Genomic DNA, 57,671 nt, shown 5'->3' on the forward strand with positions numbered 1-57,671 from the left:
AGCAAAGACACCAATGATAATGAGAGCACCTTCTTGAAATGGATTTTTTAGAGCACCTGTTACGTATTCATACTTTCCTAAAATTAAAAGAATGAATGAACCTGAAATACCAGGAAGGATCATGGCCGTAATTCCGATAAGGCCACAAATATAAATAAACCACAAGTCAGTTGGAGTTGTTACCGGAACAAGTTGTGTAATAGCAAAACCAATAGCTCCACCTAGGGCCACCATCGCTAGGGCCACAGGGCTCTTACGATCCTTTAAGTCTCTTGCAATCACAATGATTGAAGCTGAGATTAAACCTAGAAATAATCCCCATGTAGGAACAGGGTGATAATTGATTAGATAGTGCATTAGCCTTGCTAAAGAAAGCATGGCACCGAGTATCCCTATTGCCAAAGGTATAATGAATTTTAAATCAATCTTCTCTGAAACATTTTTAAAATTTAATGTCACCACATCTTTGATAAGATTTTTATCAATGGCCGCAACAGTCTCAAGAAGCTTGTCATAAATACCAGTTATAAATGCAATTGTTCCCCCAGATACACCTGGGATTAGGTCGGCAATGCCCATAAGAAAGCCCTTGCAAAAAACAAGGGCCATATTTTTATTGATCATATTATTTACTCTTTATTCTCTTGTGCTTCTTCTTTTGCAAATGGAGTATCTTCCCAATCAACAGAGTGTTTACACTCAGGACATTGAAGCTGTTTTCCCCATCTCTTTGTTTCTTTAACGCCCATTACGCCAAATCCACAAGCAGGACAATCCATTACTTTAGGCTCATTCCAAAGAGCTGTTTCACATTCAGGATAATTCGTACATCCGTAGAAGATCTTCCCATAACGAGATTTCTTCTCAGCAAACTTTCCTTTTTTACATTTTGGACAAGTTACATCGATTGTATATGGAAGTGTCGTTTCACATTTTGGATATTCTTCACAACGAACAAAGCGACCAAACTTACCTTTTTTAACCTCAAGACGTTTTCCACACTCAGGGCACGGATCTCTAAACCAATCTTTTGGAAGTATTTCAATTTTACCGTCAAGGTGCTTTTTAAAATCGTGAGTAGAAGTACAATCCGGGTAGTTACGACAAGCAAGGAACTGACCATTACGTCCCCACTTAATCAGATACTCTCCGTCTTCACATTTTTCACAGTGAATTCCAGTTGGGATTTCTTGCTTCTTGAGGTTTTTCATTTCCTCTTTTGCTTTTTCAAGAGTCTTTTCAAAACCTTGCCAGAATTCCTTAAGTACCTTCTTCCACTTAATTTCACCGTCTTCAATCTTATCAAGTAGCTTTTCTACATTGGCCGTAAAAGCAACGTTCATGACATCTGGGAATGATTCGATAAGCATTTTACAAACAACAGTTCCAAGCTCAGTTGACATGAAACGGTTTTCAACCTTTTCAACGTAACCACGATCTTGAATATTTGAAATAATTGAAGCATATGTCGATGGACGTCCAATTCCCTGCTCTTCTAAAGCCTTAACAAGTGAGGCTTCATTAAAGCGTGGAGGAGGAGAAGTCCAATGTTCCTGCTCAGCAGGTCCATTTTTTGCTGGCATTTGTTCGCCGACCTCAATAATTGGTAGCTCACCTGTTGCCTTTGGTGTGTCGTTATCATCCTCATCATCATTTCCACCACGACGAGAAGCTTTCTCTGCAGCAGCTTCCATATAAACAGTTCTAAAACCTGGAAACTTAATGATTGAACCATTGGCCTTAAAGAAGTGACCTTCACATTCAAAAGTTACGGCCGTTTGATCAATAACAGCTTGGCTCATTTGAGAAGAGATGAATTTATTCCAAATAAGCTCATAAAGTTTTTGTTCATCTGGCTCTAAATCACCTCTTAGCTGATTTGGAGTATATTCAAGAGATGTCGGTCTGATGGCCTCGTGGGCATCTTGAACCTTACTACTTCCCTTCTTCTTATATTCAATAGGCTCCGGTGATAAATACTTTTCACCGTATTGATCTTTTACGTATTCGCGTAGTGCATTTAATGATTCAGGCTCAGTTCTAACAGAGTCCGTTCTCATATAAGTAATAAGACCGACTGTACCAAAGTCAGTTGTTGCAATCCCTTCATAAAGTTTTTGCGCAACCATCATAGTTCTTTTTGCCGTGAAGCCTAACTTATTGGCAGCTTCCTGTTGAAGCTTTGATGTCGTAAAAGGAGGTGTTGGGTTTTGTTTTCTCTCACGTTTCTTAACGTCAATTACTTCAAACTCTTTCCCATTAACATCTTTTACAATTTTTTTTGTGAACTCTTCATCAGTTAGTTCTGTTTTCTTCTTGGCATCTTCACCATAGTATTTGAATTCAAAAAGAGTTCCATTTTTTTCCATTTCACCATGGATAGAAAACCATTGCTCTGGAACAAAAGCTTTAATTTCGTCTTCTCTTTCAACAATAATTCTAAGGGCAACCGACTGAACTCGCCCAGCAGAAATACCACGTTGAACCTTATCCCAAAGGATTGGTGAAATCTTATAACCCACTAGACGATCAAGAACTCGACGAGTCTTTTGGGCATCATACATATTAACATTTAGCTCTACTGGATTCTCAACGGCATTCGTTACAGCATTCTTAGTAACGGCGTTGAAGATTACTCTTCTAATCTTTTTACGCTTACCAATTTCTTCAGCAAGATGGAATGCAATGGCCTCTCCCTCACGGTCCAAGTCGGGTGCTAGGAAGATTTCACTTGCATCTTTTGCTAATTCTTGAATTCTTTCGATTTTTGCTGCTTTACCAGCTATAGGAACAAGGTCGATCTCGAAGTTTTCTTTGATATCAACACCTAGTTTAGACTTTGGAAGGTCTTTAATGTGTCCGTTTGAGGCAACAACTTGAAAACCACGGCCAAGATATTTCTTAATCGTTTTGGCCTTTGAAGGTGATTCCACGATGACTAGTTTGTAGTCTTTTTCTTTAGATGAAGAAGCTTTCTTTGCTGTTTTTTTGGCCGTTTTTTTAGCAGCTTTCTTAGCTGTTTTTTTGGCAGTTTTTTTGGCAGTCTTCTTCTTTGTTGTTTTCTTTTTACTTGTTGTTTTTTTTGCTACTTTTTTCGAGGCCTTGTCAGAGGCAGCATTTGTTGTAGCTTCACTCACAACTTCTGATTGTGTCATGACGTTCACTTTCTCCTGTTATAAAAAAACAAGGTGCGTTACAGGAACGCACCAAGGGTATCTTAACATATTTTTTGCTAGCATAGATTAATTTGAGTCACTATTCAATAGTTCTTCAATTTCTTCGATGTCATATGGAGTCAATCCGTAAGGGTTTTCCTTAGTGTTCAGATCTTCATCCATATATTTTAGACCTTCTTGTGATTCAATTTCATTCATTGAAGGTAGTGCGTTAGGATCTTTAGCCTTCACACCTTTCTCAATTAAATTCAGGTCTTGACGCTCTAAGTAAGTATCTTCGTCGATCTTTTGCTCATTTAATTTTGTTTCAGCATCAATCAATTCTTTCTCAAGCTTCTCTAGTTCTTTAAGATCTCGAGCTTGTTCCTTAATGATCGACTTCTCTCTTTCTTGGCGTTCAAGTTCTTCAAGTTCATCCTCTTCAAGACGAATTTCATCAACTTGTTTAAGCAGATCTTCCCCAAGATTGTCTAAGTTTAGCTCAACATCAAGTTCTTCAAGAGCAAGGTTTTCTTGCTTACCAAGATTCTTTGCACGTGTGTTATTGCGTAACTGCTCGGCCATCTTTGCTGTCGCTTCAGATTTTGTCAGAGCAATATCTCCAAGATCAAGCCCTGAGTTACTATAAGAAACAACTGCCGTAGCAAAGTTATCAGTTACAGTAATAACAGTTGCCTCACCTTTTACATAAGTAGGTTGTGAACTAATTTGTTTTCCTGTTCCTCTATCCATAAAAGAGTAAACTTCAAAAACATTTCCAAGCTCAACTCCGTCAACTCGACCTCTGTCTAAATAGACAACACTTCCAAGGGCAAGCCCACGATCTTGTTGCTTATAAGAACCGATAATCGCAGCTTCAATACGACGTGGGTTATAAGTCTTAAAGATCTTAGCAATCTTTGGAGTATAAACAGTAAGCCTAGCTCCACGCTCAATTGTTTCAACAATTTCGTCAACAGCAACTTCCCACTTATTATCTTCTAACTCACGAATTGCCTTAACTTGACCAAGAATTGTATAGCGTAAACCTTCACGATCCGAGATACGGTGAGATACTTTTCCATCTGGTTGATAAATTGAAAACTTATCACCTGGCCTAACCTGTACACTCTTATCAAACTTAACGTAGATATGTTGGTCTTTGTGAATTAAAACCGACTCGTCTTGCTTATCTGAGATATAACCTAAATCTTGAATATGATTAGTTGTAAGAAAAGTATTTAAATAGAATCCATGAGAAACAGTGATCTCTTGTCTTTCAATCGAAGAAATACCATTTTTGTCATATTGAGTATCTGGCTCTTCAATAATGATACGAGAAATTGGTGGCGCATACTTTTTATAATCAGTATTTAACTCAATCTCAGTCATTGAAAGAACATCATCATAAGAAGACTCTGTTAGTGATTGAAAGAATGCACCTTTGTTTACAAGTGTCCTTCTCTCTTTTAACCAATCTGATTTTATATCGTCACCATATGCTGAGAATGCACCAGATGAAGCAACCTTAACGTTCTCAGAACGACGAACTTGACTTCCATCATCCTCAAAAGAACCAAAGGCAACTTTTGGAAAAGAACTCTCACTACCAGTAGAAAATACTAGAACTTGTCCTGGCTCAATTTCGTGTGGATTTGTAATCTGAGGGTTCATCGACCAAATTTTTGAATAATAAAAACCTGATCCAAAAAGATTTTGTGAAATCTTCCAAAGCCAGTCGCCATCTTGCACGATATACTTATCGACTTTTGCAGCTGTTGCAAGCTCATTCCACTCTTCTTCTGGAATTTTCTTTTCAACAAATTTTGCAAGATCTAGAAGCTCTTTCTCTTCCTTTCCTACATTAAAAAGATTTTTATCAATTGTTACATTTTGATTACTAACATTTTTTTGTGCAGCTTTTTCAGGCTCTACAATATCAACATTAGACTCTTGTGTTTTTGTATCAACATCTTTTGCAAGTATATCAATCTCTTCAAGATTATCTGCGTTCTCTAAATTATTAGCATCAATCTTTTTAAGATTTTCATCAGTAAGAACTTCCTCGCCAGGAAGTGTTTTCTTTTGATCACTTTTAATTGAATTTAATTCGTCTGAAAGGACTTCATCTGAAACATCCGTTTGCTGAGGCTGATCTGTTTCTTCCTCTAAAAGCATAAGAAGGTCTTTATCATCTAAAAGCTCTAGATCCTTAAGATCATCTTGCGCACGCACTTGTCCCATGCTCATGAGAAGAGATACGATACAAAAGAATAAGCTTAGATTTTTCTTCTTCAAACTATGCCCTATGCTTCACCAAAGAAATCGTGAAGGATTGAATAATACTTCTCTTTCTTCTTTGCTAATTTTAATTTATCTGTACAAACAATTAGTCTTCCTAAACTCTTAATAACAAGACCTGAAAAAGCGTGTTGTCTAAGAATTTCTTCATATAATTGCATAGCAAGATCAAATTCTTGTTGTGCAAAAAGCATTTCTGCTAGATAAAACTTTGCTCTTACTTTAATTTGGCTATGTCTTGACCCCTCAAGATCTTTTAAAATTGTTAACGATTGATCAAGGCGATTTTGGGCCATTAAACCTTCGGCCTGTTTTAAAAGATTTAATTCTTTTTGTAGAAGAACATCGTCAGTTTGTTCTTGCTTCTTTTGTGCTACCACTTCATTAGCAAAAACATCTACAGTCTCAGCAACATTATTACCTTTTGCACCTTGTAGATCATCAATCATACTCAGCTGTACTTGCTCGGCAGACTCTTTGCCACCTTTGGCCTTGTATTGCTCTGCTAAGCTTGGTGCTTTAGTATCTTTTAAAAGCTTGTCGTACTTTTCTAGAAGTTGATCGTACTGGGCCTTTGGAACCATTTGTTGTTTAGCTGCTACTTGCTTATCTTCTTCAATTGGATAGCCTTCTTCATCAAAAAGAGTTTTTCTTTTTGACCACGAACAAGATGTCGTTGCCAAAGCTAAAATTAATACTGAAGTGAGTGGAAATCTCTTCCTGAAATCTTTCACTTGTAGTCCTCCATGACTTGATAAAAGAGTGGCCTTTAATAATATTTTAGGTTACAAAGCGTTTAAGTCAATGAAATTTCGTGCATAGGCAAAGACTGCCAAGCCAAATAACTAAATAAAAAACAAACTTGTCGAGTATTTTATGAGTGAGATATTTAAAACAATTGTAAGAGTACCAAAGAAAGAATCAGCATATTTCTACTTTCAACTTGAAGCAAATGAAGGCCTATGTTTCTACTCAACAATCGAAGGCGACAAGCACGAAGGCCATCGCGACATTGTTGTTCAAGCACACCCTAGTCTTGTGCCTGAAGTTAAGTACTTACTGAATAAATTAGCTCAAGAAATTGATCTTCAATTTATTGACTAAATTTTGTACATCTACGAGAAGTTTTCAAACCCGACTAACTCAATCAAATTAAATGATATAACTCCCAAAAAACCGTAAACCAAAAAACGGAGAGAGATTATGTCACCAGCAATTAAAAAAGTTGCTAATACTACCCTATGTGTATTGGCCTGCCTTCAAATGGCATCTTGTAAGGTCGTTACCAATAAAGGCATCAACAATCATTTTAATGATTTCAAGCTAAGCCTTGAAAGCTCTGAAAAATCAAACTTATCTGACTCTAAACTTATGATGGCAAATGAGTTACAGATTAAATCTGAGCAAATTGCGAAACTCATTAATAGTGCTCCAAAGCTTGAGACATGGACTGATTCGAAACAAACTTATGGCTCTAACGATCGCAAAAGAAGAGTTCGTACAGTTGAAAAATATAATGAGAGTAAAGAGAAAATTCGTAATTGGATGAAGCAAGTAAAAGATCTAACACTTGATATTCACGCGATTACTTTTGATGCTGGAAAAGACTCTTACCGTAAAGATGAAAATAATCGTCTCATTAATACACCAGAACAAATGGCGCAGAATGAAGTTCTTGCACTCTACTCTCTTACTTATATGAGAAATCTAAGTGAAGGTTATTCAAAACGTTCAATCGGTTATATCGAAGAGATCTCTTCTGATAAAATGCAACGTTTTACTGAAAATGATGAAGCATTCAAACTTGAAGTTCTTCAACAGCATATGGCCTATATCGGAATGATGAAAATCATCGACCAAGATGCTAAGAAGACTCTTACTAAGCTAAAGGCGATGAGAGATGCAAATATTCTTTCACCAGAATTAAGTGAAAATATCAACAATCTTCTTAATACTGGGAAGCAAGAAAATGCTGAAAAACTTGAAAAATTCAGTGAGTATAAAAAAGAAGCTCTAACACAAGAGCAAAGAGCTGAATTTGATAAGGCCCTAATGACTTACGAAAATGTATTTGGAAAGAAGTCACTTTTATTTGACCCAGCGAATCCAGATCACCCTCTTATGCACCTATTTGTTGTTGCCTCAAACCTTTCTTGGGGTCTAATTAACACAATGGTTGGTGGAGCATTTGTTGCAACTAAAGTACTACTAGTTCCAGTAAGCCGTGGAGTTAACTTATTCATAAACTTCCTTGAAGCAGTAACACCATACCGTTATGCAAGAATGATTGAATTTGATCTTCCACGTATCAGAATTGCTGCTTCAAAAATGCAGATCTACGCTGACGTATGTGGACTTGGTATTGTTCCAGGTAAAATGTCTGCAGGACTTTTTGAATTAGACTTCTGCTCAGGATACCGTTTCGCTTCTGGACACGAAGCTGGTCATGCTAAACAATCGGCACTACTTGGACCTCTATACTTCCCTGCTGCGATCCTATCTTATGCACTAGTTGGTGGACATGGTGGTTTTATTGAAGCATGGGCAGATATTTGGTCAGCTCACTACCACTAAGAAATGGACTAACTAGCTAAATGATTTTCAATAAAAAAAACATATTTAAGAATTCTCTAAGGGGCCAACTCTGGCCCTTAGGGATTTTCGCTATTTCGATGCTTTTTGCAAAAAGTGCATTTTCAATAACTTTCAATCTCATTTCTATTAATGAAAAGCTTCGCTATACAATTAATCAAACTTTCATAGAAAAAGATGTGATTAGAAATGATAACTACTTCATCTTTCTCGATCAAGACTTCGATGGAATCCCAGATGCTATGGATAATGACATTGATGGTGATGGTTACGACAATATCATTGATGAATTTCCAGAGGATAAATCAAAAGTAGGAAGTGATATCAATAACAATGGCATTATCGACTTTGTTGATTTTGAGTTTAGCGACAATATTACTGACGAAGAGAGATCTGAGGCAAGTTCATTACAACTTGAGATTTATGATGATTATAATGTCCTAATCATCCCAGCTGCAGAAATTAGTTTGAAACAAATCCGTCTTGTTAAAGAGTTACTCGACATTGGCTTTACTGAGACAACGCAAAATTTAAAATTCGTCATTTTTGAAACAACACATCCAACGAACTGGCTTACAAAAGGTAAGTATGATGAAGAGTGGAAACAAGTTGTTATCTATAAAGATCAATTAAAGAATGATGAAGAAATCAATCTAACACTTACACATGAGTTCTTTCACTTTGTTCAAAAAGAAAATCCAAAGCTATATCAAGATTTCATCAGCTCTGTTGGTTGGTCTTTAAATGAAAGATACTTTACATATCAGCATAATAACGACCAACATTATCCAGAAATTAATCTTTCTGAAGCCAAACTAAGATTAACAAATACTAATGATTTATTAGTGTATGATAACTTCCCTTCTGCATACTCGACAGTTTCACCTGAAGAAATGTTTGCAGAAGCTGCAACAGCTTACCTGTATCAAGAGAATTCAAAAGAAAAAAGTTTTGAAAAGAGATTTACTAACTTTGAAGCATTCACAAAAAGTTATGCTTTCAAAATTTTTAATGATTTATTCTCTATTTTTTAAAATCACTATTTAAAACAAAACGCTCCCATTTATTCTTAATGAACCATTCAGTTACACTTTTAAATGGGGGTAAATTCTCTCGTTTTCGTGCAGCATTTAGCTTTCTTAGATCTGGCCTATAATAGGTACCGATGACCTTTCCAGAGCGCTCGATAACTTGAAACTCGTTTGAAACTGGATTGTAGCGATAAATATCATTCTTACTTCTAAATGAGATGATGTTATCATCACTAGAGCGAGCAAACTTCTCTGCATTTTTTAAGTATTGCTTATCACTTACAAAGTTAAATTCATCACCGTGCTTCTTTGCGTGCCCCACAAGAAGGCCTTTGTCTTTAAAGCCACTTGTTTTGAACCCTTTACGATAAATCATCTGTTGAAAAAACATTGGATCGATCTCAACACCTCGATCAAGAAGACTTGTCATCTCCTGTCTAATCTCGCCTTTAATTCCTCTTTGACTCATTATCTTTTGAGACTCGATCGCTCTTGTAACCTTTTCATCTAGGTCCTTGCACTTCTTTCCTGAAGCAGCAATATTGAAATTAGAAGTGATGAGTATTGATATAATTAAAGCGCGCATGCTGCATACTCCACTGTAAGGTTTACGTAATTAGCTGATGAAAGAGAATTTACCTTATCAAGACCCTCTTTATTATTTGTCGTAAGAACTTTATTAATCAATTCCCCGACTTTATCCTTTCCTAACTTTCCAACATTCTTTAACTGATCAAGAAGTTGGAGAAATTTTGCTGATGATGTCACCCTTTTTGATAAGTCCGCTAACGAAGTCATAGCATTAGCAAGACCTAGTGGACCTTTCATAATAACATTAAGAAGAACGTTAGATCCTAAATTCCCCACAAGTGCACAAACTAATTGAACTTGCGACTCAACTGACATAGCGCCAAGGGCATCCCCAAGAGCGGCCAACCTTTCATCAATTTGTGTAATGAATTCTTTTGTTGTCTCATAAGTATCGACTGCACTATTCCAAAATTTCTTTGCTGACTTAACTGGAGATTTTATAAAATTCCAAATCCCACTTCCAACATCTTGAACAAGCCCGCCAGTCCTTGCCCATGCAGCACTAAGCGCCTTCTGTACACAGCCACTTGCTTGTGACATCAGATAGTCTTTATTGAACTTATCAATTGGAGCTTGGAGATCATTGATATTAACAATCTCTTCAAGCTGATTTTCACACTCTAATGCGTGGGCCTTTGGAATAATTAGATCTAAGAGAGTGTACTTCTTAAAGCTACCTTTCTTAATCTGTTTTGCAACAAAGCCCTTTACACTTTTTACGATCTTATATTTTTCAACTTTTGAGATATTTTCAAAATAGATAGATACTGGAGTGCTATTAACATTGAAGTTTACAACCTCTCCTCTTTCAAGTTCTATAAATTTATTTAAATGATTAGAATCTGCCTCTAGTCCAAGCTTAATTAAGAACCTTTCACTTCCTTTAGTAAAAACTTGATTGGCCAAGAAGTGCTCTGAGTAGTTTTGATAAAAGCCACTGAAGTCCTGATACTCATATTCAGCAATAAGGGACTTAGCTAACCCTTTAAAATCATTCGAACGATCTTGGTATTTAAAGTCATTTGATGAATATGCACATAGGCCGTAAATAGTTAAAATTAGAATTAAAATTCCCCTCATTCAACTATTTTAACTTAATTTTATCTGTAAAAATTGAGGAAATATATTACCGCCATCTAACTGTCTAAAATTTGTAGCCCCTATGTAAATACAACAAAAACACACTAGTGATTTACCTATCAAGATATAATGGCACAAATATAATTTTGTTTAGGGAGAATTTATGAGAGGACGTAAGTTTTTAAGAATATTGGCATGCCTAGTATTCGTAATTAATGCTCAAGCCGAATGCTTAGTAGAAGATTTCTTAAGAGATGGTCACTGCCCAGGAATGGGAGAAGATAGTGTATTTCAACCTCGCTACGCCGAAGATGGAATTATTAACCGTTACGGTGAATATACTTTCGCTCCTTCTTATCAAACGCTTCCTGTTGGCCTTACAAATGGCGAGCTTGCACTGATTGGAGCAACTGCTGGTACGGCAATTTTACTATTTAATAACGATGAAGAGTTAATGCAATTTGCTCAAGACAATCGTACAGAAGTTTCAGAAGAAATTGCTTTCTGGGGTGAAAAAGCTGGAAGTTACCCTATCCAACTTTCTGCCGCAGGTTACGCTCTGGGTGTTGTTATTCAAAATGATGAGATCAAAAGAATCTCAAAAGTTGCACTTAAGGCAACTGTATTATCGGGACTAATCACAAGAGCTGCTAAGATGACTTTTAGCCGTGTTAGACCAAACAAAACAGAAGATAAGAATGATTTTACTGGATTTAATTGGGATAACGATAACGTTTCATTTCCTTCGGGACATACTACGACAGCTTTTACATTTGCGACAGTAATTGCAGAACACTACAAAGATGAATCAAAATTCATCCCTGTTCTTGCCTATACAGCAGCAGCTATTGGTGGTTGGTCACGTGTTCACGACCGTGCACACTGGGCAAGTGATGTTGCTATTGGTGCTCTTGTAGGTCACATAACAGGTAAACTAATTTATGCAAGTGAGTACAACCCAGAAAGAAACGAAAAGTGGGATATGTCGATTCACCCAGTTGTTGCTCCTGATTACGTTGGTTTTCACTTTGAATTTCGCGGAAGAAAAAAGAAAGATACTTATGCTCAAGACTTCATGAAAAAGTGTAAGGATTTCTATCAAGAGAACCCAGCTGGTGTTGATCCAGTTAGAGAATGTACAAGACTATATTTTAACAGCGTATTTGATAAATAAAAAAAGAAAGGCCCTTTTAAAGGGCCTTTCTTTTTTTAGTAATTTAATTCGAAAACAAGTGGAAAGTGATCAGAGTATCCGGCCTTAGCTTTCTTAGTTGCTAAGTGATCATAACGATTCGGTGCTGTTTGCACTTTCTTTGTCTCTACTTTAAATCCGCGATCTCTCATCTCTTCAATGTCTTCTTCATAAACACTTTGAGGTTGAGGTTGGCGAATAAAATCTGGTGCATAAATCTTGTAAGATTTTAAATCAACTCTAATAGGATGCTTATCACCTAGCATAACCTTTGGTACAAAGACGCGGTCTAAGTGATTCCACTGAGAATTTTTAGCATAGTAGTAAGTCCCCGGTGGCATTTCTTGCACTTTCTTTGCATTTGATTTTTCTGAGCGAAATACCTTTTCAACATCCACTATCGTTCCATCCTTTAAAAGAACGTCACGCATTGGGTGCTTATTGCCAGCTTCCTTTAGCTCTGGAATCGTATTGAAGTCACCGACAGCAAGAACTGATGCCTTAGCATTTTTCTTCATGATTTCATCAATTCTAGATTTTAAAGTTGTTGCCGCTGTTACTCTTGCCTCATCAGGGTTTCCTAAACTTGGCCAGTGGTTAGCAAAAACATATAAGTCATTATTTCCTAACTTAAATTGTACTTCAAAGATATTACGAGAAGGTCTCTTCTTTAAGTAATCACTCTTTAGAACATGCTCTCTTTTTGAAACATACTTGAAATCTTTTGTTTCATTAAAAAGAACAGCAAGGTCAACTCCACGGTAGTCCGGTGAATTAGATGTATAGAATTTCTTATAACCTAAAACTTTCGCAAGTTGTCCGATTACGTTTTCATTTTCAATTTCTGAAACTACTAATAAATCTGGAAGTTTTTTTCTTTCTTTAAGAACAACGTCTTTAATTTGAGATAGCTTAAGATCAAGTTTCTCTTGAGTCCAATCTGCAGAATAACATTCTTCACGACGGTACTTAGATGAAACCTTCTTACAAGCTTCAACTTTTCCTTTAGTATTCTTTGGAAGGTATGACCAGTCGTTCTTTCCTTCATCTTTTTGCGTATCGAATAAGTTTTCAACGTTATAAGACATCACTTCAATTGTTGCTGCATAAGTCGTTGAAAATAATAAAAATAAAATTAGGGCCTTCATATACTTCCTCTTCTAAAAATTCAAAGACAGAGTCTATAGATTCTCTTTAATCCAGTTAAGTACGTCTTCATGGTGTGACTTAGTTTTCACTTTATCCATTACATATTTCAGACGACCGTCTTTGCCAATAATAAAAGTCGTTCTGATAACACCCATGTATTCTTTACCCATGAATTTCTTAAGTCCCCAAACACCATACTTATCCATCGACTTGTGCTCTGGATCTGATAGAAGGTCAAAATTCAGTTTTTGTTTTTCAATAAATTTCACAAGACGTGCTGGCTCATCTGGAGACACACCCAAAACAACTGTATCGGCCTTTGCGAACTCTTTCTTATAATCACGAATACCGCAAGCTTGTGTTGTACATCCTGGTGTCATCGCCTTTGGATAGAAATAAAGAACAACGTTCTTCTCACCTTTAAAATCTTTAAGGCTTACTTTTTGCTCATCTTGGTTAAGCATTGTAAATGCTGGCGCCATATTTCCAACTTTTGGAAAACTCATATCAACTCCTTTAATTGTTTTTAATTTACCAATTATCTCTTTTCTTTCTTAAGTCTTTAATTCTTTCTTTATCACTCGTCATCAAGAAGAGGTTAACTCTCCTTTCTGTTTCAAAATTGGTTTGAAATCCAATGCTACCTTCAGATTGCACTCGCTCAAGTAACTCTTTAGCTGCCTCATTCTCTGGGTCATTGGCCAAGGTAAAGTTTAGATTGTTAATAATGTAATCATGGCCAGGCCATAAAATAACCTGATCCTCGACTCTTTCATTAAGTGCTAAAATAGTCTTAACGAAGACTTCAAGATTGCCGCCATTTTTACAATTTCCAATGCCTGCATTAAAAATCGTATCCATTGTAATGATCTCAACCTGCTTAGCTGATTCAAAAAATAGAAAGCATAAGTGGTCCATCGTGTGTCCTGGAGTCTCGATGACTTCCATTTCCCCTAATGCGGTTGAAATTCTTTCTCCATCAACGAGTATGCGGTCAATTGTTTCAAAACTATCTTTATGGCCCCAAATCTGAGCGCCATGCTCTTTTACTAATGCCTCAACACCTGCCACGTGATCATAGTGTCCATGCGAGAGTAAAATCACTGCAAGTTGACGATCATTATTGGCCAACCATTCGTTGATTAATTCGGGATAGATAGGATCAACTACAGCAACTTCTGCATTGCCCATTTCGACAATGTAGTTGTAATTGCGTAGAGGTGAATCGGTATAAATTTGGTGAACATTCATAGGCAAATACCTTTTTTTTTGTCATGATATAGAGGTCATAACAAATATAGAAGTTAAAAAAAAGGAAGCATATGGTCAATCTTACGATCGCATCAAAAGTATTTATTTCAGTCCTTTGTATCAAAGGATTAATTGAGGCTTACCTAGATAAGAGAAATATTAAACATATCGGTAAACACTTTAATGCTGTACCGGAAGAATTCGCTGACAAGATCTCACTAGAAGAGCATCAGAAAGCTGCTCGCTACACTATGGAGAAGCTTAATAAGGGACAACTGTTCAACTTCCTGGGCTATATTATTCTTGTTGTTTGGACTCTAGGTGGTGGACTTGACGCACTTAATAAATCAATTCTGACACTTGGATTATCACCGCTATTAACTGGAACGGTTTTCATTTTGGCATTCAGTTTCATTAATTCAATACTTGGCCTGCCAGAGGCCCTTTACTCAACTTTCGTTATCGAAGAAAAGTATGGATTTAACAAAACAACTTTTAAAACTTTCGTAATGGATATGATTAAAGGCTCACTGCTAGGACTAATTATCGGAACTCCACTAATCTATGGAATTCTTTGGATCATGGAATCTTTAGGACAGTATTGGTGGGCATATGCATGGGCATTTCTAAGTGTGTTCCAACTATTACTTATGTGGATTTACCCAACTTTTATCGCACCAATTTTTAATAAATTTACAGAACTTGAAGAAGGAGAGGTAAAAGAGCGAATTCTTGATCTTTTAAAGCGTGTCGATTTTGAAAGTAAGGGGCTTTTTGTGATGGATGCTTCACGTAGGAGTGGACATGGAAACGCTTATTTTACAGGCTTTGGAAAGAATAAGCGTATCGTCTTCTTTGATACTCTGATTAATACATTAAGCGCTTCAGAAGTAGAGGCCGTACTTGCTCACGAGCTAGGTCACTTCAAGCGTAAGCATATCCTTAAAATGATGATTAAAGCTTTCGTCTTCAGCTTCATTGGTCTTTTTATCCTAGGTCAGCTGATGCAAACATCATGGTTCTTCGAAATGCATGGAGTACATACAACTCAAACTTACATGGCCCTAACTCTATTTTTACTTGTTAGTGGTATCTATACTTTCTTTATTACTCCAATCTCATCTTGGGCATCGAGAAAGTATGAATTTGAAGCTGATGAATTTGCATCAATTCATTCAAATCCTCAGGAGCTTATTAACGCTCTAGTGAAGATGTATAAGGATAACGCTAGTACATTGACTCCAGATCCAGTTTACAGCTCATTTTACCACTCTCACCCACCAGCACTGACAAGGGTGAAGTTTCTAGAAACATTTATCAAAAAATAATAAATATTCAGGGTAAGTTTGGCACCGCTTAAACTTACCCTCACTCTTAAAAATGTCCTCTCCATTGTAAGAATCCCATCTCAATCTTACATGTTTAAAAAAATTACTACACCGGACCGATTCTCTTTGTCTAAGGCCTAAATCCTTCCTATTCTAAGCATAATTCTATACGTGAGGAAATTATGAAACTTTTACTAGCAATGGCCGTAATCGCATGTCTTGGTATTAACATGAATGTATCTGCAACTGAGATCTTAAAGAGTATTCCAGTTGAAGACCAAGGGCCTGAAAAAGATGAAAAAGATTCTAAAAAAGAGGGTGACTCAAAGAAGACAAAAGAAGATAAGCTACTTCAAATAGCAAGTCGCTAATTCCAGCTTATTTTACGGACCTGGCCTTCTCAAGAATCTTTTCAATATTAGAAAAGTCTTTAACAACTTTCCTCATTTGAAGAAGATACTTCTTAGACTGTGGGCTTTGTTTGTGAATTGCGTGAATATACTTATTCAGCTCGCCCTCAAGTAGTCTGGCCTCAGATACAAAAAGGGCGATTAACTTCACCTGTGCCTCAAGCACATCCACTTCAGTTGAACTTTTTGCTAAATTTAAGATTTGTGTATGAGTGATATCGCCTACTGGCTTAGCACTTAGATCAAGATTATTTAAACTACCAGTGCTCTCTTCAGAACTTTCACCTAACTTTGATAAATCAACACTTTTGATCTGATTCGTAATAGAAAACTCTAGAACATTAGATGGATTTTCATCTTTAGAAGAAGCTGAAACCTTTGACACTTCTGCAGAAGTTGCTGGCTTCTCAATATTGTCTTGATCTAATTTCTTGGCAGTTGACAAGATATCCCCCCGAATTAATCTTAATTTATTTATCGGTTAACTCTTAGCTTAACTTTAACCTGTTTTTAGTTAGATTCTATATAAAATTAGCCCTTTAACTCATATCAACAAAGTATTTTTTTTTTAGATTCGAGACAAAATTGAAAGGTATTGAATTCACATTTAGGCCCTACCAAGTCTTGGTAAGTTATAAATTTCAAATGTTTTTCATTGTATTTAAATATTTGGCCTTTAAAAATACTGATTTTTCAAACTTTAATTTGAAAAGTGCCAAAAGTTTGAGGTGTAACGGAACTTATTAAAGTGTCAATTTTCATAAGAAGTAATTTCTTTTTTCGACAAACTTCTTTTAGCTTTTTAACAATTTTGTTAGATTATGCCCTCATTAATTAACGCATTTTTATTCGAGCTTAGAAGGTGAAATAATGAAGAAGCCTATTGCTATCATTGACTGTGCTATCAACAATCCGTCTTACAATTGTATGAATCAAATGATTCAAAATTTTAATATACCGACGACATATCATTGGGTATCTCAATTTGGATGTGACTCACTAGATAAAATTGAAGAGGCCAGTGGCTATATCATTTTCGGCTCAGACTCAAACGTCTACCAAAGACTTGATTGGCAAGTCGATCTTGCTAAACGTATGAAAGAAAAATTAGAACAAGATATCCCTGTTATGGGAATTTGCTTTGGCCATCAACTCATTGCCGATATCTTTGGCTCAACAGTTGATATGGTTAAACCTGATAATCAGCTTTTTGAAGGGACCAGAAAAACAAAAATTCTCATGGATAAATTTGGTTTTAATAAGGGTGAAGAATTTAGTCTCTTTATTACCCATCACTACGAAGTGAAAGAGCTTCCAAAAGGTTTTGTTCACCTAGCAACTTCAAATGATTGCTTCCTTGATGGGATCGCTCATGAGACTCTTCCATTCTTTAGCTTCCAAGGCCACCCTGAGGCATCGCAAGATTTTGTCGATAGTCATATTGAGATGACTCTTTCAGATGAAGAGCTAAAGTCAGGTTACGAAGGTGGACGTAAAGTAATCAAAAATTTTATCGACTATATTCAAACTCGTTAGAAAATTAGTTTTTTAACTATTTCCCTAAGATAGTTAAAATAAGGTGTACGATACTTTTCAATTTCTTGATATTGTTCGTGTCGTGCGCCTTCTATCTTTGTAATCGTAAAACTTGTGTCTACTTCCTTTAAGTACCTTTCAAGTTCAGGAACACTAACTAGCTCATCAGCAGTTCCATAAGAAATATATTTCTCCACTTCATCATTAATAGGCTTTGAAAATACCTTCTTACTACAGGAAACCATTTCAAGTAGAAGTTTAGTGTGAAGCTTTTGAAGATTAAACGGATCGTTCTTAAATTCTTCAACAACTTGATTACGGTGAGATAATGTATTTAAGTCAACAAGGCCACCAAGTGGTATCGACATTTTAATCGAGGCCAGCTTGCTAAAGTACTTGCCTTTCACTTTATTAACAAACTTTGCGAAGGGACCACCTACTCCAACAGGAGGAGCGTTTACAATTATAGCTCTAGGTTTTGGGCCATCTTTTAAGTTATTCTGAGTGAAGCCACAAGTGATTAGAGCACCCATCGAATGCCCATAGAGAATATAATCTTCCATTTTATAATTCTCTCTTAAATGCTTAAGGCAATCTTCAAGGTCTAACATATACTGCTCAAATGGATCGATATATGCTTTTTCTCCACCACTTCGGCCATGACCACGAAGATCATATTGAAAAACGTTTACATCAAAGCCAAAAATTTCTTGCAGGTATTTATGTCGACCTAAATGCTCACCTATTCCATGAGTCGCTATTAGCCAGTACTTAGCACCGTGCTCAACGACTTCGGTATACAATTTGACACCGTCACGCATAGGAATCGCTCTTTTAATTGGCTCCATATTTTACCCTTTGATTAATTTTTATTTAGCTTTTATAATTATACTTAAATTTAAGGAAAAGTAATGTTTTGTCCAAAGTGTTTAAGTAACAGTGTACATCTAAAAGAAAAAGGCGTCATTCATATATTAGTTAATGGCCGCCAAAAAGATACTGGCCGCTTTCTATACAACTTAGAAAGACGTAGTGAAATAGCTCAGAATATTTCAAATAAGATTCTTGAGCATTTCAAATGGATGGCAAGCTTTCAAAATACGAAGCCAGTGGAACATGTGAACATCATCACTTCTGATGCTAAATGCGACAATGGTTGTGCGATTCCTCTAACGCAGAAGTTTTCGCTTCTTGATCATTTAGTTTCAACAAAAGAAGTGAGGAATATGGTTCAGCTCCACGCTAAAGAATGTGGCCTAGACGTCGACCTCGACATTTAAAAAGTAACCACCATGCTTTCGCATATTCACACAACCTGTATCTAAAATAAGATACTGACCTTTTATTCCCATTAAAGTCCCCTCAATAACAGGATTCTTATCGAAACCAAGAGACTTAACCTTCTTTGGAAATTCAATTACTGGATACTCAATATGAGTCACTTCTTCTTCAATATCATCAAGACCAAAACTATCAATTAAGTCTGCAAAGTCATCATAGATCTGATCGCGAAGCATTTCTAAATCTTCATCTGCAACTTCATTCATAAGCATTTTGCGCCAATTAGTCTTATCCGAAAATGCTTTTGCAATCTCAACCTCGATCTCTCCGGAAGTTTTTCTATCAGGTACCTCTAAAATAGGTAGAGCATACGATGCTCCTTGATCAATCCAACGAGTAGGAATTTGCGTGTGACGTGTGATCCCTACTTTCACATGAGATGATACAGCAAGATAAACATAGTGAGGAATCATACAATTCTTCTCTCCCCACTCTGGCTCGCGACATGTTCCTTTATGAAAATGGCATAGCTCAGGCTTTACGATACACGTGTCACATTGTGCAAGTGTAATCATTTCTTTATAAGAGTAGCCTTGGGAATATGACTTCTTAATTAACTCACCAGAGTAGACAGAGTTTATCTGACCATCAAAACTTAGCTTGATCTTCTTTTCAAGAAGATCATTCATATAAAGAAGCTCATCACCTAAAGGTAAATGATAGTGAGCTAGTCCGTCCTCAAGAGACGTTTTCATTTTGCGAATATTTCCACTTAACATATTTCTACTTTCCTAAAAAATCTTTTAACTTTTGAATAACTGGCATTGGTATTTCATGGCCACCTTGGAATGGGTGGAATTCATATTCATTAACCTTCTCAAGATAACTCTTAAGCTTCTCACTCAGAAAATATGGAAGAATAGGATCAACACTTCCATGCGATTGAAAAATTGGAATATGCTTAATATGCTTTGTATTTTCTGCAATATGCGCTTCATCAAATAAAGTAGATGAAAGTAAGAAGAGACGCTCAATTAAATGAGGTTCTTTATATGCAACGGCAAGACTTAGCATTGAGCCTTGTGAGAATCCCCCTAGGAATACTTCTGTGCTATTCTTTTTAATCTCTTTGATCAAATGAACTAAGCGATCACGCATATCTTCGATTCCATCAGGAACACTCTGAGAGAAGAAATCTTCGATTCGTCCTTCCATCGAAGCTTGTTGAAGTCCCATCATATCGATTGGAAACCAGGCACTTCCCTTCATTCCCATTCCAATATCAACTTTCATCGGTCCATCGACAAAATACCAATTGAATTCATCCTTTGGATCTAGATACTGATATAGAGGAGCTAAATCTTGAAAACTTGCTCCATATCCATGAAGTACTACGATTGACTTATTTGTACTTCCTTCTTGTAGTAAAATATCAAAATCATTAATTCTTGTTACTCTCATTTCTTTGTCTCTACTTTTGATTTACGATTTGGATATACATAGCGACAGATTGGACATTCGAGTCCAAAACATGATCTCGCCTTACAATATTCGCGGCCATAGAAGATAATTTGCAAGTGAAGTTTATTCCAAAGATCTCTTGGAAAGAGTTTCTTACAATCCTCTTCTGTTTGTTCGACATTCTTTCCCTTTGTTAGGCCCCAACGCTGAGCAAGCCTGTGAATATGAGTGTCCACAGGAAAAGCTGGTACATCAAAGGCCTGGGCCATAACAACAGAGGCCGTTTTATGACCGACACCAGGAAGCTTTTCAAGATCTTCAAAACTTGCTGGAACTTCTCCATCATGTTCATTAACAAGAATTCTTGAGAGATCATAAATGGCCTTAGACTTTCTTGGAGAAAGTCCACAAGGTTTAATGATTTCTTTAATTTCTTCTTGTGTTAACTTCATCATGTCGCGTGCGTTATCGGCCTTTGCAAAAAGTGCCGGCGTCACCTGATTAACTCGTTCATCTGTACATTGTGCTGATAATAAGACAGCTATCAGTAAAGTGAACTCATTCGTATGATCTAGAGGCGTTGGAGTCTCTGGATAAAGCTCCTCAAGTGCCTCGACAATATAGTCTGCTCTTTCTTGTTTTAACATCTTCTTTCCTATTAATTTGAACCATAAAAATTTAGCAAATTATCCATGAAAATGCTAAAATAACGCGTAATGAGATACATTTTCATCAAATTAATCCGCTTTTACCAAATAGCAATCTCCCCATTTCTCGGGGCAAATTGTCGCTATACTCCAACATGCTCTCAATATGGCATTGAGGCCTTTTCCAAACTGCCATTTCACATAGCATTTTGGAAAACAACAAAACGTATTGCGAGTTGCCACCCATGGTCAAAAGGCGGATATGATCCTGTAACTCTAGACTGTTGCCATAAGGATAAGCACAAATGAAGTTTTTAGTTTTAATATTTTTTTCTCTAGCATCTCTTGCCACAACATCAATCGACAATTTAAAGAAAGAATTTTTAGATAAGGGTGACGAATTAAGTTACTTCTTACAATGGGATAGTGGTAAATCAAGATCCCTCGATTCAAAAAACTCTTTTATCCCCGCTTCGATTTTTAAAATATTTTCGGCTTATTACATCCTCGATAAATTAGGTACAGACTATCGTTTTAAAACATCGATTGCCTCAAGAGGACATATTTCAAACGGGACACTAAAGGGAGACCTTATCCTAAGTACTTCAGGTGACCCCTACTTTCTAACAGCACAAGCCTATGATCTCATTGATGCAGTAAAGGCAGCTGGAATAAAAAAAGTAGAAGGAAAACTCATTGTTGTTAATAATTTTGTCGATCTAAATCGTATAGGAAATGTTGGACTAGATGACCAACCATATAACCAAAGTATTTCAGGCCTTAACATAAATTTTAACCGTTTCAAGTCGATCGGACGTGACGATAAAAATATTTTCCCAACTCACAATGGCCTAGAAATTAAAAAGTCACCTAAGCCACTAGGGCCTGGAGAAGTTTTTCGTCATATCAAAAATAATGAAAAGGAATCATGGGTTTATACAAATTCCAAAGATTACTTTCTAGAAGTACCTATAAGAGACTCTCTACAGTTTAATGCTAATTATTTTAATCATCACTTAAAGATTGCGGGCATTGAAACAAAAGGCGTGGCGTTTGAAGAAAGTTTTACTAAGTCTAAAATTTTAAACACTGTCTACTCTGTGCCTTCTTTAGATATGGTAAAATTATCTCTCGAGTACTCAAATAACTTATTTATTGAAACACTAGTCTTAAAAGCGACAAAAAAAGATAATTTGAAAGATGCTGCTCAAAAAATGGTTAGCGACTTAAAGCTACCTGTTAAAGGCGAGCTTACTAATAGTTCTGGACTGAGTGTTAACATAGAAATGTTAGCTCAAGATATTGTTAATTTCATCAATAAGAACGCTTATAAGAAATTTGGAAATAACTACTTCATTAACCTACTTTCAATTACTGGTCACAGTGGTTCTCTACATCGCAAGTACTTAACTAATGAAGGGTTTGAGAAGTACCGCTATAAAACAGGAAGCCTCGACTTCGTTTATAATATTTGCGGAAGAAGCTTTGAAGCAGATCCTGTTACTTTTTGTGTCATGATCAATAATCCAAAAAAGAGACAACTTCTAATGGGTCCAAACTCTGCAAAGAATGAGAAGTTAAGACAAGAAGCAAAAGCTTGGAGACGTTCTAAAGAACGCCTTAGTGAGCTATTAATGTATGAGTTAAACTAAAGATTTGAAAACTGACGACAACAAGGGCGATCTTTAATTCGTTTCAAGAAATGATAAAATTTTTCGCTTGTGATAATAGAATCTTGAGTGACTAATGCTCGGTGAGAATACTCTTGATCGTAGTGAGTAGAGATAATGAGTTTATCTTTTAAATTTTTATTATCTTCCAAAAATTGAGTTAGATAAGACTCTGTTACGACGGCAATATCTCCACGTCCCTTTAAGACACTTAAAATATTTCCTTCATGTGAGTTGGTATAGATTAATTTCGCATCGTATTTCTGATCAATATCAAAATCTAGAAAACCATAGTGATAACCATCATAAAGCAAAATGCTCTTCTTTTTTAAATCCCTTAAGTAAGCATGAGTTCTATTCTTATCTTTTTTAGCGATAAATTTTTCCCCTCCTTTTAAAAAAGAAGGAGTCATATCATATTTTATGCCACGTTCTTCCCATCCCCACTTAGGACTTTCAAATAAAATCAAATCAAAGCGCTTCGTTGTAAAGTCTCGATAGCGACGTCTTGCAGATGTTTCCACAATCTTAAATCGATATTCACTCTGAACCTTATTAAGCTCTTTTATAACCTCATAAACGAGTCCAGACTTCTTTCCATTTTTAGAAATATAAAATGGTGGGAATTGATAAGCACCAACCTGAACTTCCTTGGCAGCAAAGAGAGAAGTAGAAAAAGCAAATATTAAAGCGTACTTAGTGAAGTAATTCACTAGCTTCTCCACTATATCTAGGTAACGATAAGATAAACTTCGTATTTTCAGACTTCGAATCATATCTAAGATAGCCATCATTATTTAACATCATCTCATAAGATAAACTAAGTCCTAATCCTGTTCCCTTATTTACATCTTTAGTCGTGTAAAAAGGCTCCATAATACGGCTTTCGATTCTTGGATCAATCCCTTTTCCACTATCAATGACTTCGATATAAAGATTTTCGAAATCTTGTTTTATAGAAACGATAATTAATCGTTCGTCTAATTCCTCAATCGCATCAATCGAGTTATTAATTAAATTAACAAGAACTTGGCTAATTTGAGTTTTATTAGCATAAATTAAATTATCAATAGAAGATTTATCGTAAGAGAATTCTAAACGGATATCTTTTTCCGCCAAACGTCCTCGACAAATAGATGAAACAATTGATTCTAATTCTTCACACCTAATAATCGTTTTTAAATCCTTTTGACCATCACGAGACATTGTCGACATACTCTTAACAATATCAGTAATTCGATCAGCAGCAAGCTCAACCTTTTCAAGAATGTATTCACACTTTTCGCCATTAACACATTTCTTTAATCGATTTAGATTTCCAAGAATGACAAATAATGGGTTATTAATCTCGTGAGCGATCCCAGCGGCCATTTGCCCTAGGGCAGCGAGTCTCTCTGATTCGTGACTTCTTTCTCTTTGCTCATATAATTCCTGAGTTCTTGTCGTAACTATCGCCTCAAGCTCTTCATTATATCTCTTTAGCTTTACGTCTCTTAAAATAATTTCGGTTAGAGTTTTATTAAGTGTTTTTGCAAAGAATGATAATTCATTAAGAACAAATTTTTCACGTATTGGGCGGAAGTCACCACTGGCAATACGGCTTGTTCTATTTACAAAGTGCTTTAGAGGATTAAAGAATAAATAATAGTAAGCAATTGATGTCACAATCAAAGATAGAACAAGTCCCGATATAAACCATACCCCAATCATCTTCATGATATTGTGAACATAGATAGCATTTAATTGATTCGAAAATCTAATTTCAACACTTCCTATCTTCTTGCCCTCATATATAACTTCAAAATTTTCAATGACTATTTCAGGGCTTACATATTTTGGGGCCGCTGCTTCAACTAATGAAATCTGACTCAAAAGACTTTCATTCTCATCTCTAACAGTAATAGCAGTAACGGCCTGGTCGCTTGAGTTAACAAAGACATTAGAAATTTTCTGAATATATTCTTTATTTAAGTTCCAGATAGGAAGTTTTAGAGAATTTACAATCTGTCTTGAAATGATTTCTCTATCATTCTCAAAACGAACCCTTTCCTGATTACTATGAATACTGTAAGTAGCTGCGCCCATGACAAAGAAGCTTATTGTTAGTACTACCCCCATAACAATCGGAATAATAAATGAAAAGCGAACAGGTGACTTGTGCATGTCCAATATCTACATGCGTTATTTAGATTTAGCAAGTACTTTATAAATAGAAATCGTTTTAAGACAATTAGGTTAGACTAACATAGCTAGTAATATTAACTACTTAGAGATAGAAGTTGAAATCATCCAAATCCCTACTGCGATTAATAGGATACTAAAAAAGTACTGGGCCTTTTTCCCGCCTAAAACGTGGGCCAGACGATTCCCCATAAAAAACCAGAGCAGATGAGCACTAGCTCCACCAAAAAAAAGCACGGCACTAAAAAGTGTTAGAAAGAGTTTCCCCTCATTTAAAAATGGTGAGTAAACACTAATTGTGAAAACTAGGAATTTGGGATTTAGGGCCTGAAAAATAGCCCCTTCTAGAAATGAAGGACCTTTATTATTTTCTTCCTCATTCTTCACCTCTACTTTCTTTACATTAGTAAGGCTTTTATAGGCCATAAAGAATAAGTATAAAGCTCCAAAAACAGGAAGGTATCTCATGAGCTTCTCATGTTTCATGATGAAGTCTGTTGCACCATATAGACAAAGTAGAAGTCCTGAAATAGTTGAAAGCCATAACCCAAGTATGAAAGGTAGAGTTTTCTTAAAACTATAAGTTCCCCCAAGGCCGGCCAAAGTTATATTTGCAGGGCCAGGTGAATAACAAAGAGGGGCCACGATAAAGAAGAAGCTAGTAATTATTTTTGAAAGCATAAATTAAGTATCCATTGGATCGACATCGATTTTTACAGAAAAAGAATAGTCGATCTTATTTTGAGCGCGAAAAATCTGCAATACTTGATTGAGCTCGCCCCCATTCTTACACATTAAAGACATGCTCCATGTGAACATATTCGCACGCCTTTCAATCATAGCAGGAGTAGGACCCCATACTTGGCCATCGATTCCCAACTGATCCATTAGCCCACGAAGCTTTTGAATTTCACTTGAGAGATTGGCAATTATTTTGTCGCGATCTCTACCAGAGACGTGGATATTTGCCATCTTTGTATAAGGAGGAAATAGACCAAACTCACGCGTTGTTAATTCGAAATCATAAAAACCAGAAAAACTATGTGATTTGATAAAATCGAACATTGTATTATCTGGAAGCATCGTTTGAATTGCAACCTTAGCGTGATTTGAATATCGCCCTGCTCGTCCTAAAATTTGAACAATCATTTGGTAAGCTTTTTCCATGGCCCTAAAGTCAGGGAAGTTTAGCATTGAATCAGTTCCTAAAATTAAAACGAGATTAACTTTTTTAAAGTTGTGACCTTTAGAAAGCATTTGTGTTCCGACAAAGATATCAATATCACCTTTATGGAAACGCTCAAGCTTATCTTCTAGCTTATCAAGATTTGTGATCTCATCGCGATCAAAGCGCTCAATCTTCTTAGTAGGATAAAACTCTTGTAAAACTTCTTGCAGTCTTTCTGTACCGAATCCCTTTTGTAGCAGATTCATATTTCCACATTCAGGACAAATTTCTGGTCTTGGAATTTGATAGTCTGAATGAGAGCTTGAAAGAATATTTTTATTTTTAAAATACCTTAGTGGTACACCAGTATTAGGATCTTCGAATTTATAACCACAACCTCGACACTGAAGATAATTTGAAAAACCTAGGCGATTTACAAAAACGAGAACTTGCTCGTCTCTATCTAAAGCTTCACTAATCATATCTAAAGACTTCTTTTCAAATGGCCAAATCGATAAGGCATCCATATCTTTCTTAGCACCATGAGAGCGAGAGTCTAATAATTCAATCTCCGGAAAGCCGCCGGCAACTCTCTTTTCCAATGAAAAGTAATTCTCTGGTTTAAGCTTTGAAAAAGTGAAGTAATTTTCTAATGAAGGCGTCGCACTACCAAGAACGACAGGTGCATTGAATAGCTGTGCTTTCTTAATGGCAACATCGCGCCCATTATAAGGACAACGATCTGTTTGCTTAAATGAGCTATCATGTTCTTCGTCAACGATCACAAGGCCTAGGTTTTCAACAGGCAAGAAAACACTAGAGCGCACTCCCATTAAAAGAACTGGCCGATCAGATTTCTTTAAAAACTTCCAAATAGCATTCTTGTGAGAAGGTGTTACACCCGAGTGATACGGTAGAATTGGACAATCCAAATATTTTTTAAACGTCTCCATAAACTGAGGCGTTAAGTTAATTTCAGGTAGCAAGAAAAGTACACTCTTTCCCTTCTTTAATACATTCTTTATCAAGTGAAGATAAATTAATGTTTTTCCTGATCCTGTAACACCATGAACGAGAAAGCGATCAAATCCATTATCAAGCTTAGCATTGATACTTTCATATATGGGCTTTTGTAGCGGAGATAGTTCATGTTCAAAATCTTGGTTATCACCAAATTGAGTTTCAACTTCGCGAGGACGTTTTAAAATTTTTGGCAAGCAGTCCCAAGCAAGTTGCCCAAGATTGTAGTGATAGTAACGAGACATCCAATCGTAGAGCTTCATCTCACTTTGTGATAATGAAAACTCTGGCGCGAGAACTTCGTTGATTGGCCTAAGCTTATACTTAGTAATCGTTTCTTCTAATTCTTTTTGCGTAATTGTAAATGGTACGACAACACCTTTAGCCTTCCTTCTACCAAGAGGGACTTCCACAAGGGTACCAACAGGAATCTCCTCTCCTAACGTCTTATAAGTAAGAACACTTGGTAGTTTTGGATAATCAACCGCGACTTGGCAATAATGTTGAGCGTTTAGTATATTAACGTCTTGCATAAGATTTTAAAGTAAAAAGTAAGTGTAAAACCTACACTATCATCATACAATAAGTATATGATTACATGGAATGTTGATCCAGAAATATTTAGAATCGGACCTATTGCCGTTCGTTATTACTCACTAATGTTTATCGTTGGTTTCTTTATTGGTGAGCGCTATTGTCGCCGCTACCTAATCAAAGAAAAAAACTTTACTAAAGACGAAGTAAGCTCATTATTAAACTACATGATTGTAGGTTGTGTCGTTGGTGCACGTCTAGGTCATTGTCTCTTCTATGAGCCAGGTTATTACTTAAGTAATCCCCTTGAGATTCTCTATGTATGGAAAGGTGGACTTGCAAGTCACGGTGGATTCCTTGGTGTTATCGTTTCAATATACGCCTTTAAGAAAAGAGTTAAAGATGTCCCACTGATGTGGCTTCTTGATCTTGTTGCAGCACCGGCCCTTATGACAGGTGGATTTATTAGACTTGGAAACCTAATGAATTCTGAGATCTTTGGTCATCCAACGAATCTTCCATGGGCGTTTAAATTTGTTCGTGCAGATAATATTGCTCGCCACCCTACTCAGCTCTACGAAGCACTTGGCTTCTTTGCAGTTTCAGGACTTGTTTACTACCTCTATTCAAAATTTCACAATAAGTGGCAATCTGGACGCTTTTTAGGAATTATCTTTATTGGTGGTTTTGCATGGCGATTCTTTGTGGAATTCTTTAAAGAAAACCAAGTGGCATTTGAACAAGGTATGGCCCTAAATATGGGACAAATTCTAAGTATCCCACTTATTATCGTTGGTATTATCTTAGTTCTTTATAAACCTGTTACTAAAGGTTAAGCCCAAGTTCTAAACCAGTACCAATTTCTTTATTTTCTGTTGCATGAATGTAGTGAACAAATGGCTTAATACGTACTTTTTCATATAAGGTAAAAAGTGGATAGAATTGGCCATAAACTCCAGAGCAAGATTTAAAATTTGCACGGAAGCTACTACATTCGACAGAGCCATACTTATCGGTACTAGAAAACATATAGCCTCCTCGTACACCTAGGCTTATTTGTAAACTCTCATCAGACCAGCTAAGCATTGTCTTTTCAATTCCAATATTAGGAATAAAAACATTGTCATCATCTTTAGATTCTTGAAAGTCCATAACAGAATTTAGCATCAATCCAACACCCCAGCGCCAACTCTTTATCGATCTTGAAAAGTCGTCAATTGCACGAGTGTACGAAATTTCTGCAAGAGTTCCTAAATCAATTGAGAAGTACGACTCATAAGGAATGTAGTAAATAGAATCAAGATAGGCTTTTGAACCTAATTTTGCGACAAATTTTTCGGTAGCGTTGAGTTTATCAGTATAAGACTCAATAGATGTATGTAGTTTGTTTATAACCAAATATGGCGCATCACTTCGATTTATTCTCTTCTCTGTTTTATGAAGCTCATTAAAGAGAAAGTCTTCATCCTTTAGTTTTCTAAGTGTGTATTGAGTTATATTTTCTTTTTCTTTGAATCTAAATTCCCCATATCGATTTTCATATAAACGACTCTTTTTAAATGATTCCGTTCGATGACACAATTTTAGCTCTAGCTCTTGCTCACAGTTTTCAATAACCTTTGCTACAGAGATTTTTAAAATTGTCTTTAAATTCTTATTAAGCCCTTCAAGACAGATATGATTAAAGTCCTTTCTTTCAACAACTTCAACAATACAAGCTTCATCTTGATCAAATTGGATTCTTTTAGGCATCTTAAATTTTCGTCCCGAGTGATTCTTTGCAATATAGTCACTAGTAAACTTTTTAGAATCCGCATAACCAACTAAGAAATCAAAACGTCTAAAATCTTCTTCAAAGAAACCAAAGAAGGCATACATCGGAGAAGAGGCCAGAGGCAGTGATACAGTTGAGCTCATAGAATTAGAAAAACTAGGAGACTCATAAAAAGCAATTGTTTCACGAGAACGGGCCGTTCCTATAAAGCTATCAAAAATATCAAGAACATACTTTGCGACTTCCTTTCCATTCTCTTGAAACTCACGAGTTTCATAAAGTAAGTGTTCATCGCTTGGATCAATAATTAAAAGCAAATTATCCTTAGCGACTTTGTGCCTAGATACCTTATTAACGATTGTTAATGGAATATTATTAAACATCCCACCATCGATAAATGTTCTTTTTGTAATTGAACTCAATGGACACTTTTTCTTCGATTTAAAGTCCTCGTACTTACAATACTCAATATCAACCGGTTTAAAGGCCAAAGGAAAGGCTCCAGAAGCCTCGATTACCTGTAAGAGTTTTGTTAAGTTATCATTTTGATTCTTAGTGAATGGTAAGTAGATTTGTCTCGTCGAATTTGTGGCAATTGGATAGTTTTCGATGATAGGAGGCTTCCCCTCACCTTGACCACGAATTCTAAAAATGGCCTCATTTAGCATTTGAGGAAATTTTCTTCCACCTTTGTATACTTCAATAATCTCAGGCTTCTTTTGAGTAAGAGTGATTCCAAAAACAATATCGATATCAGCTCGTAAGCCTTCATTCCAGATTTGGCGTGCATCTTTATACATTGATTGAATCGGCTTTTTAGATAAAAAGTTAGTCATGGACATTTGCTTATTATCCGCTAGTCGATCAATTCCTAAAGGCACCCAAAGTCGCCAAAAGAGTGAGTCCTTTACAATATACTCTCCACCGTGAACTCTTCCGGCTTCAAGAAAAGTAATCAAAGCGTTCATACTACCAGCAGATGCTCCAGCATAAATTTGTGGCGTACGCTGTACTTGATAATTTAATTTTTCAAATTCAGTTAGATAACTTAAGAATCCGCCCTCATAAGAGCCTAGTGAAACACCACCACTTACAACAAGGGCCGTATTGACTTGTTTTGCGAAAGGTTGAAAACAAAAGAGGAAGCTCAATAGTAGGATAAAACGTTTCATTCTAGTATTGTATTTGCTTCCTCTATTTGTGCCAAGTAAAGCTTAAGCTTACTTGCAATATGATAGATCTAAGTCATTCAAATTTTTGTAAATACTTGGACTAAATGCTTTATCCCAAAGATCTTGGCCGGCCATTTTATCCAGCGCCAGATCTGTTAATTTTAAGTTTTTATTATAAGCAAATGTATTTGCCAGAGCTCCAAATAGAGATCCGCCTTGTCCTTCGACTGCGTTACCATAGCAATTCATATCATCTTTAATATAGTCGTAGATATCGATCATACGCTCTTTACCCATACTATCTGCTGAGTAATACTTAAGTTCTCCACCTTCAATTACAGTGAACTTTTCAATTAGGCGATCGACCATCTCTTGCGAGAGCTCTTTACAAAGCCTCTTCTTCTTACTCTTTGACCCATTCACATGAAGATCTGCAATCACTTCATTTGTGGCCTTAACAAAGCAGTCTACAAATTGTTTTGAGTTAATTTGGGCCATTGAACTTGATGAAATAAGTACTAAAGCTGTTGAAATTACTAGATTTTTCATGAAAATCTCTCCTCGTGTCAATTGCGTATATAAATAAAATTACCACAAGGAGAGAATATAAAGGTCTTTTAAGAAACAATTACAATAGGTGTTCGGTCATTAGACACGAACAGACCACGTCACTTCATCACCACTTTCTTGGAAATCAATTCCTAAAGCGTTTAATTCGTCACGGGCCGCATCTGCTGCATCCCAATCCTTAGCAGCACGTGCATCCGCTCGCTTTGCCAGAAGCTCATTAACTTTATCAAGGGCAATCCCCTTTCTTCTGATTTGAACTTCCTTAATTTCATTTAAGAATATCTCAGGATCCATTGCAAAAAGAGCACTCATTTTTCCATACTTTGCAATCCACTGTGAAAATGCAATTGCAGTAGGTGCAGAGTTTACATCCTTTGCTTTCTTTTCAAGATTTAATGTATTGAAAGTTTTAACTGCTTCATAAACCGCAGACATCATCTCACTTGTATTGAAATCGTCATTACATGCTTTCTCAATCTTTGCATCTAAACGCTTTAGGTCTTCTGCAAGTTTCTTATTAACTTTTGCACTTTCATTAGTTTCAAAAGTAGCTGCATGTTTGGCCACTTGAAGTGCGCGGTAAACACGAATTGCACCACCAAAAGCCTGATCAATTTTTTCATCAGTCACATCAAGCATTGAACGGTAGTGAGTTGAAAGCATAATATATTTTAAAATTTCTGGATGATACTCATCCATGAAAGCGCGAGCAGTGATGATATTGCCAAGGGACTTACTCATCTTCTCTCCACTCATATTGATGAAGTTATTATGCATCCAGTAGTTTACGTATTTACAAGAATTACATCCTACACCTTGAGCTATTTCGTTTTCATGATGTGGGAAAATTAAATCAATTCCACCGCCGTGGATATCAATAGATTTTCCAAGAATCGACTTGATCATCGCCGAACATTCAATGTGCCAACCTGGACGCCCCTTACCCCATGGAGAATCCCAAGACGGCTCACCTGGTTTAGCAGGCTTCCAAAGAACAAAGTCCTTAGGATCTTTTTTGCGCTCATCAACTTCGACTCGCTCTCCCGAATTGAGTTCCTCTAGATTTACACCTGAAAGCTCACCATATGATTCAAGCTTTGTTGTTTCGTAGAAAACTTCTCCGTCCACAACATAGGCCATGCCATTATCGATGATACCTTGAACGTATTCAATAATTTCAGGAATATAATCCGTTACTTTTGGATTATGCGTATGAGGACGAAGTCCTAGGCGCCCAAAGTCTTCTTGAAAGTATTTAATATAGCGCTCTGAGATTTCAAGGGAATCAACACCTTCCTCATTTGCTTTATTAATAATCTTATCATCAACGTCAGTGTAATTATAAACGAAGTTCACATCGTAACCGATATGCTCCATCCAATTTCTTGCGAAGTTAAAAAAGATAGGCCCACGAAAGTTTCCAATATGAAGCGGTCCATAAACAGTTGGTCCACAAAGATAAAGCTTAACTTTGCCTTCTTCTAATGGCGTAAAAGTTTCTTTCTTCTTTGTTAAAGTATTGTAAACTACTAGTGACACTATCAACTCCTCTATTTTTTTATGCAGATAGAATAACCGAAAAAGGGAAAACTGTCATGAATATCCGTGAATTCGACCTAATCATCAAAAACGGCACTCTACACTCTTCACAAAAAAGCTGGCAAGAAGATATCGGAATAAAGGACGGTAAGATAGTAAAATTAGCTAAATTTAATGATTCTGATCTAAAAAGCGCTGCCGAAGTTATTGACGCACAGGGACTCGATATTCTTCCAGGACTTATCGATTCACAAGTCCACTTCCGCGAGCCAGGTCTAACACATAAAGAAGATATCGCTCATGGCTCAAAGGCCGCCGTTCTTGGTGGAATTTGTACTTTCTTTGAAATGCCAAATACAAAACCTGCAACAACAACTATTGAGGCAACCCAAGTTAAAGTTGATATTGCAAAAGAAACTTCATATGCAAATTTTGGCTTCTTCATTGGAGCAAGTGGAAAGAATCTCGACGAGCTTGTAAAGTCACAGGATATGGTTGGATGCTCGGGAGTAAAAATCTTTCTAGGTAGCTCAACAGGTGACCTTCTCCTTTATGATACTGACAAACTAGTTGAAATCTTCAAGACTTTAGACTGCCATATTTCAGTTCATAGTGAGAGTGAGGAAAGGCTTCATGCCAATGTTGCCATCCGTGATAATGCAAATGGAGACGTTCACGCTCATTATAAGTGGCGTGATGCTCAGACGGCCCTTGAATCGACAAAGATGATTATCGAAGTTGCAAAGAAAGCAGGACGTAAGGTTCACATCCTTCACTTAACAACAAAAGATGAAATTGAATTTTTAAAGGATCAAAAAGAGCATTGTACAATTGAGGTCACTCCTCAACACTTAACTCTCTTTGCTCCAGATATCTATGACAAGATCGGAACTCTTGCGCAGATGAATCCACCAATTCGCACAAAGGATCACACAGATGGACTTTGGGAAGGACTTAAAAGCGGTGTGATTGATGTTTTTGGAAGTGATCACGCTCCTCACACTCTAGAAGAAAAAGCTCAACCCTACCCAGCTTCTCCTTCGGGAATGCCTGGTGTGCAAACAATGCTTCCAGTAATGCTTACTCACGTTGAAGCTGGACGACTAACTCTAGAAGATATTGTTAAGTATTTAGCAGAGAATCCGGCCAAACTTTTCAAGCTTAACAAAGGCTTTATTCAAGAAGGAATGGATGGTGATCTGACAATCCTTGATATGAACAAGCGCTTTACTATCAGAAACGAAGACCAGGCATCTAAAGTCGGTTGGACTCCTTTTGATGGAATGGAAGTAAAAGGATGCCCTACTTATACAATCGTTAGCGGACAAGTTGCTATGGAGCATGGAAAGGCCATTAAAGTTCAGGCCCAGCCGATTGTAAGGACAAAGTAAGCGATAACCAAATCTTAACAATTAAGAACTACTCGATTCATTACGAAGTTTGTCATAATAGGATATTATTTAAAATATAGGAATGTAATGAAGAAGAATATCCTCTTTCTATGTACAGGAAACTCGTGTCGCTCGCAAATGGCCGAAGGCTGGGGTAAGGCCCTAAAAGACGACAAGTATAACTTCTACTCTGCTGGCACAAAGAAGCATGGGCTTAATCCTTATGCCGTGGCCGTTATGAAAGAAGTTGGTGTCGATATCTCAAATCACGAATCAAATACAACGGACGAAATTGAAGCAAAGATGGATATTGTCATCACAGTTTGTAGTGACGCCAATGAGAACTGTCCCTACTTTCCTGGAGGTAAGATCATTCATATTGGTTTCGATGATCCTCCTCGTCTCACTAAAGACTTTAGCGATGAAGAAGAAATACTTCAGGTTTATCGCCGCGTGAGAGATGAAATAAAGACAATGGTAATTAATTTAGAAGAGAGGATATAAGATGGGATTTTTTGAGCGCTATTTAAGTATTTGGGTAACTATCTGTATCGTCGCAGGTATTATTCTAGGAAAGGTCCTTGGCCCATCAATTTCAATTTTAAGTGAAATGAATATAGCAACGGTTAATATCCCTGTTGCAATTCTTGTGTGGCTTATGATTTTTCCGATGATGGTACAAATCGACTTTAATTCCATCACAGATGTTGGAAAGAACCCAAAAGGTCTAAGCCTAACTCTTATCATCAATTGGCTTATTAAGCCTTTTACTATGGCCTTCTTTGCATGGTTATTCTTCTCAAAAATTTATGCTGCTTACTTAAGTCCAGAGCTTGCACAAGAATATATTGCGGGAGCAATTCTCTTAGGTGCTGCTCCTTGTACGGCCATGGTCTTTGTTTGGTCTTACTTAACAAAAGGTGATCCGGAGTACACACTTGTTCAAGTTGCAATTAATGACCTAATTCTTTTAGTGGCCTTCATCCCTATCGTTCAATTCTTACTAGGTGTCACAAGTATTTCAATTCCATACGATACACTCATAAGTTCAGTCGTGATCTTTGTCGTGATTCCACTGGTTGCAGGTTATATCGCAAATAAAGTCTTAATCAAAAAATTTGGTATGAAATGGTTTAGTGAAGTTTTCATGGCCAGACTTAAGCCAATTTCAATTGTGGCCCTTCTTACAACTCTTGTTCTACTCTTTGCCTTTCAAGGCGAGAAGATTTTAGCTAATCCACTTCACATTGTCCTGATAGCAATTCCTCTTACAATACAGACTTACTTTATCTTCTTTGTAAGCTGGGGAATTGGCCGCAAGATGTGCTTACCACATAATATTTTATCACCTGGTTCAATGATTGGTGCCAGTAACTTTTTTGAACTTGCTGTGGCCGTTGCCATCGCCCTTTTTGGTCTCAACTCAGGAGCGGCCCTAACAACAGTTGTGGGAGTTCTTATTGAAGTTCCAGTCATGCTTAGTCTTGTTAAGATTGCAAATAAGTGGCGCTATTAATTTAAGAAAGTAGAGATTTTATTTCTACTTTCACTTCAGTTAAGTCAAGATCATCAATATTAGTCGTATTAACAGTGAGGCTTTTACAAGCTAATTCTAACTTTTCAATCTTACCTTTTGAAAGTGAGTCTTTGAATTCATCGAAGTTTAAGTGATCTTGATGCCCTGGATGTCTTTTCCCAGACAAGACCCTAGTCTTAAAACGTTCAAATAAGATGGAGCCATCACACTCACAATATATCGTAAGCACCCTTGCATCATACTTTGAGATAAAGTCTTTTAAAATTGGTGTATCGAATTGATTCGAAAAATTACTTTCTACCAACAAGCTTTTATTGGCATTAAGCTGTGCTTTAATAAAAGAATATAAAATTGGGTAACTTGCTTTTCCAAGTTCTTTTGACCAGGCCCTATCCTTCACTCCCAAGCTATCAAATAGGCTTTCTTTGATTATATCTTTTCCAATCAATGGTAATGAGAACTCTTTTGCGAGTTCTTTTGAAATCGTCGTCTTTCCTGTTGCAGGTAAGCCAGATACGATAATGAGAAGAGGACTATTCATTTTAATTCTCAACAAGCTTGGCAACTCCTACGAGCTTTCCATCATCGTAATAATTTGCCATCTTCATTCCACGATCAATAATGAAGTGAAGGAATGTATTATCGACGATACGAATAACAAATGAACCATCGCGACCTTCTAATATATTGCGATTGCCACCGGTACCGCGAGAGTGAGAGTAATTCTTTCCATCTTCATCATACAAAAGAATCTCTGACTGGCCATCTGTTCCCTTTCCTTCACTATCTTTGAAATATTCAATATTGATGACAATACGGTGGGTTTGACCTTTGTACTTGCCTTCTAAAATTTTAATATTTCCTGCATATGAACCATTCATACGTTTGAATCTTTTTTCATCTTCAATGACTTTAGTTCGCGCTAAATAGACAAGGGGCTCTTTAATGGCCGGGATCGGAGAGAATTTTACATTCTTATATATTGAATCAGCGACTTTTGGTTTTACCTCAGCTTTTTCTTTTTCTCTTCTCCAACGTGATTCATTCTGAAACACAGGCTTATTTTTATTAGGTGCTAATTTTTCTTTTATTGAATTTCGAGCAATAAAGCCCGTTGGATCTTTCATGATCTCATTTACTTCATCTTTATCTACCTTAATTTTTTCAAGACCAAGGGCCGCTAAGAATAAAGTAAAGGCTTGTGCCAAGGCTTCATCCCCGGCCTTATCAATGACAGGAACTTCCTTAATGACTTCAACTTTCTTTTCTTTGATGACTTCGACTTCTTTGATTTGAATTTCAGGATTTTGTCTTTGGGATTTTCCAACAAAAAAACCAACCGTAAGGCTGGCGATGACAGCAATAATTAATGTGTACTTCACTTAATCTTCCTTAATTAAATTAGTTCAGTATGTGGAGTGTTTCCTCAGTTCCATAAGTGCAGTTTTCACAAGTCACCTCTTCATGGATATAGAGGTTGTCGTGATCGGCCAAATGAGTAACAGTGAACTTGGCCCCACATTTAGGGCAACACTCAATCTGTTTTTTGACGTCCTCAATCTCACCAAAGTATCTGATGAAATTTTCGACTCTTAGGGATCTTTCCTTCATATCAAGCTCCTCGTCACATTCCATTTTACCTTATTTAAAAAAAATAAGCTTATTAAATGAGGTTATTTCCCAGAAATCAGTAACTTACGTTCATAAAGAACCTATACAAGTAGTGTATAGCCTTATAATTACTACGGAGTTCGTTTGCCAAAAGTGCTTGAACACGTTAAAACGTGCTATTATTAATGAAACCAAGGGTTGGACCACACCTACCTCTGTATAAGGAACAAAAGGACTCACATGAAAAATATTGAAGCACTTAGAAATAGCCGCGAAGATATCCTTAATTGCCAAATCAAAGATGAAACAGGTTTAAATGACTTTCAAAAGACAGCTAATGAAGTTCATATCGCCATTCCAAAAGTTGGTATTGAAAGATTTCGCATCCCTCTAAATTTTGAACACAGAGATGGAACTGTTAGATCAACAGATGCACAAGCGTCGATGTTCGTATTTCTAGAAGCACATAAGACAGGTGCAAACATGTCTCGCTTCTGTAATATTCTTCAAGCGGAAGGCTTAGAGAAAAATGTTAACAATGAATTCTTTGCGACAGTACTTAGAAGATACCGTACAGATCTTCGCGACTACGATACTGAACCACTAATTCCACAGGCCCACCTAACTCTAGACTTTAACTACCCTGTTAAACAACAGTCACTAAAGTCAGGAAACTGGGGATGGCAATACTATAAAGTATCAATGGAAGGTGTTGAAGGACGTGATGGTATTCCTCTAATCAACCTAACAATGGAATACGAATACTCATCAACTTGTCCATGTTCTCTTTCAATGTCGAAGCAGTACGAAGAACAGTATAGAAATGGAGAGACAACTGAAGGAAGTGGTATTGCTTCTGCTCACTCACAAAGATCTGTAGCGACGATTACTGTAACTTATAAGGCAGAGTCAAAGTTTCACTTAGAAGATTTAGTAGATCTAATGAGAATTGCTCTTCCAACTGAAACTCAGTCTCTTGTTAAGAGACTTGATGAGCAAGCATTTGCTATTCTTAATGGCGATAATCCAATGTTTGTTGAGCACTCAACAAGACGTATCTCGGAAGTTCTAAACTCAGCAGAAGAGATTCTAGACTGGCAAGCAAAGGTTGAGCACTTAGAAAGTCTTCACAGCCACAATGCTGTTGGTTATATCAGAAAAGAAAATCCAAAAATTTAATCATAAAAACAAAGGCCTCTAAATAAGAGGCCTTTATATTTCAAAAAAAATTAATTTTTTTTAAAACTTTTTAAATTTTAGTATTGACAAGTGAGAGTGAAATCCTTATTCTAACTCCACTTCAAATCGGAGGGCGATTAGCTCAGCTGGGAGAGCGCTACCCTTACAAGGTAGATGTCGGCAGTTCGATCCTGTCATCGCCCACCACTTTTTTTGTGGTACATTCAAAAGAAAAAATCGGAACTCTACAGAGTTCTTTTTTTTTGCCTTTTTTCTTCCTTAAATATTCAGCCTCGAAAAATAGATAACCTCATTACTATCGACTTAGTATTTTTACAAAAACAAACTCAATACAATCCATTTGTCTTCTTTCGAGCCAATTTGTCATAAAGAATTTGTCACAATTGGACATTGTCGAACGAAATAACATTCAAACAGAGAAAAAATTTACGGCCAATAATAACTATTTTAATTTTTCCTCATCAAAACAACTAAAAAATATAGAAATTGATAAATCAATTTTTGATAACAAACTAACGGAGGAATTTATGAAAAAAATTATCGCACTTGCTGCTGCACTACTAAGCGTTTCATCTTTTGCACTATCTGCAAACGATTCATGGGATACAATCAAAGCTGAGGTAAAAGCTAACCCAAGCCTAGAAATCTCTTCAGGATACTCAGTATTTGTTGGTCGTATCGTAACTGCGTTTGATGTATGTGTTGACGGTGACAACTTTGTTACACTAAGCCAATACCCAATTTACGAAAGAAAGTGGATCGGTGGAAGTAAAGAAGGTGACAGATATAAAGACATCGTAGTTGGTTACGAAACACTAACTTTCCCAATCTCAAGAGAAGTAACAAGAAAAGTATGTCGTGGTAAAGAAGATAGAAACTGTAAAACAGTTACTTCAACTGAAACTCAACAAGTTGTTAGAGATATCACTGTTTCAAAAATCACTCGTGTTGCGGGACGTGACAGAGATGACAAGAAAGTTGAGCTTTTCTCAAAAACTTTCGAAATCCCAGCTTGTCTATAATTTCAAGTATATATAAAGTTTGAGGCCGAGTTTATGCTCGGCCTTTTTTATTTTCTACTGACATCCTCCTTGGATGACAGTTAAAAACCCTACTTCTACTGCCGTTGTCACAAAAAAAATAAATATCCTTTGTGTTTTTTAGACATCTTATTTCATCAAAAATATAACCTCTACATCAAAACAACTTAATTAATTAAAGGCTTCAAACTAAAACTGAATGTCTAATAAACCGGAGGAATTTATGAAAAAAATTATCGCACTTGCTGCTGCACTACTAAGCGTTTCATCTTTTGCACTATCTGCAAACGATTCATGGGATACAATCAAAGCTGAAGTATCTGCTGATTGGGATCTTTCATTCACTGGAACAGCTGTATTCGTTGGACGTCCAGTTAGCGCATTTGACGTATGTCTAGATGGTGACCAATTTGTTACTACTAGAGAATTCCCAATTTACGAAATCGTAAAAGTTGGTAAAGGTCACCCAGAAGCTGATGAAGATGGATATGCATCTGTAATCGTTGGTTACGAAATCCTTTCTTTCCCAACTACTTACACTTCATACAAAGAAGTTTGTAGAAATGATGACAAAAACTGTAAAAGAGTTGCTTATACTGTAAACCAAGATCTTGTTAAGAACGTATCTGTAAAAGAAGTTGTTAGAAGAAACGTTGGTAAAAACGATCGTACGATCGAGAAAACACTATTCTCTAAAGAATATGTAATCCCAGCTTGTAACTAATAAATTCAATAGCTTAAGTATTTCCCTAAGGTACTTAAGCTATACTTTTTATAGTATGAGTAGATAACGGCATCTACTCATGCTATTCAAGCCATCTATGGATAAAATGAACACTCCACAACTATCTCAAGCGCCTCTTGGGCCTATTGAGCAAGTAAGCTTAGACCTAGCAAAAAAGCTAGATGAATATAAGAGCGTAAAAATTGGAGTTCGTCTTTTATCTGAAAAAACAGGAGTTAGTGAAAGAACACTCTATCGAATCCTGGCCAAAGAGAATAAGCCTACATATCAAACACTTTATAAAATCTATCGAGTCATTCACAACACAAGTAACGAGTCTCTCCTCTTAAATCTTGTTCCAGATGTTATTCGAAAGGAAATTGAAAAGTGTAATCCGAATAAAGTCTCAGAAAAAATACAGTATCACCAAGATATCGAAACTCAAATGAGTTACGATCGTACTTTTGCAGAGATTTATATACTGGCGGCATGTGCACCTATAACAAACGAATTAATTCAATATCGTTACGGAATGAGTGGCATGTTAACAGTGGAAAAGATGCTTGAAATGAAGGCCCTTAGAGTCACAAAGAGTGGTCACTATAGTCTAGGGGAAAACCAAGCTAATTTTAGTGCTAAGACCCTAAAGCGTATGGGTCTATCACTAGTAGAAAAATATAGTAAGGTACAGAATGCAGAATCATATGGTGAAAATATCATCGCATTCTTTGCAGAAGGCTTAAGTGAAGAAGCTTATGATCGATGGCTACAAGTAGATGCAAAGGCATTCGAAGAAAAAGTTGCAATTGCAAATGAAGACAAATCAAAAGGAACAAAGAGGGCCTTTACCTTTATGGTAACGGACACTTTGAATGAAAAATGAAAAATAATATGAAGAACAATATGAAGAAATTTATAGTAATAGTTTCGACTCTTTCGATTTACGCAGGAGTTGGAGGTGTTTCAGGTGGCCCTAAACCAACTAAAGACGACTTCTCAAAGCTTGGACCACAAACTTCGTGGCAAAAAATTATCGATGTCACAAAGAGAAATGATGACGTTAAGCTTGAAGGGACAACTGTTTTTGTATCAAGACCAGTTAGCGCTTTTGAGACATGTATTAATGGAGACGAAATTCAAACAACTAGAAAATTTCCTATCTATAAGACTAAATACGTTGGTAAAAATCAGATGGGAGCCGATAAAGATGGCTTTAAAACTGAACTAGTAGGAAGCAAGTACCTAACATATCCAATTAACTACAAAACACGCGAAAAGGTATGTAATAACCATGGTAAGCGCTGTCGTGAAGTAATGAAAGATGTATCTACTGAGACAATCAAAAACGTTAAAGTAAAGAAAGTAGTAGTCTATAAACCAAATAGTGATCGACCAAGAGAGGTCGAGCAAGACTCTTTTAGCAAGGAATACATCATTCCATATTGCCAGTAAAATTCAGATTAAATAAATAAATAAATAAGAGGGCCGCTAATGCGGCCTTTCTTGTTTTATAAGAGATTGCTAAATCTCAACAAATTTGTCCATTTGTCATGATTAAGGCCACTAATTTGGACAATGTCGGACAAAATTCTCATGTGAATTAGAAAAAATTGTCACCTCATATCAATCAAATTAATTTCATTTCATCAAAACAACATAAAAAAGTATTGAAATTGATAAATCAATTTTTTGATAACAAACAAACGGAGGAATTTATGAAAAAAATTATCGCACTTGCTGCTGCACTACTAAGCGTTTCATCTTTTGCACTATCTGCAAATGATTCATGGGATACAATCAGAGCTGAAGTAAAAGCTAACCCAAGCCTAGAAATCTCTTCAGGATACTCAGTATTTGTTGGTCGTATCGTTACAGCATTTGATGTATGTGTTGACGGTGATAACTTCAATACACTAAGCCAGTACCCAATCTACGAAAGAAAGTGGATCGGTGGAAGCAAAGAAAGTGACAGATACGAAGATATCGTAGTTGGTTATGAGTACCTATCATTCCCAATCTCAAGAGAAGTAACAAGAAAAGTATGTCGTGGTAAAGAAGACAGAAACTGTAAAACAGTTACAGAAATGGAAACTCAACCAGTAGTTAGAGACATCACTGTTTCAAAAGTTACTCGTCGTGGTGGACGTGATCACGATGACAGAAAAGTAGAACTTTTCTCAAAAACTTTCGAAATCCCAGCTTGTAACTAATTATAAGCCAGGGACTTGGTAAGCGTCTTTCCCTAAGGGACGCTTACTTTATAGAACGATTGGCCGAGGCATTGCTTCGGCCTTTGTAATTTTTACTGCTTAACTGCATAAAATTATGAATAGTGCTAAACTCGCCAAAAAATACTGAGGCATAATGAGAGAAGAGAACTCCAATATAATCAACGAGTTACCAAAGAAGGCATCCCCTACACTTGGTCTCAAAGAGCAAGTAGCTCTTGATTTAGAATCACACCTAAAGCAATTTAGAAGTGAATCTATTGGTCTTCGTAAACTTTCTGAAAAATCTGGTATTCACCAAAGAACACTTAAGCGTCTTTTGGCCCAAGAAAATAGACCTGGTTATCAAACTCTTGTAAGACTTTATTCATGCTTAGTTGATAGTCCAAATGGTGGCCTTCTCTTAAAGAACCTTCCTGAAAAAGTTGCTAACGAAATTCAAAAGAAATCTCCTACTTCAACAGCAGGAAAACTTGAATATAGTGAAGAAGCTAACAAGGAAATGCTTTACGATAAAGTTTTTGCTGAGATCTATTGTCTGGCCTCGATGTCTCCTATAACTAGCGAATATATTCAATATCGTTATGGCTTAAGTGGAGCTGAAACTGCAGATCGTATGTTAGACCTTGGCGTTCTCAAGCTTACAAAGACAAATATGTTCACTACTGGTGACAAACAAATTGAATTCTCTCCGAAACTTGTAAAAAGACTTGGACTTAATTTAGTTGAAAAATATGTAAAAACTCAAGATGTCGATCTTGCAGAAAAGAACCTTATTGCATTCTATGCAGAAGGTCTAAGTCCTGAAGGATATCGTGCATGGTTAAAAATCGATCAAGAAGCTTTTTACAAGAAGATTGAAGTAACAAAAAAAGAAGGCATGTTAGGTGATATAAAAACATTCACTTTCATGGCCACAGACACAATGAGAAAGGAATAAGGTTTTATAATGAAATCAATAATGACTATATTATTTCTGGCCCTTGCAATTAATGCATTCGCAGGAACAGGCGGAATTAGCGCATTTACTGGAAATAATGGTGGCGTTGATGCTGGTACAGGTGGAATTGTTGGCGGAGTTGATGATTTAAAAGAGTTAAAACAATACGACTGGAAAACGATTAGAAAGTACGTTAAGAAAAACTACGATCTAGAGTTATATGGAGATATTGCTTATGTAGGAAGAAATATTTCTGTATTCGATGTTTGTATTAACAATGATCAAATTCAATCGATTTCAAAGTATCCAGTTTATAAAAGAGTTTGGCTTGGTGGAAGTAAAGAGTCTGATCGCTACAAAGATATCGTTGTAGGAAAAGAAATTCTAACTTACCCTCTAGAAGTCGAAAAAGAAGAGAAGATCTGTTACGGGCGTAAGGATAGAAACTGTCGAATGGTAAAGACTGTTCATAGGCAAAATCCTACTCCAGAGATCGCTCTTAAAAAAGAAGTTAGCCGCAACGGAAGACGCGGTGACAGAGAATACAAAGAGATATTCACAAAAAAATATGACATCCCATATTGTCAGTAGTGTGTGTTATGCCTAGGCCCTTGCGCCTAGGCTTTTTTCCTGAGTAAGAATCTCTACTTTTATTTGCCCATTAGAAATTTTAAAACGAAGTCCTTTCTTAAACTTCCCTTTAACATTATCTCTTAACAATTCTTTTGTTAGCTCCGTATCACAGCGAAGATCACCAAGAGTACTAATTCCAATAGCATTTTCTGAAGTTACATTTATTTTAACTTCATTAATTTTCGAGAAAACAAATGGTAGTGATTCTATATAAGCAGCAACTTTAACAAGAATATTCTCATCACGAATTAAAATCAAAGCATCATCTTCAGCAAATAGATTTGCATCAAATTCAACACGAGTAAGGGCCATCTCTAATTTATTTAAAAGATTTCCTGCTTCAACTTGTCTTTCAACATATGCCAATTCATCAACAGCTGGCTTAATATTCTCTTTTAAATTCTCTAGCTGTTGTTGCTCATTTAATTGTCTAGTTTTTAAGTCTCTCGCCTGACTTCTAAGAATATCAATTGAACTAACAATCGACTTAGACTTCTCCAGCTCTTCATTATAGCTGATCTCAAGTTGGCTGCACTCATTCTTAAGACTTGAAATTTCTAGAGATAAACCTGATAGTGTATTACGACTTTCTCTATTTGCATCTCGGATCTTAGAGATTTCCTCAGACAATTGATCTTTCTTTAGTAATAGTTCACCTTTAAACTTAGTTGAGTTCTCAATTCCCTCTTCAAGCATCTCTTTTTCAGATATAGCACTACTAAGTTTACTCTCAACTTCACCTAAAAGTGTTTTAGCTACATTTAGCTTATTTTGACGAGTTGAGTGTTCTTTAGTGACAAGCTCTTTTTCAGCTAATTCTTTCTGTAATATGTCTTGTTTTACTTTATGTTCTTCTTCAACAAGCTTAAGTTCATTAACACTTTGCTCGATTTCTGAGTTAAGCTTTACAATATCTGCTTTAGCAATTCGAGTATCATTTTCAAGCTTCTTTGCTTCCTCACTTAGCTGGACTTTGCGTAAGATATTTGATTCTAAATTCTCTTCAATTGTATTAATTTCTTTTTCTAAATCAGACAGTGATACTCTTAAAGAGTAGCAATCATTTTCAACTTTTGTTAGTTCCTCATTGCTTACAATTTGCTGATTATTTAAGTCTTTATGTTGTTCCAATAGACTTAATCTAGACTTTTCTAATCTATCTAAAACTATGCCTTGGTCAACAATTGAACTCTCTAACTGCTTAATTGTTTTTTCATCACTTTCAATCATTGCTTCTATCGAAGAGATTTCAGCTTGAAGTTTAGTAGATTTTTCTTGTCTCTGAGATACTTCCAAATTTAATGAAGATAGCTCATCATCAAGCTCTCTCTTTCTTGATAGGGCATTATTGTAAAGATTCGTTTCAGTTTCGATACCTGAATTAAGTTCACTCAACTCAATTTTCATATTCTCTACTAATGATACTTTCTTATTGGCCAATCGCTCATATTTCTTTCGTGAAGATGAGATGGCCTTAAGTCTATCCGTTTTACGAATAACACTGTCCTTAAGGTCTAAAGTTATGGCATCCATCTCTTTTATTTTCAATAGAGCATCGTCGTATGATGTTTGATTAGTTTTTATCTGAAAGTCTAACGCTTTAATCTGACTTTCAAATGTTGATATTTTCGAATCCAATGACTCAATCATTCTTACAGTTTTATTCAATTTATCACATAGACTCTCTGAAATATTATTCAGGCGTTGGTTTTCTTTAGCGAGCTCTTCAATTTCAAGTCCTTTGGCTTCAATTCGATTCTCACCAATTTGAATGCGCCCTTTAAGACTTCCAATTTTTAAAAGTAATTCATTATTAGTATCACTTAATGAATTCTCATCATCAGCAAGTTCTTTAATAAGATTATTTTGGGCTTCACAGTCAGAGTTTAATAACTCATATGCTGCTTGAGACTTTTCAATTTTCACATTTAAAAGTTCAATACTTTTTCTTAAATTATCGGCCTGATCTTGAAGTACTTGCTTTTGGTACTCTACATTTTTTTGCTCTAGACCAAGATCAATTAAAGTTTGTCTTGCTTCAACATCACGTCCATTTAATTCTTGAATCTCAAGACGAATCTCACTTAATTGAGAACTCCCCTCTTCAATTTGTTTTTGAAGCGTGATAATTTTCATCTCACGATTTTCATTATTAAGAATTGCTTTTTGTTTTTTAGTTAAAAGTTCTTCAACACTCGCATCTAAGCGGTCAACTTCGCTCTGATAATTTTGAACACTTTTTTCAAGCGCAAGAGATTGAGTAAGAACAGCATCATGTTCTTTCTTAGTTTTTTTATACTCTCTATCAAGACGATCTATTTCAATTAATGAAATACTTTCTTTTTCTCTAAGCTCATTTATCTGAGCTTCTAATTTCTCAGACTTTGTCGTATTTTCTTCGATCTTATCTTTAAAGTTTTGTGATTCAATTTTAAGAAGTTGAATATCCTGAATTAATTCTTGCTTCTTCTTTTCTCGAGAAGCTATTTCTGATTCGAGGCTAGCAACTATCTCGAGCTCACTCATCTCTTGTGTGCGTAGTGTTTCAGATTCTCTTTCTAGCTTTTTAATATTAGTTTCAACTGCAATAATATCTTGATTTATCTTTGCTTGCTTAGAAGAGATCATTTTAAGATCAAGAATCTGTAATTCTAAATCCTTTTCTAAATTTTGCTTATCTTGTCGAACATCTTTAACTTTAACTGATAATTCTTCTAGTCTTTGAGTTTCCTTATGCTTCTTTTCGACAACCTCTTGAGTTTTTTCAATAAGCTTACTAATTTCAGTATCTAGTTTTATTCTTTCTGATTCTAATTCTGAAATATTCATATCACATTTTTTAATTGTGTTACTATCTTCTTCAATGGACTGTCTTAATTTTGAAATACGCTTATTAGCTTCTTCAATCTCCACCTTCAAGTGAGTACGAGAATCTAGATGATAGGCTTTATCACCGTTAATAACTGATGCCTTATTCTTCAGTGCAAGCTCTTCACCTCTTAAATTACCTAACTCTACTCTAATGCGACCAAGTTCATCTAAGTTTGAGGAATGTGATTTATTAAGATCTGTAATCTTCTTTTTCAACTGAACAATTGAACTTAAAATGAGTTGTTTCTCTTCAACTAGTTCTTTTAAGTTCGATTCCTGGTTATCATTCAATTGTTGAATTTTTACAATTCTCTTTTCTAGGATTTCCTTATCAGCGTGCTCATCAGTTAAAGCACTCTGTAATCTCTTAAGCTCTACTTCAGTTTTTTGAAGCTTTATCTTTTGTAATTCAACTTCTTTTCTTAGAGATTTATTAATCTCTTCATACTCTCCAATTAGCTTCTTCTCTTCACTAACTTGAATATCTAAATTGGCCTGTGTTGTTTTAATATCAACAATAGAGTTTATTTGAGATTGGTTATTTTTAGTTTTACTTTTAAATAGATTCATAAGGTCCTCACTAACCTCTATTTTCTCATTAAAAGCCTTTAAAATAAGCATGTGGCAACTTTTGCGTTGACGCAGACCTAAGTAAAAATATGTTTCGAAGAATCAATAATTTCCCCTCAATCTCTGACAATAATGAACAAGTATACTTCTTGTCTTACCCAATATATGAGTGCATATTGATAGCATGATTTTCTTACTATACTTACTTGTTGGTGCATTTGTTGGAACTCTTTCTGGCCTTTTTGGTATCGGAGGAGGTGTTGTTATTGTCCCTACTCTCTTATTCTTATTTCAAAAACAAGGTTTCTCACCAGATATTAGAATGTATATGGCCCTAGGAACATCGCTTGCGACAATTGTTATCACTGCCGCCTCTTCAACACTTAGACACTATAATATGGGAAATCTACTTACTGATGTAACAAAGAGATTTATTTTACCAATTGTTGTCGGTATCAGTACTGGAGCTTATTTGGTCAATATAGTCGAGGCCCAAACACTTGAGCTCATCTTTATCTGCTACCTTTATCTTGTTTCATTAAAGATGATTTTTTATAAATCTAAAGTAGAAGAGCCAAAAGAAACTTCTAATATGCTTTTTAACTTTACTGGCTTTATTATTGGTCTCAAATCAGCAATCCTTGGAATTGGTGGTGGTACGATAAGTGTTCCATTTCTAACTTGGAGAGGCTACCAAATGAAAAATGCAGTTGCTATCTCGGCTTCAATTGGGGTTCCGATCGCTCTTTTTAGTACTTCATTTTATATTTATAACGGTCTTAGTAAACCTACTCCACAATACTCACTTGGCTATGTTTACTTACCCGCCTTCCTTGGGATCTCAATCGCAAGCTTCTTTTTTACTAAGCTTGGAGCAAGAATATCAAGTGTTGCCAACCAATCAATACTAAAAAAGCTCTTTGCTCTTCTCTTAATCGGAATAGCCCTGAAGAAGACATTGACTTATTTAGGTCACTAAACGTTTAAGCTCTTGTTAATCACTTGTTTTAAACTAATGAAAGATTCTGTTGATTGAATTTCTTTAATCATTTGAATCTTACCGATAAGAAACTCGTGAAAATGATTTATATCCTTAACGATGATCTTCACAATTAGAGCATAATCCCCTGTCGTATAATAAGCTTCAACGATTTCATCCATCTTCTCGAGCTTCTCAATAACCTTGTGAATATCACGTGCATTCACTAGGTGAAGGCCAAGTAAAACAACTACATTATGTCCTAATTTTGTATAATCGACTTTAATTGTACTTCCGACGATTACACCGGCCTCTCTCAGTTTTTCAACTCGTTGATGAATTGTACCGCCGGAAACCCCTATTTTCCTGGCCATTTCAAGAAATGGCATACGGGCATCCTTTTCCATCAATTTGATTATCTTCTTATCAATACTATCAATTTCATAATTATTGGCCATATCTCACCTCTGAAACTATCAATTTACCACCATTTTATAGTATTTATTAAATAACTCATAGTTTTACATGTTCAATATTGAGAATTTATTAAAAAAAGCCGAATATTACTAAAAATATGGAGGTTTTCATGTGCGGATTTAGTGTATTTACGGGAAAAGTTGAAGAAAAAGAATTTGAAGAGAAATTTGATCTAATCTCTCACCGAGGGCCAGATCAAAGAGCAATCCACAAGTTAACAGAAGGAACAATGGGCTTTCATCGTCTAGCAATTATGGATTTAAGTGAAGCCGGCTCACAACCTTTTATCTCAAAATCTAAAACACACCTTGTTTGTAATGGAGAAATCTACAATCACCGCACTTTAAGAACTGACTATATTGACCGCTATGACTTTAAGTCTGATTCAGACTGCGAAGTTATAATTCCAATATTTGAGGAGTATGGCATTGAAAAGCTTCTCACATCACTTGATGGGGAGTTTGCATTTGCAATTGAACAAGATGGTAAATTCTATGCTGGCCGTGATCCAATTGGTATCCGTCCCCTCTTCTATGGATATGGCCTTGAAGATGGAAAGATAGCATTTGCTAGTGAAGTAAAAGCACTACAAGGTCTATGTAAGGACATTAAACCTTTTCCTCCAGGACACTACTATGCTGATGGTGAATTTACACCATACTTTGATGTTCGAAAAATTAAGTCTCGTGCAAAAGAAGATTTAGAACTTGTGTATCAAGGTATTCATGATCACTTAGTTGAAGGAGTAAAAAAACGCCTTGATGCAGATGCACCAGTAGGTTTCCTTCTTTCAGGCGGACTCGATTCGTCACTAGTATGTGCCATTGCGGCCAAACTTAGTGATCGACCTATTAAAACATTTGCCGTTGGAATTGACACAAACCCAATTGATTTAAAGTATGCACGAATTGTTGCAGACTACCTTGGCAGTGAACACCACGAAGTCATCTTTACAAAAGAAGAAGCCTTTGAGCATCTTGGAGAACTTGTTCACAAGCTTGAAACATGGGATATCACGACAATTAGAGCATCAATGGGAATGTCTCTAGTTTGTAAATACATCAAAGAAAAAACTGATGTTAAGGTTGTCCTAACAGGAGAAGTTAGTGATGAGCTCTTTGGCTATAAGTATACTGACTTTGCACCAAGTCCATTAGAGTTTCAAAAAGAAGCACAAAAACGAGTTCACGAATTATATATTTACGATGTTTTAAGAGCTGATCGTTCGATTAGCTCTCACTCACTTGAGGCCCGTGTTCCTTTCAGTGATAAGGCCTTTATCGAGTACGTCATGGGAATCGCTCCTGAGCTTAAAATGAACTGGTCAGGAGAGGGTAAATACCTTCTAAGAAAAGCATTTGACCACAGTGGCTACCTTCCTGATGAAATCCTATGGCGTGAAAAAGCAGCCTTCTCAGACGCTGTTGGGCACGATATGGTGGATTGGCTTAAGGCGCTTGCTGAAGAAAAATATAGTGAAGAAGAGCTATCTAAAGCTAGTGAAAAATACCCATATGCAACTCCATTTACGAAAGAGTCTCTTATGTATCGTGACCTCTTTGAAGGGCACTTTCCAGGGCTTTGCGGCCTTATTACAGACTTTTGGATGCCTAATAAGGAATGGGAGAACTGCCAGGTTGATGATCCATCAGCGCGAGTTTTACCTAACTATGGTGCATCTGGAGAATAAAAAAACACCTCAAAAGAGGTGTTTTTTATTTATTAAGTTTTTCTAAGCTAACACAAATTAATCGATCGCCTTTTTTTGCCTCTTGGCACTCTCCACTTATAGATTTTTCTTTTACTTGATAAGTACAGGCTGAGTTCACTGACTTATCAAGGCAAGCTTTTAACCTAGAACGATAACCGAAATTCTTAGGTAAGCTAAAAGCATTACTAGTGGTCACTAGAGAAATAATAATTAAAAGCTTCTTATTCATATCAACTCCTATTCCACCTATTATACGCGATATTTCGCTATTTCTATAACTTCTTGAAATAAAAAAGGCCCCGCATAAGCAGGGCCAAATTTAACAAGTATTAATTTTTTTAATAGGAGGCAAGCAGCTTAGTTAGCTACTTCCATCCCTTTCCCAGAGTCAATAACCTTCAGCCCTACATGCTGCATGAACTTTTCTGGCTCAGATAGATTTAGAGCAAGCTTTAGTACATCCTCAACATGTGAAACAGGGTGAATTGATAGTCCTTGCTTGATTTCCGGTGGAATCTCAAGAAGGTCTTTCTTATTCTTTTCAGGAATAACAACTGTTTTTACTCCTGCTTGCTTAGCAGCTAGCATCTTCTCTTTTAGGCCACCAATTGGAAGAACACGTCCTCTAATTGTCACCTCACCTGTCATTGCAACATCTTGCCTTACAGGAATTCCAGAGATTGCTGAAGTAATCGCTGTAACCATTGTAATCCCCGCAGAAGGACCATCTTTAGGTGTTGCTCCTTCTGGTGCATGAATATGGATATCATGCTTATCAAACCACTCAGAATCAATTCCTAAGCGACCTGAAATTGAACGAACGTAGCTCATTGCTGCCTTCGCTGATTCAGTCATAACCTCACCTAGCTTACCAGTGATTTGGATACCACCTTTACCAGGAACTGCAATAACTTCGATATGTAGAAGACAGCCACCAACTGAAGTATAAGCTAGACCATTTACTAAACCTACTTCTGGTTGTTCTTCAATTACATTATCATCAAACTTAACTGGACCTAGATACTTTTGAACTAGTTTCGAAGTGATTGAGAACTTCTTACCTTTCTCAACATCTTTCGTAACAACGTCTGTAGCAATCTTTCTAGCAATTGTATTGAACTGTCTTTCAAGCCCACGTACACCAGCTTCTTTTGTATAACCACGAACAACTTCCATGATTGTGTTATCAGTAATTGTGTATTCGTAATCTTTAAGTCCGTTATCTTTCCATGCACGTGGTGCAAGGTACTTCTTAGCGATCTGAGTTTTTTCGATTGGAGTATAACCTGCAAGGTTAATGATCTCCATTCTATCTCTAAGCGGCCCAGGGATTTGTCCTAGATCATTTGCAGTCATAACAAACATTACTTTTGATAGATCGTATTCAACTTCAATATAGTGATCACCAAAGTTTTTATTTTGAGCTGGATCTAGAACTTCTAGCATTGCTGCTGCTGGATCCCCTCTCATATCAGATGTCATTTTATCAATTTCATCTAAAAGAATAACTGGATTTGATGTTCCTGCTTTCTTAAGTGCAGAGATGATTTTACCTGGCATTGCACCTACGTAAGTACGACGGTGTCCACGAATTTCAGATTCATCTCTTACACCACCAAGTGAAACTCTTTCAAACTTTCTACCTAGTGATTCTGCAAGTGACTGACAAATTGATGTCTTACCAACACCTGGAGGACCTGCTAAACAAAGGATCGTTCCCTTTCCTTCTGCACCAACAAGACTTCTTACCGCAAGATATTCAAGAATTCTTTCTTTAACATCTTTCATTCCAAAGTGATGATCATCAAGAACAGTTCTTGCATGAGTTACATCATTGTTATCTTCTGTATACTCTCCCCATGGTAGAGAAAGCATCCAGTCAATATAGTTTCTCACAACCGCAGATTCTGCTGACATTGGAGACATTGACTTAAGTTTCTTAATCTCTTTTTGTACCTTAGTAACAGCTTCTTCAGGCATTACTTTCTTAGCTAGGCGCTCTTCCATTTCTTGAACTTCAGATTTCTCATCTTTTTGTCCAAGCTCTTTTTGAATAGCGTTCATTTGCTCATTTAGGTAGTACTCTTTCTGAGACTTTTCCATTTGAGACTTAACGCGAGTTCTGATTCTTCTCTCAACGTTAATGATCTCGATCTCTCCTTGCATTTTTTCAAGAAGAAGTTGAAGACGTGCTTCAATATCTACAGCTTCAAGAATTTCCTGTTTTTCAGGAATCTTCATTGAAAGGTGTGCAACGATAATATCAGCTAATCTTGATGGATCAGTGATCGATGAAATGCTCATAAGTAATTCTGGTGGAATTCTCTTATTAAGTTTCACGTACTGTTCAAATACATTTTTGATTGATCTTACTGTTGCTTCAATCTTTACTTGTTCAGGAACAGCTGGAACACACTTAGTTACATCTGCCCAGTAACCTTCAGTTCTTGCTTCAAATTCCTCGATTGTTGCTCTGTACTTCCCTTCAATAAGTACCTTTACAGTATTATCTGGGAGTCTAAGCATTTGAATGATATTTACAACAGTTCCTACGTTATAAACATCTTCACGATCTGGGTTTAGGATACTAGCATCCTTTTGCGTAACTAGAAAAAGCTCGTTACCATTTTTTGATGCTTCCTCAAGGGCGTTGATTGACTTCTCTCTTCCTACAAATAGTGGAACAACCATGTGTGGAAAAATAATCATGTCTCTTAGTGGAAGTAACGGTAGGCTCTTCGACTCAGTTGACTTCTTGTCTGACATAGCACCTCCTGCACTATTAATACTTGTCAAAAAAATTCTGGGAAAAGGAAAGATTGGAAGACTTCATGTCTAATCTCTAACCCTTTTATAAATTGTATCAAGAACCTATAAATATTTTGAAACTTTTTTTGGTCGGAATCTTATGCCCCTCAATAAATTCACAGTGCATAGGCCTATATTTACAACCACTTAAGTTATCCGACAAGAGAAGACCGGTTAGCTAAAATATTCTGACATTTGAAAACTAGTGTAATTTCTACACCGCTTAAACGAACAAGGGCCAGACAAAATGCCTGGCCCTCTTTACTTATTTATTAATTTTTAAATAATTAACTCTTAAGCTGATTCGATATCTTTCTTAGCTTCTAAAGTTGAGCTAGCAGTTGATTTCGTGTCTTTTCTTGGACCCTCTTCAACGCGTGGTGATTCCTTACCTGCAATAGATGCAGCAGTAATCACAACTTTATTGGCCTTATCATTTGCTGGAACATCATACATTACTTCAAGCATTGTTTGCTCGATGATGGCACGAAGTCCACGCGCACCAGTTTTTCTCGTAAGAGCTGTTTGAGCAATTGCTTTCAGAGCTTCTTCTTCGAATTCTAGTTCGATTCCATCAAATTCAAATAGTTTTTGATATTGCTTAGTAATCGCATTCTTTGGTTCAGTTAGAATTGAAACAAGTGCTTCTTCATCTAGCTCTTCAAGAAGTGCGTTTACAGGAAGACGTCCAATAAATTCAGGAATAAGACCAAACTTTGTTAAGTCTTCTGCTTCAATACCACCAAGCTTTTGAATTACTGATTCTTCGGCTTCAACAGTTTGTTTTGCAACAAGCCCCATTGGTCTCTTCGTCATACGTTTTTCAATAATTTTATCAAGACCTACGAATGCACCAGCTACTACGAAAAGGATATTTTTCGTATTAACTTGGATGAACTCTTGTTGAGGGTGCTTACGTCCACCTTTAGGTGGAACAGATGCGACAGTCCCTTCAACGAGCTTAAGTAGTGCTTGTTGTACACCTTCACCAGATACGTCTCTAGTGATTGATGGGTTTTCAGACTTACGTGCAATCTTATCGATTTCGTCAATATAAACAATTCCACGCTCTGCTCTTTCTACATCGTAGTCACATGCTTGAAGAAGGTTAAGAATAATATTCTCAACGTCTTCCCCTACGTAACCAGCTTCAGTAAGTGAAGTTGCATCAGCAATAGCAAATGGTACGTTTAGAAACTTTGCTAGTGATTGAGCGATAAGAGTTTTACCAGAACCAGTTGGACCAGCAAGTAGAATATTCGACTTTGCAAGTTCTACTGAGTCGTCTTTTCTTTTCGTATCACCGTGAGCAATTCTCTTATAGTGATTATGAACGGCTACAGAGATAATCTTTTTTGCACGATCTTGTCCAATTACATATTGGTCAAGGTGTAGCTTAATCTCGTGTGGCTTTGGAACATTATCAAGAGCGGCTTTAGAAACAGACTTAACCGTATCTTCGTAAATGATTTCATTACACAATTCAATACACTCATCACAGATATAAACACCAGGTCCTGCAATTAGCTTTTTAACTTCTTTTTGAGATTTCCCACAGAAGTTACAAGAAAGTGAACTATTGTATGATCCATCTTTTTTAGTCATTCATTGTCCTTTAGTTTTAATTCTAAAATAGAATTATATCTTACTTCTTATTAGATTCAATTACACCATCAATAATACCTAGCTCGATTGCATCTTGTGGAGATAGGTAATTGTCGCGGTCAGTTGCTGCAACAATTTTTTCCATCGTCATATCTACTGACGAGTGCTTGATATAGATACCATTTAGTTGGTCTTTTAATGTTTGAATTTCATTTGCCTGAATTTGAATATCAGAACACTGCCCTTGCGCTCCACCAAGAGGTTGGTGAATCATAATACGAGAGTGTGGAAGAGAGTAACGATGTCCCTTCTCTCCAGCAGTAAGAAGTAGTGATCCCATTGAAGCAGCAAGTCCTACACAGTAAGTATAAACTGGGCAAGATACGTGTTGCATAATATCGTAAATACCAAGTCCAGCATAAACGCTTCCACCTGGTGAATTGATATAGAAATGGATTGGATCTTCTGGATTACTCTGCTCTAGAAACATCATCTGAGCAATTAGTAGGTTGGCAACTGTATCATTTACTTGTGTACCTAAGAATACGATTCGATCAAGAAGTAGTCTTGAATAAATGTCGTATTGTCTCTCACCTCTTGCCGTTTGTTCAATAACAATTGGGTTAGGTATATGTGCCTTTGGATCCATCATTTTTTCTCCCTAGATATATATTTGGACTCTTTTCCAATTAATTTGTCTATTGCATTCAGCATTTCGGTGGGTTGGGACTATATCTTTAGATAAATATTTGCGATTTTCTGATTAAATTCCAGCTTAAGCAACTGAAATTATTTACTCTACTTTTTTCCTTTTTTACAAAAAGATGAATGAATTTTAACATTGCAGGTCTTGAATTTCCCCTACCCCTGCGGTTTAATTTAGCGCAAGAATTTATAAACTATTCAATAGTTATACGCGCAGAAAACAGGAGAATATTATGACTGAAACAGTTTACCCAACATCATTAGTTTCTAAAGCAGCACCAGAGTTCAAAGGTAACGCAGTAGTAAATGGTGAAATCAAAGAAATTTCACTTTCAGACTTCAAAGGAAAGTGGAAAGTTCTTTTCTTTTACCCACTAGACTTTACATTTGTATGTCCAACAGAAATCACAGCATTTTCTGACAAGATTCAACTTTTCAAAGACCTTAACACTGAAGTTATCGCTTGTTCTGTTGATTCAGCTTTCTCTCACCTAGCGTGGACTAAGCAGTCAAGAAATGAAGGTGGACTTGGTGATATCAACTTCCCAATCCTTGAAGACCTTACAAAAGAAGTAGCTAGATCATACGGTGCACTTATGCCATCTGGTGACGTTGCGTTTAGAGCAACTTATATCATTGATGACAACAACATCGTTCAACACGTTTCAATCAACAACCTATCAGTTGGTAGAAATGTTGAAGAAGTTGCAAGACTTGTAGACGGTTACCAATTTACAGCTAAGCACGGAGAAGTTTGTCCGGCAGGTTGGACTAAAGGTGCTGATACAATGAAGCCAGATCCAAAAGGATCACAAGAATATTTCAACAAGCTATAATTTTAGCTCGAAATATGAAGGCCCTCAAATGAGGGCCTTTTTTAATAATAAAATCCTACTCCGATTCCCAAGCGAGTGATACTCAATTGTCGATAATCATTTTTCAATTCATGACGTTTGGCAAAGATGTTGTACCACATATTCTCACTATACTTCTGACTGTAATTGATCTGATAACGTTGACCGCTTAAGCCTCTTTGCGAATTCACAGATTGAGAAAAGCTCAAATTAAGTACAAAAGGTGTAATTATCTTTTGAGCAAATGTTAGTCCTAAGGTGCCATAATAGATGCGCTTAACCTCAGTATCTAGAGATTCACCATCCAAGAATTTACTTGAGTTATAAAGATTGAAGACTTCGTAATCAACACCACCAAAAAAACCTGTCGAATTGCGATGTGTATAAGACTTATGAGCATAAAAACTTGCTCCAAGCTCTGGTTTAAGCTTTAAATTATTTGAAAAGCTACTTCCACTATCACTCTCAATTTCTGAGGCAACAAGATATGAAATACTACCAAGGGCGACAAGTGAGAGCTTCTCAATTGATACAGGAAAATACGAAATCCCTGCTGTTAATGTCATTGGTGAATTCTTTTGTGTTTTTAAAACTCGATTAGATGTTTTTTCTTTAAACATTCCAAGAGAAGCAGAGGTTTGAATAAAGTAGTTATGGTTGTCCCCTTTAGACTTTAAGAAGAAGTCCAAGCTCTTTCCATATACTTGGTTCGAATTTAAACCAATGTAAAAAATAATGAGTGATCTAAAAATTCTCTTTTTCACGGCCCTAATATTACCAGAGAAACACCTTAAAATTGAGAGAGGAAAAATACGCTGATAACTAATGCATATTGAATCAAATTAGGATATTCTTAACGTAATTTTTTTACAGTTATGCTAGGAGATAAAATGGAATTCATTGATCAGATCATGCTCTATATCAACACTCACGTGCACATGGCGCCATTTATAATTTTTGGACTACTCCTCTTAGCAGGCTTTAACATTCCAATTTCTGAAGATGTAATGTTATTTACTTCGGCCATTTTAGCGGCCAAGAACCCAGACTACCTATACCCACTTTTCTTTGGGGTATTTCTTGGAGCATATCTTTCAGATTTAATTTGTTACGGATTTATTGGACGCTACTTAGGCCCGAAAATTTTTAAAATT

57 protein-coding genes and 1 tRNA gene (2 of these 58 running past the window's edge) are annotated in these 57,671 nt (G+C 36.3%); 28 read left to right on the forward strand and 30 right to left on the reverse strand.

The genetic code is table 11. From position 1 onward, the window contains the following. The 4 genes from ACMAYX_RS05385 to ACMAYX_RS05400 form a co-directional block, all read right to left on the reverse strand. A protein-coding gene (locus ACMAYX_RS05385) for a DUF368 domain-containing protein (RefSeq protein ID WP_412471650.1) crosses the window boundary here: on the reverse strand, nucleotides 1–624 show its 5' portion. It extends 297 nt beyond the left edge of the window; only the first 624 of its 921 coding nucleotides appear in the window; its start codon is at nucleotides 622–624; the stop codon falls past the left edge of the window. A gap of 5 nt (nucleotides 625–629) precedes the next feature. After that, nucleotides 630–3,155: a type I DNA topoisomerase gene (gene topA, locus ACMAYX_RS05390; RefSeq protein ID WP_412471651.1), complete on the reverse strand. Its 2,526-nt coding sequence runs from the start codon at nucleotides 3,153–3,155 to the stop codon at nucleotides 630–632. An 87-nt stretch (nucleotides 3,156–3,242) separates the two neighbouring features. After that, on the reverse strand, nucleotides 3,243–5,453 hold the full coding sequence (locus ACMAYX_RS05395; RefSeq protein WP_392991085.1) for a LysM peptidoglycan-binding domain-containing protein: 2,211 nt from the start codon (nucleotides 5,451–5,453) through the stop codon (nucleotides 3,243–3,245). Nucleotides 5,454–5,461: 8 nt separating this feature from the next. After that, on the reverse strand, nucleotides 5,462–6,190 hold the full coding sequence (locus ACMAYX_RS05400) for a tetratricopeptide repeat protein (RefSeq protein WP_103216536.1): 729 nt from the start codon (nucleotides 6,188–6,190) through the stop codon (nucleotides 5,462–5,464). A gap of 142 nt (nucleotides 6,191–6,332) precedes the next feature. On the opposite strand from ACMAYX_RS05400, the gene ACMAYX_RS05405 reads away from it, so the two are divergent. From ACMAYX_RS05405 to ACMAYX_RS05415, 3 genes are all read left to right on the forward strand, one after another. Beyond that, nucleotides 6,333–6,560 (forward strand): DUF4911 domain-containing protein, encoded by a 228-nt coding sequence (locus tag ACMAYX_RS05405; protein ID WP_392991082.1) that lies wholly within the window; start codon nucleotides 6,333–6,335, stop codon nucleotides 6,558–6,560. Nucleotides 6,561–6,659: 99 nt separating this feature from the next. Further along, entirely contained in the window at nucleotides 6,660–8,030 is a 1,371-nt protein-coding gene (locus ACMAYX_RS05410) for a hypothetical protein (RefSeq protein ID WP_103216534.1), read from the forward strand. Nucleotides 8,031–8,128: 98 nt separating this feature from the next. After that, nucleotides 8,129–9,082, forward strand: coding sequence for a thrombospondin type 3 repeat-containing protein (locus ACMAYX_RS05415; RefSeq protein WP_103216533.1), 954 nt, complete (start codon nucleotides 8,129–8,131; stop codon nucleotides 9,080–9,082). Here ACMAYX_RS05415 and ACMAYX_RS05420 read toward each other — a convergent pair. Continuing rightward, nucleotides 9,072–9,665, reverse strand: a complete 594-nt coding sequence (locus ACMAYX_RS05420) for a hypothetical protein (protein ID WP_103216532.1) — start codon at nucleotides 9,663–9,665, stop codon at nucleotides 9,072–9,074. The two genes, ACMAYX_RS05415 and ACMAYX_RS05420, sit on opposite strands and share 11 nt — an antisense overlap. Next, nucleotides 9,653–10,750 (reverse strand): hypothetical protein, encoded by a 1,098-nt coding sequence (locus ACMAYX_RS05425; protein WP_412471652.1) that lies wholly within the window; start codon nucleotides 10,748–10,750, stop codon nucleotides 9,653–9,655. Before ACMAYX_RS05425 ends, ACMAYX_RS05420 begins: the two co-directional genes overlap by 13 nt. A gap of 163 nt (nucleotides 10,751–10,913) precedes the next feature. On the opposite strand from ACMAYX_RS05425, the gene ACMAYX_RS05430 reads away from it, so the two are divergent. Beyond that, a complete protein-coding gene (locus ACMAYX_RS05430) occupies nucleotides 10,914–11,924 on the forward strand; it encodes a phosphatase PAP2 family protein (protein ID WP_103216530.1) in 1,011 nt (336 codons plus the stop codon). 35 nt (nucleotides 11,925–11,959) lie between these two features. Here the strand turns inward: ACMAYX_RS05430 and ACMAYX_RS05435 are convergent, their stop codons facing one another. The 3 genes from ACMAYX_RS05435 to ACMAYX_RS05445 are packed head-to-tail and all read right to left on the reverse strand — an operon-like array spanning nucleotide 11,960 to nucleotide 14,342. Beyond that, on the reverse strand, nucleotides 11,960–13,090 hold the full coding sequence (locus tag ACMAYX_RS05435; protein ID WP_103216529.1) for an endonuclease/exonuclease/phosphatase family protein: 1,131 nt from the start codon (nucleotides 13,088–13,090) through the stop codon (nucleotides 11,960–11,962). Nucleotides 13,091–13,123: 33 nt separating this feature from the next. Next, nucleotides 13,124–13,597, reverse strand: a complete 474-nt coding sequence (gene bcp / locus ACMAYX_RS05440) for a thioredoxin-dependent thiol peroxidase (protein ID WP_103216528.1) — start codon at nucleotides 13,595–13,597, stop codon at nucleotides 13,124–13,126. Nucleotides 13,598–13,622: 25 nt separating this feature from the next. After that, the gene (locus tag ACMAYX_RS05445; protein ID WP_392991075.1) at nucleotides 13,623–14,342 is read right to left on the reverse strand and encodes an MBL fold metallo-hydrolase; all 720 of its coding nucleotides are present in this window, start codon (nucleotides 14,340–14,342) and stop codon (nucleotides 13,623–13,625) included. 71 nt (nucleotides 14,343–14,413) lie between these two features. On the opposite strand from ACMAYX_RS05445, the gene ACMAYX_RS05450 reads away from it, so the two are divergent. Next, the gene (locus ACMAYX_RS05450; protein ID WP_103216526.1) at nucleotides 14,414–15,670 is read left to right on the forward strand and encodes a M48 family metallopeptidase; all 1,257 of its coding nucleotides are present in this window, start codon (nucleotides 14,414–14,416) and stop codon (nucleotides 15,668–15,670) included. Nucleotides 15,671–15,852: 182 nt separating this feature from the next. Next, nucleotides 15,853–16,041, forward strand: coding sequence for a hypothetical protein (locus ACMAYX_RS05455; RefSeq protein WP_103216525.1), 189 nt, complete (start codon nucleotides 15,853–15,855; stop codon nucleotides 16,039–16,041). Nucleotides 16,042–16,048: 7 nt separating this feature from the next. Here ACMAYX_RS05455 and ACMAYX_RS05460 read toward each other — a convergent pair whose 3' ends face one another. Next, nucleotides 16,049–16,525 (reverse strand): hypothetical protein, encoded by a 477-nt coding sequence (locus ACMAYX_RS05460; protein WP_103216524.1) that lies wholly within the window; start codon nucleotides 16,523–16,525, stop codon nucleotides 16,049–16,051. 425 nt (nucleotides 16,526–16,950) lie between these two features. Between ACMAYX_RS05460 and ACMAYX_RS05465 the strand changes: the two genes are divergently transcribed. Beyond that, nucleotides 16,951–17,616 carry a type 1 glutamine amidotransferase gene (locus ACMAYX_RS05465; RefSeq protein ID WP_103216523.1) on the forward strand — a complete coding sequence of 222 codons (666 nt, stop codon included), beginning with the start codon at nucleotides 16,951–16,953 and terminating at the stop codon, nucleotides 17,614–17,616. Here ACMAYX_RS05465 and ACMAYX_RS05470 read toward each other — a convergent pair. After that, nucleotides 17,613–18,464 carry an alpha/beta fold hydrolase gene (locus ACMAYX_RS05470; protein ID WP_412462907.1) on the reverse strand — a complete coding sequence of 284 codons (852 nt, stop codon included), beginning with the start codon at nucleotides 18,462–18,464 and terminating at the stop codon, nucleotides 17,613–17,615. The genes ACMAYX_RS05465 and ACMAYX_RS05470 overlap by 4 nt on opposite strands. Nucleotides 18,465–18,527: 63 nt before the next feature. Between ACMAYX_RS05470 and ACMAYX_RS05475 the strand changes: the two genes are divergently transcribed. Beyond that, nucleotides 18,528–18,896 carry a hypothetical protein gene (locus ACMAYX_RS05475; protein ID WP_392991071.1) on the forward strand — a complete coding sequence of 123 codons (369 nt, stop codon included), beginning with the start codon at nucleotides 18,528–18,530 and terminating at the stop codon, nucleotides 18,894–18,896. On the opposite strand, the gene ACMAYX_RS05480 is transcribed toward ACMAYX_RS05475, so the two are convergent. Genes ACMAYX_RS05480 through nth form a run of 3 tightly spaced genes read right to left on the reverse strand, consistent with a single transcriptional unit; the run spans nucleotide 18,873 to nucleotide 21,005 of the window. Further along, nucleotides 18,873–19,676, reverse strand: a complete 804-nt coding sequence (locus tag ACMAYX_RS05480; RefSeq protein WP_199177501.1) for a DUF2797 domain-containing protein — start codon at nucleotides 19,674–19,676, stop codon at nucleotides 18,873–18,875. The genes ACMAYX_RS05475 and ACMAYX_RS05480 overlap by 24 nt on opposite strands. 4 nt (nucleotides 19,677–19,680) lie before the next feature. Beyond that, entirely contained in the window at nucleotides 19,681–20,358 is a 678-nt protein-coding gene (locus ACMAYX_RS05485) for an alpha/beta hydrolase (protein WP_103216520.1), read from the reverse strand. Further along, a complete protein-coding gene (gene nth, locus ACMAYX_RS05490) occupies nucleotides 20,355–21,005 on the reverse strand; it encodes an endonuclease III (RefSeq protein ID WP_103216519.1) in 651 nt (216 codons plus the stop codon). Before nth ends, ACMAYX_RS05485 begins: the two co-directional genes overlap by 4 nt. A 69-nt stretch (nucleotides 21,006–21,074) precedes the next feature. Here nth and yidD point away from each other — a divergent pair, with 69 nt between their 5' ends. Both yidD and ACMAYX_RS05500 read left to right on the forward strand, forming a co-directional pair. Then, nucleotides 21,075–21,314, forward strand: a complete 240-nt coding sequence (gene yidD, locus ACMAYX_RS05495) for a membrane protein insertion efficiency factor YidD (protein WP_103216518.1) — start codon at nucleotides 21,075–21,077, stop codon at nucleotides 21,312–21,314. Then, on the forward strand, nucleotides 21,311–22,657 hold the full coding sequence (locus ACMAYX_RS05500) for a D-alanyl-D-alanine carboxypeptidase (protein WP_412471653.1): 1,347 nt from the start codon (nucleotides 21,311–21,313) through the stop codon (nucleotides 22,655–22,657). The genes yidD and ACMAYX_RS05500 overlap by 4 nt, the downstream gene beginning before the upstream one ends. Here ACMAYX_RS05500 and ACMAYX_RS05505 read toward each other — a convergent pair. From ACMAYX_RS05505 to priA, 4 genes are all read right to left on the reverse strand, one after another. Continuing rightward, nucleotides 22,654–23,388: a substrate-binding periplasmic protein gene (locus tag ACMAYX_RS05505; RefSeq protein ID WP_412471654.1), complete on the reverse strand. Its 735-nt coding sequence runs from the start codon at nucleotides 23,386–23,388 to the stop codon at nucleotides 22,654–22,656. The genes ACMAYX_RS05500 and ACMAYX_RS05505 overlap by 4 nt on opposite strands. Next, nucleotides 23,372–24,838: a sensor histidine kinase gene (locus ACMAYX_RS05510; protein WP_103216515.1), complete on the reverse strand. Its 1,467-nt coding sequence runs from the start codon at nucleotides 24,836–24,838 to the stop codon at nucleotides 23,372–23,374. The genes ACMAYX_RS05505 and ACMAYX_RS05510 overlap by 17 nt, the downstream gene beginning before the upstream one ends. Nucleotides 24,839–24,937: 99 nt before the next feature. Continuing rightward, complete coding sequence (locus ACMAYX_RS05515) at nucleotides 24,938–25,537, reverse strand: LysE family translocator (RefSeq protein ID WP_103216514.1); 600 nt, start codon at nucleotides 25,535–25,537, stop codon at nucleotides 24,938–24,940. Between the two features lie 3 nt (nucleotides 25,538–25,540). Next, on the reverse strand, nucleotides 25,541–27,577 hold the full coding sequence (gene priA, locus ACMAYX_RS05520; protein ID WP_412471655.1) for a primosomal protein N': 2,037 nt from the start codon (nucleotides 27,575–27,577) through the stop codon (nucleotides 25,541–25,543). Between the two features lie 57 nt (nucleotides 27,578–27,634). Here priA and lgt point away from each other — a divergent pair, with 57 nt between their 5' ends. Beyond that, a complete protein-coding gene (gene lgt / locus ACMAYX_RS05525) occupies nucleotides 27,635–28,414 on the forward strand; it encodes a prolipoprotein diacylglyceryl transferase (RefSeq protein ID WP_103216512.1) in 780 nt (259 codons plus the stop codon). On the opposite strand, the gene ACMAYX_RS05530 is transcribed toward lgt, so the two are convergent. From ACMAYX_RS05530 to cysS, 3 genes are all read right to left on the reverse strand, one after another. Next, nucleotides 28,404–30,524: a patatin-like phospholipase family protein gene (locus ACMAYX_RS05530; RefSeq protein ID WP_392991062.1), complete on the reverse strand. Its 2,121-nt coding sequence runs from the start codon at nucleotides 30,522–30,524 to the stop codon at nucleotides 28,404–28,406. The two genes, lgt and ACMAYX_RS05530, sit on opposite strands and share 11 nt — an antisense overlap. A 48-nt stretch (nucleotides 30,525–30,572) precedes the next feature. After that, nucleotides 30,573–31,073: a hypothetical protein gene (locus ACMAYX_RS05535; protein ID WP_103216510.1), complete on the reverse strand. Its 501-nt coding sequence runs from the start codon at nucleotides 31,071–31,073 to the stop codon at nucleotides 30,573–30,575. 99 nt (nucleotides 31,074–31,172) lie between these two features. Continuing rightward, entirely contained in the window at nucleotides 31,173–32,633 is a 1,461-nt protein-coding gene (cysS, locus tag ACMAYX_RS05540) for a cysteine--tRNA ligase (RefSeq protein ID WP_392991060.1), read from the reverse strand. A gap of 56 nt (nucleotides 32,634–32,689) precedes the next feature. Between cysS and ACMAYX_RS05545 the strand changes: the two genes are divergently transcribed. The 3 genes from ACMAYX_RS05545 (at nucleotide 32,690) to arsB (ending at nucleotide 35,540) form a co-directional block, all read left to right on the forward strand. After that, entirely contained in the window at nucleotides 32,690–34,024 is a 1,335-nt protein-coding gene (locus tag ACMAYX_RS05545; protein ID WP_103216508.1) for a dihydroorotase, read from the forward strand. Nucleotides 34,025–34,111: 87 nt separating this feature from the next. After that, nucleotides 34,112–34,528: an arsenate reductase ArsC gene (locus ACMAYX_RS05550; RefSeq protein WP_412471656.1), complete on the forward strand. Its 417-nt coding sequence runs from the start codon at nucleotides 34,112–34,114 to the stop codon at nucleotides 34,526–34,528. Nucleotide 34,529: 1 nt separating this feature from the next. Further along, nucleotides 34,530–35,540, forward strand: a complete 1,011-nt coding sequence (gene arsB / locus ACMAYX_RS05555) for an ACR3 family arsenite efflux transporter (RefSeq protein WP_412471657.1) — start codon at nucleotides 34,530–34,532, stop codon at nucleotides 35,538–35,540. A gap of 1 nt (nucleotide 35,541) precedes the next feature. Here arsB and ACMAYX_RS05560 read toward each other — a convergent pair whose 3' ends face one another. From ACMAYX_RS05560 to ACMAYX_RS05570, 3 genes are read right to left on the reverse strand one after another with little or no spacing between them, the layout of a single operon-like run. Then, complete coding sequence (locus ACMAYX_RS05560; protein ID WP_412471658.1) at nucleotides 35,542–36,102, reverse strand: AAA family ATPase; 561 nt, start codon at nucleotides 36,100–36,102, stop codon at nucleotides 35,542–35,544. Nucleotide 36,103: 1 nt separating this feature from the next. Beyond that, nucleotides 36,104–36,943 carry a hypothetical protein gene (locus ACMAYX_RS05565; RefSeq protein WP_412471659.1) on the reverse strand — a complete coding sequence of 280 codons (840 nt, stop codon included), beginning with the start codon at nucleotides 36,941–36,943 and terminating at the stop codon, nucleotides 36,104–36,106. 19 nt (nucleotides 36,944–36,962) lie between these two features. After that, nucleotides 36,963–37,172, reverse strand: coding sequence for a hypothetical protein (locus ACMAYX_RS05570; RefSeq protein ID WP_021266029.1), 210 nt, complete (start codon nucleotides 37,170–37,172; stop codon nucleotides 36,963–36,965). 240 nt (nucleotides 37,173–37,412) lie between these two features. Here ACMAYX_RS05570 and folE2 point away from each other — a divergent pair, with 240 nt between their 5' ends. The 11 genes from folE2 to ACMAYX_RS05625 all read left to right on the forward strand — a co-directional run bounded on the left by folE2 (nucleotide 37,413) and on the right by ACMAYX_RS05625 (nucleotide 48,357). Beyond that, a complete protein-coding gene (folE2, locus tag ACMAYX_RS05575; protein ID WP_103216503.1) occupies nucleotides 37,413–38,351 on the forward strand; it encodes a GTP cyclohydrolase FolE2 in 939 nt (312 codons plus the stop codon). 131 nt (nucleotides 38,352–38,482) lie between these two features. Next, nucleotides 38,483–38,558: transfer RNA gene (locus ACMAYX_RS05580), tRNA-Val, on the forward strand. A 341-nt stretch (nucleotides 38,559–38,899) separates the two neighbouring features. Continuing rightward, a complete protein-coding gene (locus ACMAYX_RS05585; protein WP_412471660.1) occupies nucleotides 38,900–39,394 on the forward strand; it encodes a hypothetical protein in 495 nt (164 codons plus the stop codon). Between the two features lie 241 nt (nucleotides 39,395–39,635). After that, entirely contained in the window at nucleotides 39,636–40,136 is a 501-nt protein-coding gene (locus ACMAYX_RS05590) for a hypothetical protein (protein WP_103216501.1), read from the forward strand. Between the two features lie 97 nt (nucleotides 40,137–40,233). Further along, on the forward strand, nucleotides 40,234–41,019 hold the full coding sequence (locus ACMAYX_RS05595) for a helix-turn-helix domain-containing protein (protein ID WP_146037746.1): 786 nt from the start codon (nucleotides 40,234–40,236) through the stop codon (nucleotides 41,017–41,019). A 20-nt stretch (nucleotides 41,020–41,039) separates the two neighbouring features. Then, nucleotides 41,040–41,588, forward strand: coding sequence for a hypothetical protein (locus tag ACMAYX_RS05600; RefSeq protein ID WP_412469850.1), 549 nt, complete (start codon nucleotides 41,040–41,042; stop codon nucleotides 41,586–41,588). A gap of 263 nt (nucleotides 41,589–41,851) precedes the next feature. Next, entirely contained in the window at nucleotides 41,852–42,346 is a 495-nt protein-coding gene (locus ACMAYX_RS05605) for a hypothetical protein (protein WP_412471661.1), read from the forward strand. 154 nt (nucleotides 42,347–42,500) lie between these two features. After that, nucleotides 42,501–43,304: a hypothetical protein gene (locus tag ACMAYX_RS05610; RefSeq protein WP_103216497.1), complete on the forward strand. Its 804-nt coding sequence runs from the start codon at nucleotides 42,501–42,503 to the stop codon at nucleotides 43,302–43,304. Between the two features lie 21 nt (nucleotides 43,305–43,325). After that, a complete protein-coding gene (locus tag ACMAYX_RS05615) occupies nucleotides 43,326–43,895 on the forward strand; it encodes a hypothetical protein (protein WP_412469851.1) in 570 nt (189 codons plus the stop codon). Between the two features lie 2,750 nt (nucleotides 43,896–46,645). Next, entirely contained in the window at nucleotides 46,646–46,708 is a 63-nt protein-coding gene (cas5, locus tag ACMAYX_RS05620) for a CRISPR-associated protein Cas5 (RefSeq protein WP_393022204.1), read from the forward strand. A gap of 854 nt (nucleotides 46,709–47,562) precedes the next feature. Further along, complete coding sequence (locus ACMAYX_RS05625) at nucleotides 47,563–48,357, forward strand: sulfite exporter TauE/SafE family protein (RefSeq protein WP_392991042.1); 795 nt, start codon at nucleotides 47,563–47,565, stop codon at nucleotides 48,355–48,357. Here the strand turns inward: ACMAYX_RS05625 and ACMAYX_RS05630 are convergent. Further along, the gene (locus ACMAYX_RS05630; RefSeq protein ID WP_103216493.1) at nucleotides 48,354–48,815 is read right to left on the reverse strand and encodes an Lrp/AsnC ligand binding domain-containing protein; all 462 of its coding nucleotides are present in this window, start codon (nucleotides 48,813–48,815) and stop codon (nucleotides 48,354–48,356) included. The genes ACMAYX_RS05625 and ACMAYX_RS05630 overlap by 4 nt on opposite strands. A 128-nt stretch (nucleotides 48,816–48,943) precedes the next feature. On the opposite strand from ACMAYX_RS05630, the gene asnB reads away from it, so the two are divergent. Beyond that, nucleotides 48,944–50,524, forward strand: a complete 1,581-nt coding sequence (gene asnB, locus ACMAYX_RS05635; RefSeq protein ID WP_412462919.1) for an asparagine synthase B — start codon at nucleotides 48,944–48,946, stop codon at nucleotides 50,522–50,524. A 25-nt stretch (nucleotides 50,525–50,549) separates the two neighbouring features. On the opposite strand, the gene ACMAYX_RS05640 is transcribed toward asnB, so the two are convergent. From ACMAYX_RS05640 to ACMAYX_RS05655, 4 genes are all read right to left on the reverse strand, one after another. Continuing rightward, nucleotides 50,550–50,774 (reverse strand): hypothetical protein, encoded by a 225-nt coding sequence (locus ACMAYX_RS05640; RefSeq protein ID WP_392991034.1) that lies wholly within the window; start codon nucleotides 50,772–50,774, stop codon nucleotides 50,550–50,552. Between the two features lie 128 nt (nucleotides 50,775–50,902). Next, nucleotides 50,903–53,311 (reverse strand): endopeptidase La, encoded by a 2,409-nt coding sequence (lon, locus tag ACMAYX_RS05645; protein WP_103216490.1) that lies wholly within the window; start codon nucleotides 53,309–53,311, stop codon nucleotides 50,903–50,905. A gap of 336 nt (nucleotides 53,312–53,647) precedes the next feature. Further along, nucleotides 53,648–54,958: an ATP-dependent Clp protease ATP-binding subunit ClpX gene (gene clpX, locus ACMAYX_RS05650; protein ID WP_103216489.1), complete on the reverse strand. Its 1,311-nt coding sequence runs from the start codon at nucleotides 54,956–54,958 to the stop codon at nucleotides 53,648–53,650. 40 nt (nucleotides 54,959–54,998) lie between these two features. After that, nucleotides 54,999–55,610: an ATP-dependent Clp protease proteolytic subunit gene (locus tag ACMAYX_RS05655; protein ID WP_021266245.1), complete on the reverse strand. Its 612-nt coding sequence runs from the start codon at nucleotides 55,608–55,610 to the stop codon at nucleotides 54,999–55,001. A 286-nt stretch (nucleotides 55,611–55,896) separates the two neighbouring features. Here ACMAYX_RS05655 and ACMAYX_RS05660 point away from each other — a divergent pair, with 286 nt between their 5' ends. Further along, a complete protein-coding gene (locus ACMAYX_RS05660; protein WP_103216488.1) occupies nucleotides 55,897–56,499 on the forward strand; it encodes a peroxiredoxin in 603 nt (200 codons plus the stop codon). Between the two features lie 41 nt (nucleotides 56,500–56,540). Here ACMAYX_RS05660 and ACMAYX_RS05665 read toward each other — a convergent pair whose 3' ends face one another. Then, nucleotides 56,541–57,281, reverse strand: a complete 741-nt coding sequence (locus ACMAYX_RS05665) for a hypothetical protein (protein WP_412471662.1) — start codon at nucleotides 57,279–57,281, stop codon at nucleotides 56,541–56,543. Between the two features lie 126 nt (nucleotides 57,282–57,407). Here ACMAYX_RS05665 and ACMAYX_RS05670 point away from each other — a divergent pair, with 126 nt between their 5' ends. Next, a protein-coding gene (locus ACMAYX_RS05670) for a DedA family protein (RefSeq protein ID WP_233189674.1) crosses the window boundary here: on the forward strand, nucleotides 57,408–57,671 show its start. 348 nt of this gene lie beyond the right edge of the window; the window shows 264 of its 612 coding nt (coding positions 1–264); the start codon lies at nucleotides 57,408–57,410; its stop codon lies off the right edge, out of view.

The sequence above is a fragment of the Halobacteriovorax sp. RT-2-3 genome (assembly GCF_047085075.1).
Lineage (GTDB): Bacteria > Bdellovibrionota > Bacteriovoracia > Bacteriovoracales > Bacteriovoracaceae > Halobacteriovorax_A.

Bases quoted from the DNA above. Each gene is read 5' to 3' on its own strand.
- ACMAYX_RS05615 (WP_412469851.1), top strand. From the start codon at position 43,326: ATGACTATATTATTTCTGGCCCTTGCAATTAATGCATTCGCAGGAACA.
- ACMAYX_RS05610 (WP_103216497.1), top strand. From the start codon at position 42,501: ATGAGAGAAGAGAACTCCAATATAATCAACGAGTTACCAAAGAAGGCA.
- ACMAYX_RS05450 (WP_103216526.1), top strand. From the start codon at position 14,414: ATGGTCAATCTTACGATCGCATCAAAAGTATTTATTTCAGTCCTTTGT.
- ACMAYX_RS05455 (WP_103216525.1), top strand. From the start codon at position 15,853: ATGAAACTTTTACTAGCAATGGCCGTAATCGCATGTCTTGGTATTAAC.
- lgt (WP_103216512.1), top strand. From the start codon at position 27,635: ATGATTACATGGAATGTTGATCCAGAAATATTTAGAATCGGACCTATT.
- ACMAYX_RS05570 (WP_021266029.1), bottom strand. From the start codon at position 37,172: ATGAAGGAAAGATCCCTAAGAGTCGAAAATTTCATCAGATACTTTGGT.
- ACMAYX_RS05590 (WP_103216501.1), top strand. From the start codon at position 39,636: ATGAAAAAAATTATCGCACTTGCTGCTGCACTACTAAGCGTTTCATCT.
- bcp (WP_103216528.1), bottom strand. From the start codon at position 13,597: ATGAGTTTTCCAAAAGTTGGAAATATGGCGCCAGCATTTACAATGCTT.
- arsB (WP_412471657.1), top strand. From the start codon at position 34,530: ATGGGATTTTTTGAGCGCTATTTAAGTATTTGGGTAACTATCTGTATC.
- ACMAYX_RS05405 (WP_392991082.1), top strand. From the start codon at position 6,333: ATGAGTGAGATATTTAAAACAATTGTAAGAGTACCAAAGAAAGAATCA.
- ACMAYX_RS05660 (WP_103216488.1), top strand. From the start codon at position 55,897: ATGACTGAAACAGTTTACCCAACATCATTAGTTTCTAAAGCAGCACCA.
- ACMAYX_RS05545 (WP_103216508.1), top strand. From the start codon at position 32,690: ATGAATATCCGTGAATTCGACCTAATCATCAAAAACGGCACTCTACAC.
- ACMAYX_RS05445 (WP_392991075.1), bottom strand. From the start codon at position 14,342: ATGAATGTTCACCAAATTTATACCGATTCACCTCTACGCAATTACAAC.
- folE2 (WP_103216503.1), top strand. From the start codon at position 37,413: ATGAAAAATATTGAAGCACTTAGAAATAGCCGCGAAGATATCCTTAAT.
- ACMAYX_RS05465 (WP_103216523.1), top strand. From the start codon at position 16,951: ATGAAGAAGCCTATTGCTATCATTGACTGTGCTATCAACAATCCGTCT.
- lon (WP_103216490.1), bottom strand. From the start codon at position 53,311: ATGTCAGACAAGAAGTCAACTGAGTCGAAGAGCCTACCGTTACTTCCA.
- ACMAYX_RS05535 (WP_103216510.1), bottom strand. From the start codon at position 31,073: ATGAAAAATCTAGTAATTTCAACAGCTTTAGTACTTATTTCATCAAGT.
- ACMAYX_RS05625 (WP_392991042.1), top strand. From the start codon at position 47,563: ATGATTTTCTTACTATACTTACTTGTTGGTGCATTTGTTGGAACTCTT.
- ACMAYX_RS05585 (WP_412471660.1), top strand. From the start codon at position 38,900: ATGAAAAAAATTATCGCACTTGCTGCTGCACTACTAAGCGTTTCATCT.
- ACMAYX_RS05515 (WP_103216514.1), bottom strand. From the start codon at position 25,537: ATGCTTTCAAAAATAATTACTAGCTTCTTCTTTATCGTGGCCCCTCTT.
- ACMAYX_RS05410 (WP_103216534.1), top strand. From the start codon at position 6,660: ATGTCACCAGCAATTAAAAAAGTTGCTAATACTACCCTATGTGTATTG.
- ACMAYX_RS05430 (WP_103216530.1), top strand. From the start codon at position 10,914: ATGAGAGGACGTAAGTTTTTAAGAATATTGGCATGCCTAGTATTCGTA.
- asnB (WP_412462919.1), top strand. From the start codon at position 48,944: ATGTGCGGATTTAGTGTATTTACGGGAAAAGTTGAAGAAAAAGAATTT.
- ACMAYX_RS05600 (WP_412469850.1), top strand. From the start codon at position 41,040: ATGAAGAAATTTATAGTAATAGTTTCGACTCTTTCGATTTACGCAGGA.
- ACMAYX_RS05470 (WP_412462907.1), bottom strand. From the start codon at position 18,464: ATGGAGCCAATTAAAAGAGCGATTCCTATGCGTGACGGTGTCAAATTG.
- ACMAYX_RS05510 (WP_103216515.1), bottom strand. From the start codon at position 24,838: ATGCACAAGTCACCTGTTCGCTTTTCATTTATTATTCCGATTGTTATG.
- ACMAYX_RS05435 (WP_103216529.1), bottom strand. From the start codon at position 13,090: ATGAAGGCCCTAATTTTATTTTTATTATTTTCAACGACTTATGCAGCA.
- nth (WP_103216519.1), bottom strand. From the start codon at position 21,005: ATGTTAAAACAAGAAAGAGCAGACTATATTGTCGAGGCACTTGAGGAG.
- clpX (WP_103216489.1), bottom strand. From the start codon at position 54,958: ATGACTAAAAAAGATGGATCATACAATAGTTCACTTTCTTGTAACTTC.
- ACMAYX_RS05605 (WP_412471661.1), top strand. From the start codon at position 41,852: ATGAAAAAAATTATCGCACTTGCTGCTGCACTACTAAGCGTTTCATCT.
- ACMAYX_RS05475 (WP_392991071.1), top strand. From the start codon at position 18,528: ATGTTTTGTCCAAAGTGTTTAAGTAACAGTGTACATCTAAAAGAAAAA.
- ACMAYX_RS05530 (WP_392991062.1), bottom strand. From the start codon at position 30,524: ATGAAACGTTTTATCCTACTATTGAGCTTCCTCTTTTGTTTTCAACCT.
- ACMAYX_RS05550 (WP_412471656.1), top strand. From the start codon at position 34,112: ATGAAGAAGAATATCCTCTTTCTATGTACAGGAAACTCGTGTCGCTCG.
- ACMAYX_RS05560 (WP_412471658.1), bottom strand. From the start codon at position 36,102: ATGAATAGTCCTCTTCTCATTATCGTATCTGGCTTACCTGCAACAGGA.
- ACMAYX_RS05630 (WP_103216493.1), bottom strand. From the start codon at position 48,815: ATGGCCAATAATTATGAAATTGATAGTATTGATAAGAAGATAATCAAA.
- ACMAYX_RS05640 (WP_392991034.1), bottom strand. From the start codon at position 50,774: ATGAATAAGAAGCTTTTAATTATTATTTCTCTAGTGACCACTAGTAAT.
- ACMAYX_RS05425 (WP_412471652.1), bottom strand. From the start codon at position 10,750: ATGAGGGGAATTTTAATTCTAATTTTAACTATTTACGGCCTATGTGCA.
- priA (WP_412471655.1), bottom strand. From the start codon at position 27,577: ATGCAAGACGTTAATATACTAAACGCTCAACATTATTGCCAAGTCGCG.
- ACMAYX_RS05595 (WP_146037746.1), top strand. From the start codon at position 40,234: ATGGATAAAATGAACACTCCACAACTATCTCAAGCGCCTCTTGGGCCT.
- ACMAYX_RS05480 (WP_199177501.1), bottom strand. From the start codon at position 19,676: ATGTTAAGTGGAAATATTCGCAAAATGAAAACGTCTCTTGAGGACGGA.
- ACMAYX_RS05655 (WP_021266245.1), bottom strand. From the start codon at position 55,610: ATGATGGATCCAAAGGCACATATACCTAACCCAATTGTTATTGAACAA.
- topA (WP_412471651.1), bottom strand. From the start codon at position 3,155: ATGACACAATCAGAAGTTGTGAGTGAAGCTACAACAAATGCTGCCTCT.
- ACMAYX_RS05485 (WP_103216520.1), bottom strand. From the start codon at position 20,358: ATGAGAGTAACAAGAATTAATGATTTTGATATTTTACTACAAGAAGGA.
- yidD (WP_103216518.1), top strand. From the start codon at position 21,075: ATGAGATACATTTTCATCAAATTAATCCGCTTTTACCAAATAGCAATC.
- ACMAYX_RS05500 (WP_412471653.1), top strand. From the start codon at position 21,311: ATGAAGTTTTTAGTTTTAATATTTTTTTCTCTAGCATCTCTTGCCACA.
- ACMAYX_RS05420 (WP_103216532.1), bottom strand. From the start codon at position 9,665: ATGCGCGCTTTAATTATATCAATACTCATCACTTCTAATTTCAATATT.
- ACMAYX_RS05415 (WP_103216533.1), top strand. From the start codon at position 8,129: ATGCTTTTTGCAAAAAGTGCATTTTCAATAACTTTCAATCTCATTTCT.